The sequence below is a fragment of the Kitasatospora sp. NPDC088783 genome (assembly GCF_044750705.1).
In the GTDB taxonomy this organism is placed as follows: domain Bacteria; phylum Actinomycetota; class Actinomycetes; order Streptomycetales; family Streptomycetaceae; genus Kitasatospora; species Kitasatospora fiedleri.
In genome coordinates this window covers 286191-342232 of the sequence record NZ_JBIVKJ010000001.1, presented here as the reverse complement: position 1 = coordinate 342232, position 56042 = coordinate 286191, and the positions used below count along the sequence as shown (strand labels likewise).

49 protein-coding genes (1 of these 49 only partly in view) are annotated in these 56042 nt (G+C 75.5%); 20 read left to right on the top strand and 29 right to left on the bottom strand.

Annotated features, from left to right (window positions below; translation table 11 throughout):
* The 3 genes from ACIP60_RS01375 to ACIP60_RS01365 form a co-directional block, all read left to right on the top strand.
* On the top strand, positions 1 to 549 hold the 3' portion of the coding sequence (locus ACIP60_RS01375) for an ABC transporter permease (protein ID WP_400678865.1). Its footprint begins 198 nt before the window's first position; the window shows 549 of its 747 coding nt (coding positions 199-747); its start codon lies beyond the left edge, outside the window; it ends in the stop codon at positions 547 to 549.
* A complete protein-coding gene (locus ACIP60_RS01370; RefSeq protein WP_400678864.1) occupies positions 546 to 1484 on the top strand; it encodes an ABC transporter substrate-binding protein in 939 nt (312 codons plus the stop codon). The genes ACIP60_RS01375 and ACIP60_RS01370 overlap by 4 nt, the downstream gene beginning before the upstream one ends.
* A gap of 316 nt (positions 1485 to 1800) precedes the next feature.
* The gene (locus ACIP60_RS01365; protein WP_400678863.1) at positions 1801 to 3849 is read left to right on the top strand and encodes a glycosyl hydrolase family 18 protein; all 2049 of its coding nucleotides are present in this window, start codon (positions 1801 to 1803) and stop codon (positions 3847 to 3849) included.
* 144 nt (positions 3850 to 3993) lie between these two features.
* On the opposite strand, the gene ACIP60_RS01360 is transcribed toward ACIP60_RS01365, so the two are convergent.
* The 3 genes from ACIP60_RS01360 to ACIP60_RS01350 all read right to left on the bottom strand — a co-directional run bounded on the left by ACIP60_RS01360 (position 3994) and on the right by ACIP60_RS01350 (position 7299).
* Entirely contained in the window at positions 3994 to 5265 is a 1272-nt protein-coding gene (locus ACIP60_RS01360; protein ID WP_400678861.1) for a multidrug effflux MFS transporter, read from the bottom strand.
* Positions 5266 to 5434: 169 nt separating this feature from the next.
* On the bottom strand, positions 5435 to 5887 hold the full coding sequence (locus tag ACIP60_RS01355; protein WP_400678860.1) for a hypothetical protein: 453 nt from the start codon (positions 5885 to 5887) through the stop codon (positions 5435 to 5437).
* A 224-nt stretch (positions 5888 to 6111) separates the two neighbouring features.
* Complete coding sequence (locus tag ACIP60_RS01350) at positions 6112 to 7299, bottom strand: acyl-CoA dehydrogenase family protein (RefSeq protein ID WP_400678858.1); 1188 nt, start codon at positions 7297 to 7299, stop codon at positions 6112 to 6114.
* A gap of 209 nt (positions 7300 to 7508) precedes the next feature.
* On the opposite strand from ACIP60_RS01350, the gene ACIP60_RS01345 reads away from it, so the two are divergent.
* Positions 7509 to 8927: a class II fumarate hydratase gene (locus ACIP60_RS01345; protein ID WP_400678857.1), complete on the top strand. Its 1419-nt coding sequence runs from the start codon at positions 7509 to 7511 to the stop codon at positions 8925 to 8927.
* Between the two features lie 49 nt (positions 8928 to 8976).
* On the opposite strand, the gene ACIP60_RS01340 is transcribed toward ACIP60_RS01345, so the two are convergent.
* The 4 genes from ACIP60_RS01340 to ACIP60_RS01325 all read right to left on the bottom strand — a co-directional run bounded on the left by ACIP60_RS01340 (position 8977) and on the right by ACIP60_RS01325 (position 14674).
* Positions 8977 to 10344, bottom strand: a complete 1368-nt coding sequence (locus ACIP60_RS01340; RefSeq protein WP_400678856.1) for a lanthionine synthetase C family protein — start codon at positions 10342 to 10344, stop codon at positions 8977 to 8979.
* 52 nt (positions 10345 to 10396) lie between these two features.
* Positions 10397 to 13498, bottom strand: coding sequence for a lantibiotic dehydratase (locus ACIP60_RS01335; protein ID WP_400678855.1), 3102 nt, complete (start codon positions 13496 to 13498; stop codon positions 10397 to 10399).
* A 137-nt stretch (positions 13499 to 13635) separates the two neighbouring features.
* Positions 13636 to 13791: an SCO0268 family class II lanthipeptide gene (lanA, locus tag ACIP60_RS01330; protein WP_100839673.1), complete on the bottom strand. Its 156-nt coding sequence runs from the start codon at positions 13789 to 13791 to the stop codon at positions 13636 to 13638.
* Between the two features lie 442 nt (positions 13792 to 14233).
* The gene (locus ACIP60_RS01325) at positions 14234 to 14674 is read right to left on the bottom strand and encodes an SPW repeat protein (protein ID WP_400678854.1); all 441 of its coding nucleotides are present in this window, start codon (positions 14672 to 14674) and stop codon (positions 14234 to 14236) included.
* 135 nt (positions 14675 to 14809) lie between these two features.
* Here ACIP60_RS01325 and ACIP60_RS01320 point away from each other — a divergent pair, with 135 nt between their 5' ends.
* From ACIP60_RS01320 to ACIP60_RS01285, 8 genes are all read left to right on the top strand, one after another.
* Positions 14810 to 16159, top strand: a complete 1350-nt coding sequence (locus ACIP60_RS01320; protein ID WP_400678853.1) for a phosphoribosyltransferase family protein — start codon at positions 14810 to 14812, stop codon at positions 16157 to 16159.
* A 133-nt stretch (positions 16160 to 16292) separates the two neighbouring features.
* Positions 16293 to 17504 carry a 4-hydroxyphenylpyruvate dioxygenase gene (gene hppD / locus ACIP60_RS01315; RefSeq protein WP_400678852.1) on the top strand — a complete coding sequence of 404 codons (1212 nt, stop codon included), beginning with the start codon at positions 16293 to 16295 and terminating at the stop codon, positions 17502 to 17504.
* A 36-nt stretch (positions 17505 to 17540) separates the two neighbouring features.
* Positions 17541 to 18728 carry a homogentisate 1,2-dioxygenase gene (locus tag ACIP60_RS01310; protein WP_400678851.1) on the top strand — a complete coding sequence of 396 codons (1188 nt, stop codon included), beginning with the start codon at positions 17541 to 17543 and terminating at the stop codon, positions 18726 to 18728.
* Entirely contained in the window at positions 18707 to 19519 is an 813-nt protein-coding gene (locus ACIP60_RS01305; RefSeq protein ID WP_400678850.1) for a hypothetical protein, read from the top strand. The genes ACIP60_RS01310 and ACIP60_RS01305 overlap by 22 nt, the downstream gene beginning before the upstream one ends.
* Positions 19516 to 20733 (top strand): fumarylacetoacetase, encoded by a 1218-nt coding sequence (gene fahA / locus ACIP60_RS01300; protein ID WP_400678848.1) that lies wholly within the window; start codon positions 19516 to 19518, stop codon positions 20731 to 20733. Before ACIP60_RS01305 ends, fahA begins: the two co-directional genes overlap by 4 nt.
* A gap of 246 nt (positions 20734 to 20979) precedes the next feature.
* A complete protein-coding gene (locus ACIP60_RS01295; RefSeq protein WP_100839678.1) occupies positions 20980 to 21165 on the top strand; it encodes a hypothetical protein in 186 nt (61 codons plus the stop codon).
* Positions 21166 to 21255: 90 nt separating this feature from the next.
* On the top strand, positions 21256 to 22326 hold the full coding sequence (locus ACIP60_RS01290; RefSeq protein WP_400678846.1) for an enoyl-CoA hydratase/isomerase family protein: 1071 nt from the start codon (positions 21256 to 21258) through the stop codon (positions 22324 to 22326).
* Between the two features lie 108 nt (positions 22327 to 22434).
* Positions 22435 to 23211, top strand: a complete 777-nt coding sequence (locus ACIP60_RS01285) for an enoyl-CoA hydratase (protein WP_400678845.1) — start codon at positions 22435 to 22437, stop codon at positions 23209 to 23211.
* A gap of 87 nt (positions 23212 to 23298) precedes the next feature.
* Here the strand turns inward: ACIP60_RS01285 and ACIP60_RS01280 are convergent, their stop codons facing one another.
* The 3 genes from ACIP60_RS01280 to ACIP60_RS01270 all read right to left on the bottom strand — a co-directional run bounded on the left by ACIP60_RS01280 (position 23299) and on the right by ACIP60_RS01270 (position 27577).
* Entirely contained in the window at positions 23299 to 24357 is a 1059-nt protein-coding gene (locus ACIP60_RS01280; RefSeq protein ID WP_400678844.1) for a hypothetical protein, read from the bottom strand.
* 119 nt (positions 24358 to 24476) lie between these two features.
* Positions 24477 to 25520 carry a VanZ family protein gene (locus tag ACIP60_RS01275; RefSeq protein ID WP_400678843.1) on the bottom strand — a complete coding sequence of 348 codons (1044 nt, stop codon included), beginning with the start codon at positions 25518 to 25520 and terminating at the stop codon, positions 24477 to 24479.
* A 176-nt stretch (positions 25521 to 25696) separates the two neighbouring features.
* Positions 25697 to 27577 carry an NAD-binding protein gene (locus ACIP60_RS01270; RefSeq protein ID WP_400678842.1) on the bottom strand — a complete coding sequence of 627 codons (1881 nt, stop codon included), beginning with the start codon at positions 27575 to 27577 and terminating at the stop codon, positions 25697 to 25699.
* Positions 27578 to 27753: 176 nt separating this feature from the next.
* Here ACIP60_RS01270 and ACIP60_RS01265 point away from each other — a divergent pair, with 176 nt between their 5' ends.
* Positions 27754 to 28353, top strand: a complete 600-nt coding sequence (locus ACIP60_RS01265) for an HdeD family acid-resistance protein (RefSeq protein ID WP_282203253.1) — start codon at positions 27754 to 27756, stop codon at positions 28351 to 28353.
* Between the two features lie 60 nt (positions 28354 to 28413).
* Here the strand turns inward: ACIP60_RS01265 and ACIP60_RS01260 are convergent, their stop codons facing one another.
* Together ACIP60_RS01260 and ACIP60_RS01255 are read right to left on the bottom strand one after the other, a co-directional pair.
* Positions 28414 to 29343 carry an RNA polymerase sigma-70 factor gene (locus ACIP60_RS01260; RefSeq protein WP_400678841.1) on the bottom strand — a complete coding sequence of 310 codons (930 nt, stop codon included), beginning with the start codon at positions 29341 to 29343 and terminating at the stop codon, positions 28414 to 28416.
* 38 nt (positions 29344 to 29381) lie between these two features.
* A complete protein-coding gene (locus tag ACIP60_RS01255; protein WP_400678840.1) occupies positions 29382 to 29855 on the bottom strand; it encodes a carboxymuconolactone decarboxylase family protein in 474 nt (157 codons plus the stop codon).
* A 181-nt stretch (positions 29856 to 30036) separates the two neighbouring features.
* Between ACIP60_RS01255 and ACIP60_RS01250 the strand changes: the two genes are divergently transcribed.
* Complete coding sequence (locus ACIP60_RS01250) at positions 30037 to 30375, top strand: hypothetical protein (RefSeq protein ID WP_400678838.1); 339 nt, start codon at positions 30037 to 30039, stop codon at positions 30373 to 30375.
* A gap of 54 nt (positions 30376 to 30429) precedes the next feature.
* Here ACIP60_RS01250 and ACIP60_RS01245 read toward each other — a convergent pair whose 3' ends face one another.
* Positions 30430 to 31761 carry a lipase family protein gene (locus ACIP60_RS01245; RefSeq protein WP_400678836.1) on the bottom strand — a complete coding sequence of 444 codons (1332 nt, stop codon included), beginning with the start codon at positions 31759 to 31761 and terminating at the stop codon, positions 30430 to 30432.
* 159 nt (positions 31762 to 31920) lie between these two features.
* Between ACIP60_RS01245 and ACIP60_RS01240 the strand changes: the two genes are divergently transcribed.
* On the top strand, positions 31921 to 33333 hold the full coding sequence (locus ACIP60_RS01240) for a PucR family transcriptional regulator (protein WP_400678835.1): 1413 nt from the start codon (positions 31921 to 31923) through the stop codon (positions 33331 to 33333).
* 171 nt (positions 33334 to 33504) lie between these two features.
* On the opposite strand, the gene ACIP60_RS01235 is transcribed toward ACIP60_RS01240, so the two are convergent.
* From ACIP60_RS01235 to ACIP60_RS01195, 9 genes are all read right to left on the bottom strand, one after another.
* Positions 33505 to 34179 carry an MBL fold metallo-hydrolase gene (locus ACIP60_RS01235; RefSeq protein WP_400678834.1) on the bottom strand — a complete coding sequence of 225 codons (675 nt, stop codon included), beginning with the start codon at positions 34177 to 34179 and terminating at the stop codon, positions 33505 to 33507.
* Between the two features lie 5 nt (positions 34180 to 34184).
* Entirely contained in the window at positions 34185 to 35165 is a 981-nt protein-coding gene (locus ACIP60_RS01230; RefSeq protein ID WP_400678833.1) for a zinc-binding alcohol dehydrogenase family protein, read from the bottom strand.
* Between the two features lie 56 nt (positions 35166 to 35221).
* Complete coding sequence (locus tag ACIP60_RS01225; RefSeq protein ID WP_400678832.1) at positions 35222 to 36175, bottom strand: aldo/keto reductase; 954 nt, start codon at positions 36173 to 36175, stop codon at positions 35222 to 35224.
* 77 nt (positions 36176 to 36252) lie between these two features.
* Positions 36253 to 37902 carry an FAD-dependent monooxygenase gene (locus ACIP60_RS01220; protein ID WP_400679903.1) on the bottom strand — a complete coding sequence of 550 codons (1650 nt, stop codon included), beginning with the start codon at positions 37900 to 37902 and terminating at the stop codon, positions 36253 to 36255.
* A 194-nt stretch (positions 37903 to 38096) separates the two neighbouring features.
* Positions 38097 to 39488, bottom strand: coding sequence for an MFS transporter (locus tag ACIP60_RS01215; protein WP_400679902.1), 1392 nt, complete (start codon positions 39486 to 39488; stop codon positions 38097 to 38099).
* Positions 39489 to 39683: 195 nt separating this feature from the next.
* Complete coding sequence (locus ACIP60_RS01210) at positions 39684 to 40760, bottom strand: 3-oxoacyl-ACP synthase III family protein (RefSeq protein ID WP_400678831.1); 1077 nt, start codon at positions 40758 to 40760, stop codon at positions 39684 to 39686.
* 174 nt (positions 40761 to 40934) lie between these two features.
* Positions 40935 to 41657: an HAD family hydrolase gene (locus ACIP60_RS01205; protein WP_400678830.1), complete on the bottom strand. Its 723-nt coding sequence runs from the start codon at positions 41655 to 41657 to the stop codon at positions 40935 to 40937.
* Complete coding sequence (locus ACIP60_RS01200; protein WP_400678829.1) at positions 41648 to 42676, bottom strand: AfsA-related hotdog domain-containing protein; 1029 nt, start codon at positions 42674 to 42676, stop codon at positions 41648 to 41650. The genes ACIP60_RS01205 and ACIP60_RS01200 overlap by 10 nt, the downstream gene beginning before the upstream one ends.
* Before the next feature lie 548 nt (positions 42677 to 43224).
* The gene (locus ACIP60_RS01195) at positions 43225 to 44163 is read right to left on the bottom strand and encodes a ketoacyl-ACP synthase III family protein (protein ID WP_233533578.1); all 939 of its coding nucleotides are present in this window, start codon (positions 44161 to 44163) and stop codon (positions 43225 to 43227) included.
* 328 nt (positions 44164 to 44491) lie between these two features.
* Between ACIP60_RS01195 and ACIP60_RS01190 the strand changes: the two genes are divergently transcribed.
* A complete protein-coding gene (locus ACIP60_RS01190; protein ID WP_400678827.1) occupies positions 44492 to 44947 on the top strand; it encodes a MarR family winged helix-turn-helix transcriptional regulator in 456 nt (151 codons plus the stop codon).
* 124 nt (positions 44948 to 45071) lie between these two features.
* On the opposite strand, the gene ACIP60_RS01185 is transcribed toward ACIP60_RS01190, so the two are convergent.
* Positions 45072 to 45704 (bottom strand): LysE family translocator, encoded by a 633-nt coding sequence (locus ACIP60_RS01185; RefSeq protein WP_400678825.1) that lies wholly within the window; start codon positions 45702 to 45704, stop codon positions 45072 to 45074.
* 133 nt (positions 45705 to 45837) lie between these two features.
* On the opposite strand from ACIP60_RS01185, the gene ACIP60_RS01180 reads away from it, so the two are divergent.
* Positions 45838 to 46293 (top strand): Lrp/AsnC family transcriptional regulator, encoded by a 456-nt coding sequence (locus ACIP60_RS01180; protein ID WP_400678824.1) that lies wholly within the window; start codon positions 45838 to 45840, stop codon positions 46291 to 46293.
* Between the two features lie 47 nt (positions 46294 to 46340).
* On the opposite strand, the gene ACIP60_RS01175 is transcribed toward ACIP60_RS01180, so the two are convergent.
* A complete protein-coding gene (locus ACIP60_RS01175) occupies positions 46341 to 46679 on the bottom strand; it encodes an antibiotic biosynthesis monooxygenase family protein (RefSeq protein WP_400678822.1) in 339 nt (112 codons plus the stop codon).
* 167 nt (positions 46680 to 46846) lie between these two features.
* Between ACIP60_RS01175 and ACIP60_RS01170 the strand changes: the two genes are divergently transcribed.
* Positions 46847 to 47104: a Prokaryotic metallothionein gene (locus ACIP60_RS01170; protein WP_100839697.1), complete on the top strand. Its 258-nt coding sequence runs from the start codon at positions 46847 to 46849 to the stop codon at positions 47102 to 47104.
* A gap of 61 nt (positions 47105 to 47165) precedes the next feature.
* Here ACIP60_RS01170 and ACIP60_RS01165 read toward each other — a convergent pair whose 3' ends face one another.
* The 3 genes from ACIP60_RS01165 to ACIP60_RS01155 form a co-directional block, all read right to left on the bottom strand.
* On the bottom strand, positions 47166 to 48368 hold the full coding sequence (locus ACIP60_RS01165; RefSeq protein ID WP_400678820.1) for a cytochrome P450: 1203 nt from the start codon (positions 48366 to 48368) through the stop codon (positions 47166 to 47168).
* A gap of 93 nt (positions 48369 to 48461) precedes the next feature.
* Positions 48462 to 49379, bottom strand: a complete 918-nt coding sequence (locus ACIP60_RS01160; RefSeq protein ID WP_400678818.1) for an EI24 domain-containing protein — start codon at positions 49377 to 49379, stop codon at positions 48462 to 48464.
* Positions 49380 to 49491: 112 nt separating this feature from the next.
* Positions 49492 to 50772: an MFS transporter gene (locus tag ACIP60_RS01155; protein WP_400678817.1), complete on the bottom strand. Its 1281-nt coding sequence runs from the start codon at positions 50770 to 50772 to the stop codon at positions 49492 to 49494.
* Positions 50773 to 50862: 90 nt separating this feature from the next.
* Here ACIP60_RS01155 and ACIP60_RS01150 point away from each other — a divergent pair, with 90 nt between their 5' ends.
* Together ACIP60_RS01150 and ACIP60_RS01145 are read left to right on the top strand one after the other, a co-directional pair.
* Positions 50863 to 51624, top strand: a complete 762-nt coding sequence (locus ACIP60_RS01150) for a DeoR/GlpR family DNA-binding transcription regulator (protein WP_400678815.1) — start codon at positions 50863 to 50865, stop codon at positions 51622 to 51624.
* A gap of 88 nt (positions 51625 to 51712) precedes the next feature.
* Complete coding sequence (locus tag ACIP60_RS01145; RefSeq protein WP_400678813.1) at positions 51713 to 52174, top strand: nucleoside deaminase; 462 nt, start codon at positions 51713 to 51715, stop codon at positions 52172 to 52174.
* An 87-nt stretch (positions 52175 to 52261) separates the two neighbouring features.
* Here the strand turns inward: ACIP60_RS01145 and ACIP60_RS01140 are convergent, their stop codons facing one another.
* Both ACIP60_RS01140 and ACIP60_RS01135 read right to left on the bottom strand, forming a co-directional pair.
* Positions 52262 to 54145, bottom strand: coding sequence for a hypothetical protein (locus ACIP60_RS01140; protein WP_400678812.1), 1884 nt, complete (start codon positions 54143 to 54145; stop codon positions 52262 to 52264).
* Between the two features lie 252 nt (positions 54146 to 54397).
* Positions 54398 to 55897: a lipase maturation factor family protein gene (locus ACIP60_RS01135; RefSeq protein WP_400678810.1), complete on the bottom strand. Its 1500-nt coding sequence runs from the start codon at positions 55895 to 55897 to the stop codon at positions 54398 to 54400.
* Positions 55898 to 56042: the final 145 nt, after the last annotated feature.

Genomic DNA, 56042 nt, shown 5'->3' with positions numbered 1-56042 from the left:
GGCGTCGCGCGCGCCCTGCCGACCCTGGGCCTGGTGACGCTGGCGGTGCTGCTGGCGGGCGTCGGCGAGACGGCGGTGCTGCTGCCGCTGACGGCGCTGGCCGCGCCGCCGATGCTGGTGGCCGCCGCCGAGGGGGTGCGCGGCACCGACCCGGACGTCCGGGACGCGGCCCGCGGCATCGGCCTGACCCACCCGCAGACGCTGCTGCGGGTGTGCGTGCCGGCCGCCGCGCCGACCCTGCTGGCGGGGGTGCGGACGGCGTCGGTGCAGGTGATCGCGACCGCCACGGTCGCCGCGTACGTCGGCCTGGGCGGCCTGGGCCGGTACGTGATCGACGGGCTGGCCACCCGCGACTTCCCGACCACGGTCGGCGGCGCCCTGCTGGTGGTGCTGCTGGCGGTGGCCGTCCAACTGCTGTTCGCCCTGTTCATCCGGCTCGCGTCGCCGCCCGGCGCGCGCGCCGGCCGCACCACCGCAGAACCCGTACCCGTACCCGTAGACACCGACGACCCCGCGGGCTCCCCCGCACTCGTGAAGGAATCCCCATGACGACCCGTCCGGTCAGAATCGCCCTCGCCGCCCTCCTGCTGACGGGCGCGGCGGCCTGCTCCTCCTCCGGCGGCGGCGACCCGCTGGCCGCGAAGTCCTCCGCCCCGGCGACCTCCGGCGGGCCCTCCAGCCCGGCGGGCGGCTCCGGGAAGACCGTGGTGGTCGGCTCGGCGAACTTCCCGGAGAACGTGCTGCTCGCCTCGATCTACTCGCAGGCCCTGCAGGCCAAGGGCGTGAAGGTGGAGGAGAAGTTCAACATCGGCAGCCGCGAGCTGCTGTACGGGCAGTTGCAGTCGGGCGCGCTGACGGTGCTGCCGGAGTACAACGGCGCGCTGCTGGCCTACCTGGACGCCAAGTCGACCGCCGCCAGCGAGGACCAGGTGAACGCCGAGCTGAAGGCCAAGCTGCCGGCCGGGCTGGCGATCCTGGACTCGGCGGCGGCCGAGGACAAGGACTCGCTGACGGTCACCCAGGAGACCGCCGACAAGCTGGGCGTGAAGTCGATAGCCGACCTGGCGGGCAAGGCGCAGGACCTGGTGGTCGGCGGGCCGCCGGAGTTCAAGTCCCGTCGTGAGCAGCAGTTCAAGGACGCCTACGGGCTGACCTTCAAGGAGTGGAAGCCGACCGGCGACACCACCGCCAACGCGCTGAAGGACGGCACCGTCCAGGTCGGCAACGTGTTCACCACCGACCCGAAGGTGGTCCAGCTGAAGCTGGTGTCGCTGGACGACCCGAAGAACGTGTTCAGCTCGCAGAACGTCACCCCGCTGGTGAACACCGGCGGTCTGGACGCCACCGGGACGGCCGCGCTGAACGCGGTCTCCGCAAAGCTCGACACGGCCGGGCTGACCGCGCTGATGAAGCGCGTCGCGGTGGACAAGGAGGACCCGGCGGCGGTCGCCAAGGACTGGCTGAAGTCCAGCGGCCTGAGCTGATCCGCGCCGCCCGTCGGCCCCGCACCGAGCAGTCGGGTGCGGGGCCGACGGCACGTCAGGACCCTGATTCCCAAGGGTTGGCAAAGCTCTCGGAGGGCTGCCCCAGCGAACTGTAAAGAGTCTTGACAGATGCAGTGGTCCAGACCAAACATGAGTCCGCTGTACTTCCCGACCGGGACGCATCGTGGGGGTGTGACCACCGGCCGGGGCGAGCCTTGCCCCGCACCACCCCGGCACTCCCTGTACCAGGCCGATCCACGCCCCCGTGCCCGAGCACCGGCACGCGGGCCCCCCTCCCATGCCTGATGGAGACTCGATGCGCCTTCACCGACCACTCCAAGCGCTGCTCGCCACCGGCGCGATGGCGGCCGCCTCGCTGGGGCTGATCTCCGCCCCCGCGCAGGCCGCCACCCCGCTGCCGCAGCACGTCTTCGCCCCGTACTTCGAGGCGTGGACCGGCGAGAGCCCGGCCGCCCTGGCCGCCCAGTCCGGTGCCAAGCACCTGACCATGGCGTTCCTCCAGGCCGCCACCAAGGGCTCCTGCACCGCCCTGTGGAACGGCGACACCTCGATGCCGATCTCGAACTCGGTGTTCGGCGCCGACATCGCCACCATCCGCGCCAACGGCGGCGACGTGATCCCGTCCTTCGGCGGCTACACCGCCGACAACACCGGCACCGAGATCGCCGACTCCTGCACGGACGTCAACCAGATCGCCGCCCAGTTCGAGAACCTGATCACCACCTACGACGTCTCCCGGATCGACCTGGACATCGAGGACAACTCGCTGACCAACACGGCCGGCATCGACCGCCGCAACAAGGCGATCAAGATCGTCGAGGACTGGGCCGCCGCCAACGGCCGCAGCATCCAGTTCAGTTACACCCTGCCGACCACCACCAGCGGCCTGGCCTCCAGCGGCCTGGCGGTGCTCAAGAACGCGGTCACCAACAACGCGCGGATCGACGTCGTCAACATGATGACCTTCGACTACTACGACGGCGCCTCGCACGACATGGCGGCGGACACCCAGACCTCCGCGCAGGGCCTGTACAACCAGTTGGCGAAGCTGTACCCGACCAAGACCTCCGCCCAGCTGTGGAACTCGATCGGCATCACCGAGATGGCCGGCATCGACGACTACGGCCCGGCCGAGACCTTCACCGTCGCCAACGCCACCACGGTCTACAACTGGGCCGTCTCCAAGGGCATCAACACGCTGTCCTTCTGGGCGCTGCAGCGCGACAACGGCGGCTGCCCGGGCACCGCCGGCTCGGACAGCTGCTCCGGCATCGCGCAGGGCACCTGGGACTTCAGCCACATCTTCTCGAAGTTCACCAGCTCCTCCGTCCCGGCCAACGACTTCTCGGTGGCGCTGAGCCCGGCCACCGGCTCGGTCACCGCCGGCGGCGCCACCTCCGCGACGGTCAACACCGCCGTCACCTCCGGCTCGGCCCAGAGCGTCAACCTGTCGGTGACCGGCGCCCCGGCCGGCGTCACCGCGTCGCTCAGCGCCTCCACCGTCACCGCGGGCGGCTCGGCCACCCTGAACGTCTCCACCGCCTCGGGCGTCGCCAACGGCAGCTACCCGCTGACCGTGACCGGCACCGGCGCGAGCGGCACCCACTCGGCGACCTACACCCTGACCGTCACCGGCGGCAGCACCGCCTCCGACTTCTCGGTCGCGCTGTCGCCCGCCGCGGGCTCGGTCGCCGCCGGCGCCGCCACCTCCGCGACGGTCGGCACCGCGGTCACCTCCGGCACCGCCGCGACCGTCAACCTGACCGTCTCCGGCGCCCCGGCCGGCGTCACCGCCGCGCTCAGCGCCTCCAGCGTCACCGCGGGCGGCTCCGCCACCCTGAACGTCTCCACCACCGCCTCGGCGGCCCCGGGCACCTACACCCTGACCGTCACCGGCACCGGCGCGGGCAAGACCCACACCGCCACCTACGCGCTGACCGTCACCGGCACCACCCCGCCGCCCACCGGCCTGGCCAACGGCGACCTGGAGAGCGGCAACCTCGCCCCGTGGACCTGCCAGAGCGGCGGCGCGGTCGTCACCTCCCCGGTGCACGGCGGCTCCAAGGCCCTGAAGGCCGTCCCGACCGCGGGCGCCACCGGTGAGTGCGACCAGACCGTCACCCTGGCCCCGAACCACGCGTACACCCTGACCGCCTGGGTCCAGGGCCCGTACTCGTACGTCGGCGTCAGCGGCGGCGCCACCGCCTCCTCCTGGGCGAACGGCACCTCCTGGACCAAGCTGACCGTCCCGTTCACCACCGGCGCCAACGGCACCGTCACGGTCTACCTGCACGGCTGGTACGGCCAGGGCGCGGTCTACGGCGACGACTTCTCGATCGCCTGACCCCCGCTCCACCCCCGGACCCGGCCCGGCCGGTGGCACCCCGCCACCGGCCGGGCCGGGCCGCTTCCGGAACCACCGGGGGGCCCGGAACCACGGGGAGTCCGGAACCGCCGGAGGGCCCGGAACCACGGGGAGCCCGGCCGCTCAGCGCTCCCGGCACAGCGGCAGGAAGGACGCCAGCGCCAGCACCGCGCAGCCCAGCACCACCGCGCCGAGCACCGTCGCCGACGGCCGCCCGCCCAGGCTGCTGAGCGGGGCGACCACCGCGCCGCACAGGTAGGTGCCGGTGCCCAGCAGCGCGGACGCCGAACCGGCGGCGTGCGGGGCCATGGTCAGCGCCCGGCCGTTGGCGTTCGGCAGGATGACGCCCATCGCGCCCATCAGCACGGTCAGCGCGGGCCACACCCCGGCCAGCCCGGTGTCCCACACCGTGGTGCACAGCACCACGGCGGCCCCGGCCAGCGCGGCGGCGGACAGGCCGCAGACCAGCAGCGTCCGCTCGGAGTACCGGTGCACCAGGAAGCGCCCGTTGAACTGGGTGACCGCCAGCAGCGCGATCGAGTTCACCGCGAAGACCAGGCTGTAGGTCTGCGGGGTGATCCGGTACACCTCCTGGAGCACCACCGAGGAGCCGCCGACGTACGCGAACAGCGCGCCGAACGCGAAGGTGCTGACCAGCAGGTAGCCGAGGAACACCCGGTCGCGCAGCAGCCCGCCGATCGCCCGGACGGTGGTGCCGAGGCCGCCGCCGTGCCGCCGCTCGGGCGGCAGCGTCTCGCGGACGCCGAGGGCGCAGGCCGCGGTGAGCACCGCGCCGAGCAGGGCCAGGGCGACGAAGGTGCCGCGCCAGTCGGTGACGTGCAGCAGTTGGGCGCCCGCCAGCGGGGCGACGATCGGGGCGAGGCCGGAGATCAGGCCCATGGTGGCCAGGAACCGGATCATCGCGGTGCCCTCCAGCCGGTCCCGGACCACCGCCCGGGCCACCACCAGCGCGGCGGAGCCCGCGGCGCCCTGCACCACCCGGCCGGCCACCAGCAGCGGCATCGAGTCGGCGAACGCGCACAGCAGGCTGGCGGCGGTGTACGCGGCCAGGCCGGTGAGGATCGGGCGGCGGCGGCCGAGGCGGTCGCTGAGCGGGCCGAACAGCAGCTGGCCGAGCACCATGCCGAGCAGCGAGCCGGTCAGGGTGAGCTGGGCGGCCGGGGCGGTGGAGTGCAGGTCGGCGGTCAGGTCGGGCAGCGCGGGCAGGTAGAGGTCGGTGGTGAACGGCCCCAGCGCGACCAGGCAGCCCAGGGTGATCACGGTGGCGGTGGCGAACGGGGCGGGCCGCGGGGTCTCCGCGCCCACCTCCTCCGGCCGGAGCGGGAGGTCGGATGCGGTCTGGTCGCCGTCGGGGTCGACGGTCGGGCCTGGCATGGGGCTCCTCACGGATGGCGGGTGTGCGCACCGTCCTATCCCATCCACCCGCCCGGGCGGAAACCGGACCCGCCGGGCCGCCGCCCGGCACCCGCTCGGCCGCCACCTGCTCGGCCGCCACCCGGTACCCGCTCGGCCGCCGCCCGCTCGGCGGCTACCCGGTCGGCGGCTACCCGGTCGGCCCGGCGGTGCGGCCCCCGGCGGTGGCCGGGGCGCCGCGCCAGCCGTAGAGCTGGTCGCCGACCAGGGCGACGTCGTACTGCCCGCAGTGCGCGGTGGCCCGGCGCGGGGTGTCGGTCGGGAACCAGTGGGCGCGCAGGTGCGGGTCGGGCGCCGGGCTCGCCGGGGTGCAGTCGGCGGGCAGCGCGCGGCCCGGGAGGGTGGCGCGGATCAGCCGCTCGCCCTGCTCGCCGGGGGCCAGGAAGGCGATGCCGGTGGCGGAGTCGGGCAGCCAGCGCGGCACCTCGGTGCGGTCGGCCTTGGCGGCGGCCCCGCTGGGGTAGCGGACGGTCTGGTCCATCCGGTCCTGCGCCCGCTGGATCGCGGCGGGCGCCACCATCACCAGCAGCATCGCCGCCGCTCCGCCGAGCACCACCGTCGCCGCCGTCCGTCCGCCGCCCATCGCCCCTCGCCCCTTTTCCCGCCGTTCCGGTCCTTCCCCTCCATGGTGGGTGCGGGCGGGGGCCCGATCCATGCGCACCAGGTACCGAGCGGGGTCCGCCGGAAGTCGGAGACCGGGGGCCGGGCCCCCGACTTCCGGCGGACCCGCGACCACCCGGCGGGAGGACCGGCGGTGCGTGCGGACGGCCCCGCCGCCGGTCCGGTGCGCCGGCCGGCGGACTCCGGTCAGCGGTAGGCGGATTCGCCGGTGATCGCCTCGCCGAGGACCAGGGTGTGCACCTCCGAGGTGCCCTCGTAGGTGAGCACCGACTCCAGGTTGTTGGCGTGCCGGAGCACCGGGTAGGCGGTGGTGATGCCGTTGGCGCCGAGGATCGTGCGGGCGGTGCGGGCGATCTCCAGCGCGGTGCGGACGTTGTTGAGCTTGCCGAAGGAGATGTGCGCGGCCTGCGCCCGGCCCTCGTCCTTGAGCCGGCCGATCCGGACCGCGACCAGGTACGCCTTCTCCAACTCCAGTGCCATGTCGACGAGTTTCTGCTGGGTCAGCTGGAAGCCGCCGATCGGGCGGCCGAACTGGACCCGGTCGCGGGCGTAGTCGACCGCGGCCCGGTAGCAGTCCCGGGCGGCGCCGACGGTGCCCCACAGGATGCCGTAGCGGGCCTCGCCGAGCGAGGAGAGCGGGGCGCGCAGGCCGCGGGCCGTCGGGAGCACCGCGTCGGCGGGCAACCGGACGCCGTCGAAGGCGAGTTCGCTGGTGACGGAGGCGCGCAGGGAGAGCTTGCCGGGGATGTCGCGGGCGGTGAAGCCGGGGGCGCCGCGCGGGACGAGGAAGCCGCGCACGCCGTCCTCGGTGCCGGCCCAGACCACCGCGACGTCGGAGACCGAGCCGTTGGTGATCCACAGCTTGGCGCCGTCCAGGACCCAGTCGGTGCCGTCGCGCCGGGCCCGGGTGCGCATCGAGGCCGGGTCGGAGCCGGCCTCCGGCTCGGTCAGCCCGAAGCAGCCGACGGCCCGTCCGGCGGCCAACTCCGGCAGCCAGTGCCGCTTCTGCTCCTCCGAGCCGAAGGCGTGGATCGAGCGCATGGCGAGCGAGCCCTGCACCGAGACGAAGCTGCGCAGCCCCGAGTCGGCGGCCTCCAGCTCCATGCAGGCCACCCCGTACTCGGTGGCGGTCGACCCGGTGCAGCCGTAGCCCTCCAGGTGCATCCCGAGGACGCCCAGCTTGCCGAGTTCCGGGGCGAGTTCGCGCACCGGGAAGGTGCCCCGCTCGTACCAGTCGGCGAGGTGCGGGCGGACGTGCCGGTCGGTGAACGCGCGGACGGTGTCGCGGATCAGCCGCTCGTCCTCGGTGAGCAGTTCGTCGACGCCGAGCAGGTCGAGCGGGTCGGGGCGGCCGGCGGGTGCGGCGGTGGCCATGGGCGGGCTCCTCGGAGGGTACGGGGGGTGCGCGGGGGTGTTCGGGCGTGTTCGGGGTAGGCGCGGGTGCGTCACCGCTGTCCCTACCGGTCGGTACGCCGCGCGGTCAAGGGCGCCACGGCGGGCCCGGTCCGCCGACACGCGGCGGCGGCGCGCCGGGAATGCCGGGCGCCCGTGGAAGGCTGACCGGTCCAGGAGGTGTACCGACCATGGCGGACGGACAGCACGAACAGCAGCAGTGGCGGACCGAGCACGACTCGATGGGCGAGGTCCGCGTCCCGGCGGCGGCCAAGTGGCAGGCGCAGACCCAGCGCGCGGTGGAGAACTTCCCGGTCTCCGGGCAGCGCCTGGAGCGCGCCCACATCGCGGCGCTGGCCCGGATCAAGGCGGCGGCGGCCACCGTCAACGCCGGGCTCGGCGTGCTCGACGCGGAGACCGCGGCGGCGATCGGGTCCGCGGCCGAGGAGGTCGCCGAGGGGCGCTGGGACGACGAGTTCCCGGTGGACGTGTTCCAGACCGGCTCCGGCACCTCCTCCAACATGAACGCCAACGAGGTGATCGCCACCCTGGCCGCCGAGCGCCTGGGCCGCCCGGTCCACCCCAACGACCAGGTCAACGCCTCGCAGTCCTCGAACGACGTCTTCCCGTCCTCGATCCACATCGCCGCGACGGGCGCCGTCCTGCACGAGCTGGTCCCGGCCCTGGAGCACCTGGCGCGGGCGCTGGAGGCCAAGTCCGCGGAGCACGCCGAGACGGTGAAGTCCGGCCGCACCCACCTGATGGACGCCACGCCGGTGACGCTCGGCCAGGAGTTCGGCGGCTACGCGGCCCAGGTCAGGTACGGCGTCGAACGGCTGCGCGCGACGCTCCCCCGGGTCGCCGAACTCCCGCTCGGCGGCACGGCGGTGGGCACCGGCATCAACACCCCGCCGGGCTTCTCGGCCGCCGTCATCGCCGAGGTGGCCCGCGCCACCGGCCTGCCGCTGACCGAGGCCCGCAACCACTTCGAGGCCCAGGGCGCCCGGGACGGCCTGGTCGAGCTCAGCGGCCAGCTCCGCACGATCGCCGCGGGCTTCACCAAGATCGCCAACGACCTGCGCTGGATGGGCTCCGGCCCGCGCACCGGCCTGGCCGAGATCAACCTGCCCGACCTCCAGCCCGGCTCCTCGATCATGCCGGGCAAGGTCAACCCGGTCCTGCCCGAGGTGGTGCTGATGGTCGCCGCCCAGGTGATCGGCAACGACACCACCGTCACGGTGGCCGGTGCGAGCGGGAACTTCGAGCTCAACGTGATGCTCCCGGTGATCGCCCGGAACGTGCTGGAGTCGATCCGCCTGCTCGCCACCTCGGCCCGCCTGCTGGCGGACCGGGCGGTGGACGGCCTCACCGCGAACGTCGACCGGGCCCGCGAGTACGCCGAGTCCTCCCCGTCCGTGGTCACCCCGCTCAACCGGTACCTCGGCTACGAGGAGGCCGCGAAGGTCGCCAAGCAGTCGCTGGCCGAGCGCCGGACCATCCGCGAGGTGGTCCTCGACCGGGGCTACGTGGAGCGCGGCCTGCTCACCGAGGCGCAGCTCGACGCGGCGCTCGACGTGCTGCGGATGACCCGCCCGCGGGACGCCGACTGACGGACGGACGGGCGGCCGACCGGCGGGCGGCCGGTCGGCCTCCCGCCGGTCAGGACAGCAGCAGCGGCATGTCCCAGTCGCGCGGGGTGCCGCCGACCGCGTACGAGTCGAGGGCGAGCGCGACACCGGCCGCCCCGTCCAGGTAGCCGGAGACGTCGCTGGCGAAGGGCCGGCGGGTCATGGTGAAGCGCAGGCCGAACGGGGCGTCCGGGTCGAAGGCGTCCAGCAGCCGGGTGGCGGTCTCGTCGCGCCGCCGCTCGATCCGCTCGTCGGCGAAGTGCTCGTTCAGGCGGCCGAGTTGGTGCAGCGCACCGGCCCAGCCGTGGCACAGCGCGTGGTCGGTGACGCCCCAGTCGTCGAGCGGCAGGCGCAGCAGCCGCTCGACCGAGTCGCGGGCGGTGGCCGTCCAGTCCGGCCGGTCCAGGACGGCCCCGGCGGTCTGCAGGGCGCGCGAGACGCCGGGCGCGCCGTAGCACCAGGACGGCCAGCCGGCGGGCTCGCGGTACGCGTCGGGGCCGGCCAGGTACGCGTCGAGGCCGAGGTAGCCGGGCCAGTAGGTGCCGTGCCCGTCGCGCACCGCCCAGCGCACCAGCAGGTCGGCGGTCTCCTCCAGCGCCTCCCGGTGGCCGGGCAGCCGGACGCCGTCGCGCCAGGCCAGCGCGAGCAGCATCAGCGGGCCCGCGACGCCGTGCGAGAGGCCGAGGTTGAGGTGGCCGTCCGGCAGCAGGTGCTCGGAGCCGGCCCGGGGCGCGTCCAGCGCCCACCAGCGCGGGACGCGGGCGCCGCGGTGGCGGGTGGTGCCGCGGGCCAGCGCGATCAGGTAGCCGAGGACCTGCTCCAGCTCCGGGCCGCAGGTCTCGGCGCGGGCCAGCAGGTAGCGGCCGACGCCGGTCATGCCGCGCACCACCTCGTAGTGCCCGATGGTGGCCAGCGGGCCGGGCGGGACGGCGGGCAGCGCGGTGCGCACCAGTTGCCGCTGGTAGGCGTCGAGCCGGTGCAGCGCGGTGGTGTAGCCGCCGGTGGCGCGGTGGGCGGCCAGCACGGCGAACGCGAGCGCGCCGGGGCCCTTGAAGATCCCGCTGGGCACGGTGTCGCCGTCGGCGGCGGCCCGGGTCGCCACCGCCAGGTAGCCGTGCGCCCGGGCCGTCCGCTCGGTGCCGGGCCGGGCGCCGCCGCTGAACGCCAGGGAGAGCCCGGGGCTGCCGCTGCCGAGCGTCAGTTCGGCCCAGACGTTCTCGCCCGCGCCGCCGCCCGCCGCCCCACCGTCCGCGGCTTCGGCGGGTATCCGGGTGGCGGCCGCGGTCGCGGCGGGGTCGGCGAGCCGGTCCAGGATCAGGTCGGACAGCCGCCCGGCGGCCTCGCGCGACCGGGCGCGTTCCGCGGGCACGGCGGCGGTCATCGGTACAGCGGCGGTCATCGGGGGCTCCGGTCGTCGGTGGCGGGTCGGGGACGGGCGGTCCGACGGGTCGTCACTCCCGCCGCCCGCCGTGCGCCGCCCGGCCGGTCAGCGTCCGGGCGGCGCCGCGCAGGACGGCGTAGCCGCGGGCCTCGGCGGCCGGGTCGATGCCGAACAGGCGGTTGTGCCGCATGTGCAGCAGCGACATGACCGCCTCGTCGCGGTCGGCCTCGGGTGCGGCGAGCAGCAGTCGGCCGAAGTCGCGCGGGGCCGGGGAGTCGGTCCAGAGCGGGGCGAGGTCGGGGACGCCGAGGTGCTCGGCGGCGTGCCGGGCGGCGTCGCCGGGCCGGATCAGCCGGTCGGCCAGGGCGCGGTGGCGCTGGTAGGCGCGGTGGTGGTCGCCCTTCTCGAACAGGTGGACCGCCCAGGCGCACCAGTCCCAGTCGCCGAGCGAGTCCAGCAGCACGGCGTGGCCGACGGCGGCGAGCACCTCGTCGGGGACGGCGGCGGCTCCGGCGCGGCGGGCCCGCAGTTGGAGCAGCGCGGAGCGGCTGTCGGTCTGGAAGAGCCGTTCGGCGCTCTCCTGGGCGTCCGGGCCGAGGTAGCGGTCGGTCTCGGGCCGGTACGCGTCGAGCGCCATGGTGCGCAGCGCGCCGTTCCCGACGAGTCGGCGCACGTGCCGGGTGAGGGCGGGCAGGACGCGGCCGGCCAGCGCGGCGGGGTCGCCGTGCAGGCGCAGCCGCAGGTGGGGTTCGGGGTCGCGGTAGCGGAGGAAGAACCAGCGGTCGACGTCGTCCTCGACCTCGGCGAGCAGCGCGGGCAGGTGCTCGGCGAGCAGGGTGTCGTGGGTGCCGGGTTCGGCGTACAGCTTGGCGAACAGCCAGTCCTCGCCGGGGAGGTGGACCCGGGTGGGGGCGGTGCGGACCGCGGACCTGGCGAGCGGCGGCCGGGCGGCGGCGTCGGCGGGGGCCGGGCGGGCGGCGCGGAACAGCGGGACGACGATCTCGGTGCTGTGGCCGTGGTTCCAGCCGAGTCCGGCGCCGTCGGCGGTGAGGTCCTGGAAGAGCTGGAACCTCGGTTCGGGGGCGGTGAGTTCGGCGCGCAGCAGGTCGGCGTCCCAGCTCTCGCGCAGGTCGATCGGGAAGGTCCGGTCGTTGCTGGCGAGTTGGAGCCGGTCGGGCACCCGGTAGCGCTCGCGCCAGGCCCGCAGTCCGTCCGTCCAGGCGGCGGGTCCGGCGGTGCGGGCGGCGTCGCGCAGGCGGCGGCCGGGCAGCCAGCGGCGCGGGGTGGTGAGGACCTTGCCGTAGCGGACGGCGGGCAGGTAGGGCAGGGTGTCCAGGCCCGCCCAGTCCCAGCCGGACCAGACCCGGGGGCGGGCGGCGGCCAGGTCGGCCAGGAAGCGGGCGACGGGCGGGGCCTGCGCGTCCAGGGCGAGCATGTGCGGGAGGACCGGGACGACCGGGCGGCCGGTGTCCGGGTGCAGCAGGCGCAGGCCGTCCTCGCCGGCGGCGACCAGCAGGGTGCGCCAGTCCAGGCAGTGCGGGTCGCCGCGGTCGGCGGCGACGCCGATCGGCAGGCGGTGCGGCAGCAGCGGCGGCACCTGGACGAGGTTGAGCGAACGCGGGTCGCGCGGGGCGAGTTCGACCTGGACGGGCAGCGCCCGCCCGTCGGCGGGCCCGGCGGCGAGGGCGGCCAGGCCGTCGGTGAGGCCGGCCAGGTCGGCGAACCGGCCGGCGGTGGCCCCGGCCGTCCAGGAGCCGGTGTGCGGGCTGCCGAGCAGCAGGAACTCGCCGCGGTCGAGGGCGGCGGCGGAGTCGGCGAGGAGCTGGAAGCAGAGTTCCAGGGTGCGCGGCGGGCGGCTGCCGCCGGGGGCGTGGCCGGCGGCGTCGGCGAGGCGGTCGATGTCGGCGTCGTCGAGCACCAGGTCCCCGCCCGCCAGCACGGCCTGCTGGACGAGTTCGGCGACGGCGTTGCGGCGCGGCCGGTCGGCGTCCTGGCCGGGCCCGGAGCGGGAGTGCGCGGGCGCGGCGCCGCCGTACTCGGGCGGCAGGCCGAGGCCGCGGTGCGGGTCGGCGAGGTCGGCGAGCGGGACGGCGCTCGCGGTGCCGTAGTGCTCGACGAAGCGGTCCCGGTAGTCGCGCAGGTGGTGCAGGGTGGTCCACTCGGGGGTGATCGCCCAGATCGCGGCGGCGTAGCGGCGCGCCTCGGCGCCGACCTCCTCGGGCAGCACCAGGTCGGCGCCGGTGCGCAGGTCGACCTGGACGGGCGGGCGTTCGCCCGCGCGGCCGTCGGGGTCGAGGGCGCGGACGCGGTCCAGCAGGTGCCGCCAGGAGGCCAGGCCCGCGCCGGGGCGGTCGCGTTCGTGGGCGGTCGCGGCGGCCCGGACGGCGCGCAGTCCTTCCGCGGCCGCGGGGAGGGCGCCGTCGAGGGCGGCGTCGATCCGGTCCAGCAGGGCGTCGTCGATCCGGTGCGGGGTGAGCGAGGTGAGCAGGAAGCCGTGCTGGACGAGTCCGGCGAGCAGGCCGTCGATCCGTCCGGGGGCCACGGCGGGGAAGCGGCCGGCCAGGTCGGCCAGCAGGTCGGCGTACCCGACGGGGCGGGCGGCGGCCTCCCGGACCCGGGCGACCAGGGCGTTGTCGCGCACCGAGACCTCGCGTTCGCCGGTGTGCCGCAGCAGGCGGCCGTCGCGCAGCACGCACAGGTCGTCGAGGACCACGTCGACCCGGCGGCGGACCTCGGGCACGGCGAGCCAGTCCAGCACCCGGCGGTGCAGCCAGCCGCCGTCGAGGCGGACCCGGACCCGGCCGGGGCCGGGCGGCGGGATCTTGGCGGCGGCGCCGAACCGGGCCCGGCCGACGCCGGCGAACAGGCCGAACGGGGTGGGCCGGCCGCCCGCGCGGCGGGCGTAGCGGGTCAGGGTGCGGGCGGCGCTGACGGTGCGCTTGCGGCCCAGGGCGGCGGCGCCGCCGGGTTCGGCGAGCCGCCGGAGGCTGAGCGCGAGACTGCCGCTGGCGACCTCGACGGCCTGCCGCAGCAGCGGGTCGGCGGCCAGGCGGCGGGCGCCCGGGGCGGGGTCGGCCGGGTCGATCCGGGGCTCGGCGCCGGTCCGCGGGGTGCCGGCCGTCCGCACCAGCACCGGTTCCCGGACTTCGAACAGGTCCAGCTCTGCGCGCACGTTCGTGGGGCCCCTCGGGTTCGCGGGTGGGAAGAGCTTCGCGGGCGGGAAGGAGGGCGTCCGGGCGGGACGAGCCGCCCGGCGGGCGGGAGCGCGCGGGGCGGGCCGCAACCCGCCCCGCGCGCACAGCCGTCCGGTCAGCAGCAGACCGGGCAGCGGGTGCCGATGGCGTAGCTGCTCGGCGAGGTGTAGGTGCCCCGGCCGAACTCCTGGGTCTGCTCCGCGACGTCCGCGATGCGGAGGTCCAGGTCGAGGTCGGCGGTGTCGGACTGCACGGTGATCTCGGTGCGCATATCCCCTCCTGAGGGCTCGTGGGTCCGCCCGGAACGGTGGCCCGGGCGGTGTCCGGTCCGGACGGTGGTCCGGCCCGGCGCGAGGCACCACTGTTTCCCGGCTTCCCACGATGTGGTGAGTGTGGTCCCGGCCAACCTGCGCCCCACCCGTCACACCCCGCCCCCGGCGTCCCCGGCCTGCACTTCCGTCCCTCCCGCCGCGCCGCCCGGGGCGTCCGGTCCCGGCCGCCCGGGCGGCCGGAGGTTTCGACGGGGAAATCGGGATCACCACTGCTCCCGGCCGGGCACGAACCACCGGTGGGACGTGTGCGACGGGCCTCGACGCCAATTTCCGGTCCGAGCCGCTTTTTGACCAGAACTTGACGGAAAATTGTCCGCACGTGACGGCGGGGCCCGTGGGGGCCCCGCCGTGCCGGGGGCTTCCGGGCCCCGGTTCCGGGTCCTACCGGCGTCGGCCGGACATGCCCGCGGCGACCAGGCCGACCGCGGCCAGGGCCAGGCAGGTCATGACTCCGCCGGTGATCACGTTGGTCAGGATGGTGCGGCGGATGTGCGCTCCGCCGTTGACCGCCCAGGGGGCGACGACCGTCCAGGCGCCGATCGCCACGCACGCCCAGGCCCGGGCGTGGGTGCGGCCGAAGGCGGAGCCGTAGCCGGCCATCAGGACGGCGTAGGCGATGCCGAGCACCAGGTTGCTGACGGCCAGCCCGGTGAAGCCGGAGAAGCCGACCACCCAGGGGGAGATCGCCAGGAACAGGCCGGCGCAGACGGCGAGTGCTTCCGTCCCCTGCCCGGCGGTGGTGGATGTGACGCGCTCCGCGTGTTCACGCAGGGCCAGGATGTCCGGATGGTGTTCCATGCCCGAGGGCGCATGGGTCGACACCTGGACCACCTCCTCGTAGTCAGGACATGCGAGCCAATTGGTCGCTACCCGCCCTGGGCGGTAAATAACGCTACCCACCGGTTTGTCCTTATTTTTTCCTTACGCGCGTACCGTGGGAGGGGAAGGGGTTCCGCCATGCACTTCACCGATCGGACCGACGCCGGACGCCGGCTCGCCGCGGCCCTCGACCCGGAGCGCGTCCCCGGCCTGCGCGACGCCGTCGTGGTCGCGCTGCCGCGCGGCGGCGTGCCGGTGGCCGCCGAGGTCGCCGCCGCGCTCGGCGCTGAGCTGGACGTGTGCGTGGTGCGCAAGGTCGGGGTGCCCGGGCAGCCGGAGCTGGCGATGGGCGCGGTGGGCGAGGACGGCGCCCGGGTGGTGAACCAGGAGGTGGTGGACGCGGCGGGCGTCCGGCCGGGGGAGTTCGCGGCGGCGGAGGCCCGGGAGCGGGCCGAGCTGGCCCGGCGCGCGGCGCTCTACCGGGGCGGGCGGGCGCCGGTGCCGCTGGCGGGGCGGACGGTGCTGGTGGTGGACGACGGGGTGGCGACCGGCTCGTCCGCGCTGGCGGCCTGCCGGATCGTCCGGGCGCGCGGCGCCGCGCGGGTGGTGCTGGCGGTGCCGGTCGCCCCGCCGGACTGGGCGCGGCGGCTCGGCGACGCGGCCGACGGCTACCTGGCCGTGCACACCCCGGCGGGCTTCCGGGCCGTGGGCGAGTACTACCGGGACTTCCGGCAGACCACCGACGCCGAGGTGCTGGCCGCGCTCGCCCCGGCCCACGCGTCCGCGCCCGTCGCGTACGCGCTGCGGCTCGGCACCGGCCCGGCCGTCCTCGCGGTGCCCGAACGCCCGCGCGGCGTCGTGCTGTTCGCGCACGGCAGCGGCTCGGGCCGGGACAGCCCGCGCAACCGCGCGGTCGCCGCCCGGCTGCACCGGGAGCGGCTGGCGACCGTGCTGTTCGACCTGCTGGCGCCCGGCGAGGCGGACGAGCGCTGGAAGGTGTTCGACCCGGGCCTGCTGGGCGGGCGGCTGACCGGGGCGACCCGGGAGGCGCTGCGGCACCCGGCGCTGGCGGGCCTGCCGTACGGCTGGTTCGGGGCGAGCACCGGCGCGGCGGCGGCCCTGTGGGCGGCGGCCGGGCCGGACGGCGGCGGGCCGGACGGCGGGCCGTACGCGATCGTGGCGCGCGGCGGCCGGCCGGACCTGGCGGCGGCGCGGCTGCCGCTGGTGACGGTGCCGACCCTGCTGATCGTGGGCGGGGCGGACCAGGAGGTGGTGGAGTGGAACCGGCAGGCCCGTTCCGAACTGGGCGGCGAGGGCGCCCTCCAGGTCGTCCCGGGCGCCGGGCACCTGTTCGAGGAGCCGGGCGCGCTGGACGCGGTCGCCGAGCTGGCGGCCGGCTGGTTCGTCCGTCGGCTGCCCGCCGGACCGGAGCGCGGGCGGGACGGCGGGCGGGAGGGCGACCGGGGAGGCGAACCGGCCGGTGACTGAGCAATCCGTACAGCCCGCACCCCGACCGGCTGCTCACCTTGTACACATTGAGCAGCCGGATTCGGACCTGTTGCCCACCTCACCGAGCAGGAGCAAGCTCTGCGCAACCGACCTCGACGTGGAGGAATGCCCCATGACCGCCGACGCCGCTGTTGAACTGACCCCCGAGGAGCTCCAGGCCGGTCTGACGGCCGAGCAGTTGCGCACCCTGGTGGGCCTGGTGGAGTACGACGCCTCGACCGACCCGTTCCCGGTGACCGCCCAGGACGCGGTCGTCTTCGTGGTGGGCAACGCGACCCAGACGGCGCAGTTCTACCAGGCCGTGTTCGGCATGGAGCTGGTCGCCTACTCGGGCCCGGAGACCGGCCGCCGCGACCGCAAGTCCTTCGTGCTGCGCTCGGGCTCCTGCCGCTTCGTGATCGAGGGCGGGGTGACGCCGGACAGCCCGCTGCTGGACCACCACCGCCGGCACGGCGACGGCGTGGTCGACCTGGCCATGGAGGTCCCGGACGTGGACAAGTGCATCGCGCACGCCCGCGCCCAGGGCGCCACCGTCCTGGAGGAGCCGAACGACGTCTCGGACGAGCACGGCACGGTGCGCCGGGGCGCGATCGCCGCGTACGGCGAGACCCGGCACACCCTGGTCGACCGCTCCCGCTACACCGGCCCGTACCTGCCGGGCTACGTGGCGCGCGCGTCGACGGTGGTCCGGCCCGAGGGCGCGCCGAAGCGGCTGTTCCAGGCGCTGGACCACGCGGTGGGCAACGTCGAGCTGGGCCGGATGGACGAGTGGGTGTCGTTCTACAACCGGGTGATGGGCTTCGTGAACATGGCGGAGTTCGTCGGCGACGACATCGCCACCGAGTACTCGGCGCTGATGTCGAAGGTGGTGGCGAGCGGCAACCACCGGGTGAAGTTCCCGCTGAACGAGCCGGCCGTCGCGAAGAAGAAGTCGCAGATCGACGAGTACCTGGAGTTCTACACCGGCCCCGGCTGCCAGCACATGGCGCTGGCCACCAACGACATCCTGACCACGGTGGACGTGCTGCGCGCGCGCGGCGTGGAGTTCCTGACCACCCCGGACTCGTACTACCAGGACCCGGAGCTGCGCGAGCGGATCGGCCACGTCCGCGTCCCGATCGAGGAGCTGCAGTCGCGCGGCATCCTGGTGGACCGCGACGAGGACGGCTACCTGCTGCAGATCTTCACCAAGCCGATCGGCGACCGGCCGACCGTCTTCTACGAGTTCATCGAGCGGCACGGTTCGCTGGGCTTCGGCAAGGGCAACTTCAAGGCGCTCTTCGAGGCCATCGAGCGCGAGCAGGACCGGCGCGGCAACCTCTGACGGGCAGACACCCAGGCGACAGGGAGAAGCGGGACGATGGCGTACTACCGGCAGCTGGGCTCGGTGCCGCCCAAGCGGCACACCCAGCACCGCACCCCCGAGGGGGGCCTGTACTACGAGGAGCTGATGGGCGAGGAGGGCTTCTCCTCGGACTCCTCGCTGCTGTACCACCGGTCCATCCCCTCGGCGGTGACGGCCGCCTCGGTGTGGGAGCTGCCGGACCAGTCGACCACCGCCAACCTCCCGCTGCTCCCCCGCCACCTGAAACTGCACGAGCTGTTCCCGGGCGAGGAGTGGAAGTCGGCGGACGCCGTCACCGGCCGCCGGCTCGTCCTCGGCAACGCGGACGTGCGGATCTCCTACGTCGCGGCGGGCGCCCCCAGCGAGCTGTACCGCAACGGGCTGGGCGACGAGTGCGTGTACCTGGAGTCCGGGACGGCCGTGCTGGAGACGGTGTTCGGCGCGCTGGAGGTGGGGCCGGGCGACTACGTGCTGATCCCCCGGGCCACCACCCACCGCTGGGTGCCGACCGGGGACGGGCCGCTGCGCGCGTACTGCATCGAGGCCAACAGCCACATCGCCCCGGCCCGCCGCTACCTGTCGAAGTTCGGCCAGCTGCTGGAGCACGCGCCGTTCTGCGAACGGGACCTGCGCGGCCCCGCGGGCCCGCTGCTGGTCGAGGGCGGCGAGGTGGACGTGCTGGTCAAGCACCGCGGGCCGGGCGGCGTGGTCGGGACGCGCTACACGGTGCCGCACCACCCGTTCGACGTGGTGGGCTGGGACGGCTGCCTGTACCCGTACGCGTTCAACGTCGCGGACTACGAGCCGATCACCGGGCGGGTGCACCAGCCGCCGCCGGCCCACCAGGTCTTCGAGGGCACCAACTTCGTGATCTGCAACTTCGTGCCGCGCAAGGTGGACTACCACCCGCTGTCGATCCCGGTGCCGTACTACCACGCGAACGTGGACAGCGACGAGGTGATGTTCTACTGCGGCGGCGACTACGAGGCCCGCAAGGGCTCCGGCATCGGACAGGGGTCGATCTCGCTGCACCCCGGCGGCCACACCCACGGCCCGCAGCCGGGCGCGTACGAGCGCTCGATCGGCGTGGAGTTCTTCGACGAGCTGGCGGTGATGGTGGACACCTTCCGCCCGCTGGAGCTCGGCGAGGCCGCCACCGCCAGCGAGGACCCGGACTACGCGTGGACCTGGGCGAGGCGATGAACGTACCCGAGCTGTACCGCGGGCTGTTCGACGACGCGGCGGTCTTCCCGCCCGGCGACCTGCCGCTGGCCGAGGCCGTCCCGGCGCACCGGGCGCACCGCGCCGCCCGGTACGCCGACGCGGTCGGCCCGCTGCTCGCGCCGGTCGACCGGCTGGCCGAACTGCGCTCGCTGGAGCCGGAGTTCGCCGTCGGCCTGGTGGTCGGACCGGGCCGGCTGGCGGAGGCGCTGAAGGCCGCCGACGGCCTGCCGGTCACCGCCGTCGAGTACGCGGCGGGCCCGGACGTCCGGGCCGCGGTGGCCGAGTTGGACGCGCTGCTGCCCGACGGCGTCGGGGCGGCCGTCGAACTGCCCCGCTCGGCGCGGATCGAGGACGGCCTGGACGCCCTGGCCGGCACCCGCTACCGCGCCAAGTACCGCACCGGCGGCCTGGCGCACGCGGCCTTCCCGTCGGTGGCCGAGCTGGCCGGCTTCCTGCGGGGCTGCGCGGAGCGCGCGCTGCCGTACAAGTGCACGGCGGGGCTGCACCACGCGGTGCGGTACACCGACGCGGGCACCGGCCACGAGCACCACGGCTTCCTCAACCTGCTCCTGGCGGCCGGGAGTTCGAGCCGGGAGCAGGCCGTCGCCCTGCTCGCCGAACGGGACGGGGCCCGACTGGCCACCGCCGTCGAGTCACTGACGGGGCGTCAGGTGTCCGGCATCCGCGCCTCGTTCACCTCGTTCGGCACCTGTAGCATCGCCGAGCCGCTGGAAGACCTCGCCCGACTCGGCCTCCTGGAGACCCCTTGACCACCGCCGCCTGGCTCGACCTGCCCGCCGACTCCCCGTTCGGCGTCCACAACCTCCCCTACGGCGTGTTCACCGCCGCCGACCGGCCCGGCCGGCGGCGGATCGGCGTGCGGATCGGGGAGCTGGTGCTGGACGCCGGGGCGGCCGCCCGGGCGGTCGGCCCGTCCTCGGCGCTGCTGGAGGCGGAGAACCTCAACCCGCTGATGGCGTCCGGCCGTCCGACCTGGCGGGCGGTGCGCGCCGCGCTCACCTCCTGGCTGACCGACCCGGCCCACCGGGCGGCCGTCGAGCCCTGCCTGCTGCCGCTGGCGGAGGTCGAGCTGCACCTGCCGTTCGAGGTCGCCGACTACGTCGACTTCTACGCCTCCGAGCACCACGCCACCAACCTGGGCAAGCTCTTCCGGCCCGGCCAGGAGCCGCTCACCCCGAACTGGAAGCACCTGCCGATCGGCTACCACGGCCGGGCCGGCACCGTGGTGGTCTCCGGCACCCCGGTGGTCCGCCCGCACGGCCAGCGCAAGGCCCCCGCCGACGCCGCGCCGAGCTTCGGCCCGTCCCGCCGCCTGGACATCGAGGCCGAGGTCGCGTTCGTGGTCGGCACGCCCAGCTCGATGGGCCACCCGGTGGCGCTGGCGGACTTCGCCGAGCACGTCTTCGGCGTCTGCCTGCTCAACGACTGGTCGGCGCGCGACATCCAGGCCTGGGAGTACGTCCCGCTCGGCCCGTTCCTCGGCAAGTCCTTCGCCACCTCGCTCTCCCCCTGGGTGGTGCCGCTGGACGCGCTGGAGCACGCCCGGGTGCAGCCGCCGGCCCGCGACGTGGCGCCGCTGCCCTACCTGGACGACCGCGGGGCCGAGCCCTGGGGCCTGGACCTGGCGCTGGAGGTCTCGCTGAACGGGCACCCCGTCTCCCGGCCCCCGTTCGCCACCATGTACTGGACCGCCGCCCAGCAGCTCGCCCACCTGACCGCCAACGGGGCCAGCCTGCGCACCGGCGACCTGTACGCCTCCGGCACGGTCTCCGGCCCCGAGCCGGACACCCGGGGCGCGCTGATCGAGCTGACCTGGAACGGCGAGCAGCCGCTCAAGCTCCCCGACGGCACCGGCCGGACCTTCCTGGAGGACGGCGACGAGGTGTCCGTCACCGCGACCGCCCCCGGGCCGGGGGGCCTGCGGGTCGGGTTCGGCGAGGTCACCGGGACGGTCATCGGCTGATCCGCCGGGAGGACGATCGGCCGACCTGACAGCGGACCGATCCCTCCGGCGTGCTGCGGACCCGTCAACGGCGCGTCCGCAGCACGCCGCCGAACGGGTGAGATTCCGGGGCCGCACACCACTCCACCGCTAGAAGTTGACCCGACATTCCAGCGACCTCCCCCCGAGCCGGGCCTCCCACGCCCGGCGCCGAAGGGGCAGGCCGCGACCGTTCGCGGACAACTCTCTTCCCCGGAGGAACCCCCGATGATGAAGCTGCGCACCCTGGTCTGCGGAGCCGCGCTCGCCGCCGCCAACCTGCTGCTGCCCGTCCCCCAGGCCCAGGCCCTCCCGCTGGCCCCGCACCCCGTGGCGCTCTGCGCCTTCTCCCCGCGCCCGCTCGCCCCCGCCGCCGCCCCGGTCCTGCTCGCCACCCCGCTGCACCCCTGCTGAGGGCCCCCTGACGGGGCTGCCGACCGCCGCTCCCGGACGCCCGGTACGGTGCGACGGAGGATCTTCGTACTTTCCGGACGGACGGGAGCGGTGACGGTGCACACCCAGGACCCCCAGGACACCCAGCGGGACGTGCTGGTCGAGCGGACCGGCCCGCTCGGCCGGATCACCCTCAACCGGCCGCGCGCCCTCAACTCCCTCACCCACGCCATGCTGGAGACCGTCCGGGCCGCCCTGGACGCCTGGGCCGCCGACGAGGCCGTGACGGCCGTGCTGCTCACCGGCGCGGGCGAGCGCGGCCTGTGCGCGGGCGCCGACATCCGGGCGATCCACGACGACGCCAAGCGCGGCGGCGCCGGCGGCCGGGCCTTCTTCCGGGTCGAGTACCCGCTCAACGAGCTGATCTCCCGCTACCCCAAGCCGTACGTCGCGCTGATGGACGGCATCACCATGGGCGGCGGCGTCGGCCTGTCCGGGCACGCGGGCGTCCGGGTGGTCACCGAGCGCTCGGCCGTCGCCATGCCGGAGACCCGGATCGGCCTGGTCCCGGACGTCGGCGGCAGCCGCCTGCTGGCCCTGGCCCCCGGCGAGCTCGGCACCCACGTCGCGCTCACCGCCGCCACCATGACCGCCGGCGACGCCCTGCACTGCGGCTTCGCCGACCACTTCGTGCCCTCCGCCGCGCTGCCCGCCCTCACCGACCGGCTCGCCGCCGGGGACGACCCCGCCAAGGCCGTCGCCGAACTCGCCGCGCCCGCCCCGCACTCGGCGCTCGCCGAGCAGCACGGCTGGATCGACCACTGCTACGCCGCCGACAGCGTCGAGGAGGTCCTGGACCGGCTGCGCGCCACCGGCCTGCCCGCCGCCCTGGACGCCGTCGAGCAGCTGCGCGCCAAGTCCCCGACCATGCTCAAGGTGACCCTGGCCGCGCTGCGCCGGGCCCGCGCGCTGCCCTCGCTGGCCGCCACCCTGGACCAGGAGTACCGGATCTCCTGCGCCGCGCTGGCCCACCACGACCTGGTCGAGGGCATCCGCGCCCAGGTCGTCGACAAGGACCGCGACCCGCGCTGGTCCCCCGCCACCCTGGCCGGGGTCTCCGCCGCCGACGTCGCCCGCTTCTTCGAGCCGCCCGCCGACGGCGACCTGGGCCTGGCCCGGTGACGCCGGGGTGACCATCGTCTCGCCTGTCGAGACTGGCATCCGGTCCGGCGTTCGGAGATCGTATCCAGCGGCAGAGTTCCCGCTCAGCGTGGAGAGGAAGAACCGGCGATGACCGAGTACGAGACGATCCTGGTGGACCGCGAGGGCCGGGTCGGCATCATCACCCTCAACCGGCCCAAGGCGCTCAACGCGCTCAGCACCGAGCTGATGAACGAGGTGGTGGCGGCGGCCCGGTCCTTCGACCGCGACCCGGAGATCGGCGCGCTGGTGATCACCGGCTCCGCCAAGGCGTTCGCCGCGGGCGCCGACATCAAGGAGATGCAGGACAACCGCTTCCCCGAGGTCTACCTCGACGACTGGCTCGGCCCCTGGGACGAGCTGGGCCGGCTGCGCAAGCCGGTGGTCGCCGCGGTCGCGGGCTACGCGCTGGGCGGCGGCTGCGAGTTGGCGATGCTCTGCGACGTGCTGATCGCCGCCGACACCGCGAAGTTCGGCCAGCCCGAGATCACCCTCGGCGTCATCCCCGGCATCGGCGGCTCGCAGCGGCTGACCCGGGCCGTCGGCAAGGCCAAGGCCATGGACCTGTGCCTGACCGGCCGGATGATGGGCGCCGAGGAGGCCGAACGGGCCGGCCTGGTCTCCCGGATCGTCCCCGCCGAGCAGCTGCTCACCGAGGCGGTCGCCGTCGCCGGGACCATCGCCGCGATGTCGCTGCCCGCCGCCGTGATGATGAAGGAGTCCGTCAACCGCGCCTTCGAGACCACCCTCGCCGAGGGCGTCCGCTTCGAACGGCGGCTGTTCCACGCCGCCTTCGCGACCGCGGACCAGAAGGAGGGCATGGCGGCCTTCGCCGAGAAGCGCCCGGCCTCCTTCACCCACCGGTAGGCGGGGCCGGTCGGCGGGGCCGGTCGGCGGGGCCGGTCGGTCCGCCCCGCCGGTCAGTCCGCCCAGCCGGTCGGTCCGCCCCGCCGGTCAGTCCGCCCAACCGGTGAGCGCCGCCGCGACCGCCTTCAGCGTCGGCTTGTGGGCCGACGCCCCCGCCAGCCGCTCCAGTTCGGCCCGGGCGTCCGGGCCGCCGAGGGCGGTCAGGGCGCGGACGGCGGCCGCGGCGGTCAGCGGCGAGCGCGGGCCCAGGCCGCGGACCGGGATCAGCGCGGCCTCCGCCAGGACGCCCAGGGCCCGGGCGCCGTCGGGGTGCGGCGGGGTGAGCGCCAGCAGGGCGGACAGCCCTTGCAGGGCGCGCCAGTTGAACGGGTCGGGGTCGTGCAGGGCCGGGCCGGAGCGGTACGGGGAGGGCAGGCCGTCCCGGCGCGGCTGCCCGGTCAGCGCGAACCACCCGGCGACGGCCTCGCGCAGCGGCCCCGGCCCGACCGCGTCCACCAGCGGCCGCCCGGCCCGCAGCCACCGCGCGGCGGGCTTGGCCCCGGTGGCGGTCAGCGCGTGGGCCAGCAGTTCCCGCCAGGCGGGCCCGGCACCGGCCAGGTCGGCGAGCGCCCGATCGGCCCACGGCTCACCGGGGTTGAGCGGCGGCTCGGTGAACCGGGCGGCGAGGGACGGGAGTCCGGCCGGGTCGGCGGCCAGCACGGCCGAGCGCCGGACGGTCGCCACCACCGCGGCGGGCAGCTCCCGCCCGGCGGCCAGGTCGGCCTCCACCAGGGCGGTCAGCCGCCAGCCCTCCCACAGCGCCAGCCGCCCGGCCGCCTCGGCCAGCAGCGGCTCCCGCCAGGGCGCCAGCTCCCGGTCCGAGAGCCCGTCCGCCAGCAGCACGTGGAGCGCGGCCAGGCCGCGGCGCTCCGGCGGGGCGTGCACCGCCGCCTGCTCCAGCCCCTCGCCCAGGCGCACCAGCAGCGACACCCGCCGCTCGACCGGCAGCGCCCGGAGCCGCCGGACCAGGCCGCCGCCGTCCAGCGTCCACTCGCCGCGGTGCTCGGCGTTGCGCCGGTATAGGTCGCGGGCCAGCGCCTCCAGGCCGTCGGGGTCCGCGGACTGTCGGTCGGTGGCCGGTCCTCCGCCGGCCAGGTGCTGCGGCACGGGCGCGCTCCCCACTGCGTCGGGTGGTCCGGCGGGTCGCCTGTCGGGTCGCCCGCCGGCACGGTCACGGGCACCCTACGCGGCGCCACCGACGGCCCGGCCGGGCCTCCCGCCCCCCCTCAGCGCCGGATGCCGAACCGGACCGGTCGGCCGTCCGGGGCGACGTCCAGGGAGAACGCGTCCGGGCCGGTGCCGTAGGTGAAGCGGTGGCTGCCGTCCTGCCCGCCGCCGGGGGTGACGACGGGCTCGGTGCCCGGGGCGAGGTCGGGCAGCCAGCGGACGGCGAAGGCGTCGGCCGCCGGGCGGACGCCCCGCGCGGACGCGGCGGCCTGCTCGGCGGGGACGGCGGGCGGTGCGGCGCCCGGGTCGGCGGGGAAGGTGATGAGGTCGCGCAGCCGCCCGGAGGGCCAGTCCACCGTGAAGAAGCCCCGGTCGACGGTGGCGGTCAGCCGGTCCGCCCCGGCGTCCAGGAGGCGCTGGGTGCGGATCAGCCGGGCGTCCGGGCCGAACAGCAGCGCGGTGTCCTGCCGGGCCAGCCGCTCCTGCTCCGCGCTCACCTCGACCGCGCCGGTGGCGGCCGTCGGCGTCAGCACGAAGGACTGGAGCAGCAGCACCGGCACGCCCGCCGCGGCCACCAGCAGGCCGGTGAGCCGCCACTCCCGCCGGTCCGGGGCGATCCGGCGGCGCCGGACCAGCCGCACCGCGCAGCCGAGCAGCACGCCGAGCAGGCCGCCGGTGGCGTTGACGGTGAAGTCGGCGCTGTCGCAGGCCCGTCCGATCGCGGGCAGCAGCCCCTGGACGGTCTCGGTGGTGGCGCTCAGCGCGAGCACCCCGCAGGCGGCGGCCAGCGGCCGGCCCAGGGCCAGGACCGCGGACAGGCCGATCGGCAGGTACATCAGGAGGTTGAGCCGCCCCTGCTCGGTGCGGAACGCCAGCCCGGGGTCGCCGCTCCAGGCGCAGGACGGGTCCGGGGCGCCCCCGCTGAAGGTCGGGTAGAGCGTGACGGCCACCTCCCCGGCCAGGGCGACCGCGAGCAGCAGGACGGCCCGGCGCGGCAGGCCGTGCCGCCGGGCGAGCCGGTGCCCGGCGGCGGCGAGCAGCAGGGCGAGGACCAGGAAGGCCGGGATCATCCCGGGGTTGCCGTGCAGGGCGGCGCGGATCATTAGTGCTCCGTCGGGGAGGTCCGGTGCGCGCGACCGGACCGGCACGGCTCCCCCCGCCCGCCCTGACGCTGCGTCACCGATACGTGGGAGGAGGGGGATTGCGGTGCCGGTGTCCCCTCATCGACGCCGCCGCGGCCCCCGTCCCGCCATCGGACGAACCGTCACTGTACACACCGTCACTGGATGACGCGCGCGAGTCCGGCCCGGGTGGCGGCGATCACCACGCGGTCGCCGGGGGCGAGCCGCCGGGAGCGGTCGGCGAAGTTCCACTGGTAGTCGTGGGGGCGCCGGTGCAGCCGGACGGCGAGCACCCGGACGCCGCCGGGGCCCTCCAGGTCGCCGGTGTTGCGGCCGTCGAGCGCGGAGCCCTCCTCGACCGCGAGTTCGGCGATCAGCAGGACGTGGCGGAAGACCGAGAGGGTGCCGAGCACCTCGCGTCCCATCAGGGCGGCGGCGAAGGCGGGCGCGGCCAGGTAGGAGACCGAGCGGGAGGCGACGTTGCCCAGGGTGGCGTACACGTGGTGGGCGAAGTCGTCGTCGAACAGCCGCACCACGATCCGGACTTCGGGCCGCACCGCGCGGGCCTCCAGGGCGGCTTCCAGGTTGGCGGCGTCGTCGGAGGTGACGGCGACCACGGCGCGGGCGTGCTTGACCCGGGCCTGCTTGAGCTGGGCTTCCAGCGGACCCTCGCCGATCAGCACCGGGATGCCCAGGGCGCGGGCGGCGGCGATGCCGCGGGCCTGCGGGTCGCGCTCCAGGCAGACCACGGGCAGGCCGGTGCCGTGCACCAGGGTGGCGACCCGGGTGCCGACGTTGCCGAGGCCGACCACGATGACGTGGTCGCGGGTGCGGGCCCCGGGCGGGCGGGGCAGGCCGCGGCGCCCGCTGGCCAGCGCCTCGACCACGATGGCGGTGGCGACCGGGACGAAGGTGATGCCGCAGAAGGTGATCAGCACCTGGGCGGCCCGGGCCCAGGAGTCGCCGAGCACCTGCTCGCCCGGGACGTCGGGCTGGACGGCGCCGGCCGCGTCGAGCAGCGTGAAGTACACCGTCCAGCCGAGGCCGCCGGGGTGGGTGGTGTGGGTGGCCAGCACCAGGCCGCCGACCACGATCGCCGCGAACGCGGTGATCAGGATCATCCGCAGCCGGGTGTTGGTGAAGTACTTGAGGCTGTCGAGCAGCCACCACTTGAGCCGCTTGCGCAGCGGCGGGCGCAGCGGCGGTTCGGTGTCCAGGCGCTGCAGGGCGGCCAGGCCGCCGGGTTCCCGGGCGGGCGCCGGGTCGGGGCGGCCGACCGGGCCCAGCACCTCGCCGCCGCCCAGGAGTTCGGCGATCCGGATGAAGTCGGCGGCCCGGCCCCCGGTCTCGGGCAGCAGCCGGAGCCGGCCGAGGTCCTGGCGGTCGATCCGGTCGGCGACCAGGCAGATCTGGTCGGACCGGATGTCGGCGTCGTAGGCGACGTACAGCTGCCGCCCGCCGACCTCGACGGTGTGCGGGTGGCCGAGGGCCCCGTTGGCGAAGGCGGGCGCGGCGGTGGCGGAGCCGGAGAGCGCGGCGCAGTTGGGCAGCAGCTTCTCCAGGTGCTCGCCCAGGCGCTGGTTGAAGATCCGCAGCACGATCCGGACGCCGGGGTTGCGGTTCTCGGCGGCCAGCGCGGCGTGGATGTTCTCCTGGTCGGTGCCGTCCATCAGCGCGACGCCGCGGGCCTGCTCGACCCGGGCCGCGGCGAGCGCCTCGCCGGTGACGGTGGAGTGCTCCAGCACGGCCGTGACGCCGGGTATCTGGGCGATCGCGGGCGCGTGCTCGCGGGACCGGTCGGGGACCACGGCGACCACCGGGACCTCGTACTGCTCGGTGAGCTCCAGGATCAGCCGGTGCGCGAGCGAGTTGCCGCCGCACACGATGTAGTGCCCGTCCGGCTCGGCCGCCGCGTCCGTTCCCGCCGCGTCCGCGTCCGTACTCGTGACCGCTTCCGTCCCCGTGACCGCGTCCGCGTCCGGCTCCGTCCCGCCCGGCTCGGCCCCGTCCTCCGGGCTCCCCCGCCCCTGGTCCGTCATACCGTCAGATGGTAGACGGCCCGTCAGGGCGGGTGGGTGAACGGACGGTAGCGGATCCGGGTGCGGACGGGGCGGCCCGTTCGTCCGTCCGGCGCATCCCGCCGCGCCCCGGGGGTGGTGGGGCGCGGAGGCTGGGGGGTGTCATGCCCGTTTCCGTCCCGCCCTTCGGAGGAGCCATGAGTGCCCCGTACCGGATCGACTCCCGCGACGACCTGCCCGGGCCGTTCCAGCAGCTGGCCCGGCTGGCCTGGCAGGCGGTGCTGGCGGGCGGGCTGATCTCGCTGGCACTGGGGGTGGTCGTGCTGGCGTGGCCGAAGCAGACGCTGTGGGTGGTCGGCGTGCTGTTCGGCCTGTACCTGCTGGTGATCGGCGTGGTGCAACTGGTCGGCGCGTTCGGCACGCACGCGTCGACGGCGCTGCGGGTGCTGGCGTTCATCAGCGGCGCGATCTGCGTGCTGCTGGGCCTGCTGTGCTTCCGTTCGGCGGCCCAGTCGGTGCTGCTGCTGGCGCTGTGGATCGGCATCGGCTGGCTGTTCCGCGGCATCACGCACCTGGCGGCGGTGGCCTCGGACCCGATGATGCCGGCCCGCGGCTGGCAGGGCTTCGTCGGCGGCCTGAGCGTGCTGGCGGGCGTCGTGCTGATGGTCTGGCCGGCCCACTCGATCACCGCGCTGGCGATCCTGGCGGCCTGCGGCCTGGTGGTGATCGGCGTCACCGAGATCGTCGCGGCGCTGCGCATCCGCAGCGGCGCCAAGCAGTACCCGCGCGAACTCTGACGCCGCGTCCGCACCCCCGGGGCCCGTCCGCCGACCGGCGGACGGGCCCCTCCGGTGCGGCTACTGCTCGCGCTCCGACCGGCGGGCCTCCCGGACCTCCCGGTCGACGGCCCAGGCGTCGGCGACCGGACCGAGGTGGCCGAGCTTGTCCGGGTTGATGACCGAGCGGACGGTCTGGATCCGTCCGTCGAGCACGTCCAGGACGAGAGTGTGCAGGATCCGGCCGTCACGGTCGCGGAACAGCGCGCCGGGCTGCCCGTTGACCTGCCGCGGTTCGCAGCCGATGCCGGTGCGGAGCATCAGCGGGTGGACGACCGCGAGCAGCCGGGCCACGTTCTCGGCCCCGGCAACGGCCCGGGCCAGCTGCGGGGCCTTGCCACCGCCGTCCCCGACCAGTTGGACGTCGGCGGCGAGCAGGTTCTGCAGACCGTCGACGTCGCCCCGGGAGAGCGCCTCGAAGAAGCGCTCCGCGAGTTCCCGCTGTTCCCGGCGGTCGGCCTCGAACCGGGGCCGGCCGTCGTCCATGTGGCGGCGGGCCCGGACGAGCAGCTGCCGGCAGGCCGCCTCCGAGCGTCCGACGGCCGCGGCGACCTCGTCGAAGCCGAACGCGAAGACCTCCCGCAGCACGAACACCGACCGCTCCAGCGGGCTGAGCCGTTCCAGGAGCAGCAGCGCCGCCATCGACACCGAGTCGGCCAGCTCGGCCGCGCGGGCCGGGTCCTGGTACGGGTCGTCGAGCAGCGGTTCGGGCAGCCAGGGCCCGACGTAGGCCTCGCGCCGGACCCGGGCCGAGCGCAGCACGTCGATGGCGATCCTGGTCACGGTGGTCGACAGGTACGCCTTGGCCGACGCGGGCCGGGTGGGCGTGGCGGCGTAGCGCAGCCAGCCCTCCTGCACCGCGTCCTCGGCCTCGGCCACGCTGCCCAGGATCCGGTAGGCGATCGAGAAGAGCAGCGGCCGCAGCTCCTCGAATTCCTCGACCTTGTTCATCTCGGAACTCCCTTCCCTCGTACGGCCGTTCGGCGTGCTCAGTGGAACGAGCCCGCGACGTAGTCGCCGGCGGGCTGCCGGGTGATGGCGTTCAACCGGTTCACCATGTTCATGAACGAGACCAGCATGACGAGGGCGGTGAGCTGCTCCCGGTCGTAGTGCCGGGCGGCTGCCTCCCACACCCGGTCGTCGACCCCGGCCGCACCGTCCGCGATCCGGGTGCCCCGCTCGGCGAGTTCGAGGGCGGCGCGTTCGGCTCCGGTGAAGACGGTGGCCTCGCGCCAGGCGGCGACCAGGTTGAGCCGCTGCTGGGTCTCCCCGGCGTGCGCGGCGTCCTTGGTGTGCATGTCGATGCAGACCGCGCAGCCGTTGAGCTGGCTGATCCGCAGGGCGACCAGTTCCTGGGTGGCCGCGGGCAGCGGCAGGGCCTTCAGCTCCCGGCCGGCCGTCATGACGTGCTTGAGGACCCTGCCCGCGGCCGGGTCGGTGAAGTAGTCCAGTCGTGCGTCCACCGTGTGCTCCTCCGTGCTCGGTTGCTGCCTCCACCCCTCAGGACGAGGCGGCTCCCGGGCCTGTGACACGACGCGGTGTGACGCACGTCTCCCCGCCGACCGGCCCTGTCGTGTCACGGGACCGGCCGCGGATCGCTCTCAGTACCGGAAAGTGTCCACCGGTTCTGGAGAGATCACTGGCATGGAGATCCTGCGGTACGTCCTCCTCGTCTTCCACCTGTTCGGCTTCGCCGCGATCCTGGGCGGGCTGTTCTACCAACTGCGCGGGAAGGACCCGGTGACGGGCGGGTACATGGTGTCCAGCGCGGTGGTGCAGCTGGTCACCGGCGCCGGGCTGGTCTGGACCCGGCACGCCCTGGACCTGCCGGTGCTGTACCCGAAGATCGGCGTGAAGCTCGGCCTGGACGCCCTGGTGGCGGTGGTCGCGCTGGTGGGCATGCGCACCCGGCGGCCGTGGGCGTTCTACGCGGTGGGGGCGTTCACCGCGGCCGCCGTCGTGGTGTCCGTCGCCTGGACGTAGGCCCGGACGCGGGCGCGCCCGCCCCGGCGTGGTGCGGGGCGGGCGCGCGGCGGGTCACCTCCCGGCGGCGGCGGGCCGCTCGGGGGCGAGCGAGTTGCCGGCCGGGATGCGCCCGCAGTCGGACGGGGCGACCTTCCCGGCGAACCGGTCGTTCAGGTAGAGCACGGCGGTGGGCGCCCACGGGACGGCCGCGCCGAGGTGGCTGAGCAGGTCGTACTGCTGGTACTTGATGCTGCCGTTGCCGGTGGCGCAGTACTGCCGGGCCAGCGCCCGGACGTCGCCGGCCACCATCACGCCGTCGCCGGTGCCGATGCCGGAGACGTTGCTGAAGGTGCCCTCCAGGACGCCGCCGTTGCCCTGGGCGATGTAGCCGGGGACGGTGGGGGTGGCGGCCGAGCCGAGGTTGACCTTGTTGACGGCCTCCAGGAACTCGGGGATCGAGTTCGGGTCGGCGTAGGCGGGCTTGGCGAGCTTCTGCCAGGTCAGGCCGGGGTACTGGCCGAGCGCGTTGGCGATCGAGGCGTCCTGCATCTTCGCGAACACCTGCTTGCCGTAGTCGCTCAGGTAGGGCTGGAGGTCGAAGCCGTACGCGCGGGCCACGCCGGTGACCGCCATCGGGATGACGCCGGGCCACACCACGCCCCCGGCCACGTACTTGAGGTTGTGCGCGGGGTCGACCAGCAGGCCGCCCTCGGCGAAGCCGACCAGGCGGCGGTTGACGTCGGGGGCGTAGCCGGGGGCGAGGGCGGCGGCCCAGTTGGTGGCGATCGCGCCGCCGGAGTAGCCGAGCATGCCGAACCGGGTGTCCGCGTTCATCCCGGTGGCGGACGAGGCGGAGGCGGCCCGGATCGAGTCCAGCGTGGTGGTGCCGTACTCGGGCCCGGCGGCGAAGTCCGCGGTCTGGCCCTCGGTGTCGGGGATCACCACGTCGTAGCCCTGGAGCACGAACGGGACGACGAACAGCGACTCGGCGTTGGCGATCGCGCCGCCCAGGCTGACGTCGCCCGCGACCGCCCGGGACGGGGCGTGCTCGGGGTTCAGCGAGTCGTAGAAGGACTGGTAGGAGACCGCCTTGGAGCCGTCGCTGCCCAGCCCGCGCACCACGGTGGTGACGCCCGCGCTGGGGCGGCCCTGCGCGTCGGTGGTGCGGAACAGCAGCTGGACGGCCCGCACGGGGGTGGCCAGGCCGAGCAGGTGGTACGAGAGGGTGCGGGTCTTGAGCACGGTGCCGGGCGCGATCGAGGACAGCGGGGCGCTGCCGTCGTAGCGGTAGAACGGGTCGGCCGCGGTGGTGGCGGTCGCCGCGGCGGCGGTGGCGACGGGGGCTGCGGTGGCGACCGCGGCGGCGGCGAGGGCGGTGGCGATCAACCGGGCGGCTCGGTTCATGGCGGTTCCCGTTTCTGGGTGGGGGTGGGGGCGCGCGACCTGAACAACGGTGGGGGCTCGCGGGAGTTACCTACGGGTAGGTAACCTCCGGGAAACCATGATGACCGCGCCGCCCGGCCCCGTCGCCGGGCCGCCGCACAGAGATTCGCGAGGTGGATTGTGACCGCGCCCAACGCCCGACCCGCCGCCGGACTCACCACCGTCGAACTCACCACCACCGGAACCGCGGACGGGGTCGCGACCGGAGCCGGGACCGCCGCCGGGACCGCCGCCGGGACCGGCCCCGCGCCGGTGTCCGCCGCCGAAGCCGCCGGGCCCGCCCCCGAACCCGTCCCCGAACCCGCCGTCGAAGGCCCCCGGTTCGGCGGCCGGCCGGTCCACCTGCGGCTGCTCGCGCTGGCCCCCGTGCTGGCCGGCGAGGTGATGGCCCGGCTGCTGGACCGGCTGCCGGCCTACCACGCGCTGCCGCCCGAGCAGTTGCGCGGCGAGGTGGCCCGTCAGGTCGAGCGCGGCATCCGGGCGTTCGTCGAGGTGATGCGCACCGGCGAGCTGCCGGGCGAGGCCGAGCTGGCCCGGATCAGGGAGTCCTCGGCCCGCCGCGCCGACGAGGGGGTGCCGCTGGAGTCCGTGGTCGGCGCCTACCACCTGGGCGCCCAGCTGTGCGCGGCCCGGGTGCTGGCCGAGGCCGCCCCCGCCGACCTGCCCGACATCGCCACCGCCCAGGACCGGCTGCTCGGCTACCTGCGGGTGGTCAGCTGCGCGGTCGCCGCCGGGTACGTGCAGGAGCGGCAGGCCGCGCTCGGCGACGAGCAGGTCTCCCGGCAGGCGCTGCTCTCCCGGCTGCTGGAGGGCGGCGACCCGCGCGCCGCCGCCGACCGGGCCGGCATCCGGCTGCCCGCCCGCTACCTGGTGCTCTCGCTGGCCGTCGGCCCGCACCCCGACGAGTCCCGCCCCGGCGTCAACCGCTCGGTCGTCGCCCGGCGCAAACTCCGGCGGCTGCGCGCCGAGTTGGAGCGCCGCACGGACGGGGTGCCGCTGGCCGCGCTGGCCGCCGACGGCGGCCCGGTGCTGCTGCCGGACGACTCCCCCGACCCGGCCCCCGACCGCGCCGCGCTCACCGACCTGGTCGACCGGCTCGCCCGGGCCTGCGGCGCCGACCTGACGGCCGGGGCCGCCCGCGCCGCCCCCGAGGAGGTCGCCGACGCCGCCCGGCTGGCCGCCGGGGTCCGCCGGGTCGCCGAGGCCACCGGCCGCGGCCCCGGCCTGCACCTGCTGGACGACGTCCTGGTCGAGTACCAGCTCAGCCGCCCCGGCCCGGCCCGCGACGCGCTGGCCGCGCTGCTCGCCCCGCTGGTCGGACGCCCCGAACTGCTGGCCACCCTGCGGGCGTTCCTCGCCTGCGGCCTCGACCGCCGGCGCACCGCCACCCACCTCCAGGTGCACCCCAACACCGTCGACTACCGGCTGCGCCGCACCGCCGACCTCACCGGCCTGGACGCCGTCCGCGGCCCCGACCTGCTCACCCTGCGCGCCGCGCTCGCCGCGCACGACACGGCGACGGCGCTGCCCTGACGGGCGCCCGACCCGGCGTCGGCGGGCGGCGTCCGTCCCGTCGTCCCGTCCCGTCCCGGACGCGAGCCCGTCCCGCCCGCGAGCCCGTCCCGTCCCGGACGTGCGCCCGCCCCGGACGTGGGCCCGTCGCGCCACCGGGTCCGGGGGAAAGCCCGGTGGCGCGACGGGGGTTCAGGCGGCCTCGCCGCGCAGCAGCGGGAGGCCGCGGCGGGCGGTGCCGAGCGCGGCGGCCGGGCCGTGGCCGGGGAGCAGCACCGTGCTGTCGTCCAGCGGGCCGCAGACGCGGCGCAGCGAGGACTCCAGCCGGGTGCGGCTGCCGCCGGGGAGGCCGGAGTCGCCGAGGCGGTCGGCGAGCAGGGTGTCGCCGGTGAACAGGAGGGCGGGGTCGCCGTCCCGGACCGGGTCGACCCGGAACATCGTGGAGCCCTCGGTGTGCCCCGGGCTGTGGTGGGCCCGGACCCGCAGTCCGGCCAGTTCCAGGTCGGCGGAGCCCTCCAGGAGGGTCAGCCGTTCCGGTTCGCTCTCCGGGTAGCCCGCGAGCAGGCGGCCGGGGAAGGTCGGGGGCAGCGGCGCGGCCGGGTCGGCGAGCATGAAGCGGTCGGCGGCGTGCAGCACGGCCGGCGCGCCGGTCCGCGCGCCCAGTTCCCGGGCGCACCAGCTGTGGTCCATGTGCCCGTGGGTGAGCAGCAGCGCCGCCGGCTCCAGCCGGTGCTCGGCGAACAGCCGCAGCAGCGGTTCGGTGGCGGCCTGCCCGGGGTCGACCACCAGGCAGGGCCCGCCCGGCTCGGCGGCCAGCACGTAGCAGTTGGTGCCGAAGCCGCCGGCCGGGAAGGAGAACAGGAGCATCCGGATTAGCCGTTCACCCGCAGCACCAGCTTGCCGGTGGAGGAGCGGTCGGTGAGGGTGCGGTGGGCCTCGGCGGCGTCGGCGAGGGCGAACTCGGTGAAGTCCACCCGGACGTCACCGGCGGCGACCAGCTCGGCGGCCCGCTCCAGGTGCCCGCGCACCAGCTCGGGGGCGCGGTGCGCCAGGTCGCCGATGTTGTAGCCGACCAGGGCCCGGGAGCCGAACCACAGGTGGTCGGGCTGGACCGGCGCGTCCTGCTGGGCGGCGTCGCCGAAGATCAGCTGGCGGCCCAGCGGGGCGAGCAGCCCGGCCGCCGCGGCGCGCTGCTCGCCGCCGACCGAGTCGAGGACCACGTCGACGCCGCGGCCGTCGGTGCGGTCCGCGACCAGCTCGGCCAGCGCCTCGTAGGGGACGACCTCGTCGTAGCCGAAGTCGGCGGCGTACTTGGCCTTGGTGACGGTGCTCGCGGCGCCGAGCACCAGGGAGGCCCCGGCCCGGCGGGCGATCTGCGCGGCGGCGGTGCCGACCCCGCCGGCCGCGGCCAGCACCAGGACGCTCTCGCCGGGGAGCAGCCGGGCGGCGGACTCCAGCAGGCCCAGGGCGACCGGCACGTTGCAGGGGAAGGCGGCGGCGAGGGCCGGGTCGGCGATCGCCCGCGGGCCCTCCAGGACGACCGTCAGGTCGGCGCGGGCCAGCACGACCTCGGCGTAGCCGCCGCCGTCCAGGGTGAGCGCGGTGACCCGCTGCCCGGGGCGCAGCCCGGTGACGCCCTCGCCGACGGCCCGCACCGTGCCGGTCGCCTCCAGGCCGGGGACGTGCGGGAGGCCGACCTGGATCTGGCCGCGGCGGAACATCACCTCGGCGAAGTTCACCCCGGCGTGGGTGACGTCGACGGAGATCTGGCCCGGGCCGGGCTCGGGCACGGGCAGTTCGGCCTCGGTGAGGACGTCGGGGTCGCCGTAGCGGTCGAAGAGGACGGCACGCATGGGGTCTGCTCCTGAGGAGAGGTGGGACGGGGTGGGGTGGGGCGGACGAAGCCGGGTCAGTAGCGGGGCGCGGCCGGGGCGGGCAGGGTGTCCAGCTCGGCCAGGACGGTGGCGTCCAGGGCGAGTTCGGCCGCGGCGGCGTTCTGCTCCAGGTAGCGCGCGGTCTTGGTGCCGGGGATCGGCACGACGTGCTCGCCCTGGGCGAGCAGCCAGGCCAGCGCCACCTGGGCCGGGGTGGTCTCCAGGCGGGCGGCGACGCCCTCGATCCGCTCCACCAGCGCCTGGTTGGCGTCGATCTCGGTGGGCTGGAAGCGCGGGCTGCCGTGCCGCCAGTCGCCGGCCGGGAGGTCGGCGGAGCTGCGGATCGCGCCGGTCAGGAAGCCGCGGCCGAGCGGCGAGAAGGGCAGCAGGGTGATGCCGTGCGCGGCGGTGTGGGCCAGCACCCCGTTCTCCAGGACGTCCCGGGACCAGAGCGAGAACTCGGACTGCACGGAGGCCACCGGGTGGATGGCGGCGGCCAGTTCGATCTCCGCGACGCTCACCTCGGAGAGGCCGATGGCCCGGGCCTTGCCCGCCTTCACGGCCTCGGCCATCGCGCCCCAGGACTCCTCCAGCGGGACGGCCGGGTCGACCCGGTGCAGCTGGTAGAGGTCGACGTGGTCGGTGCCCAGGCGCAGCAGCGAGGCGTCGATGGAGGCCCGGATGTGCTCGGGGCGGCCGTTGCGGTGCATGGTGCGGCTGCCGTCGACGACCAGGCCGACCTTGGTGGCGAGCACCGCGTCCGCGCGCCGCCCGGCCAGCGCGCGGCCGACCAGGTACTCGTTGGTGAACGGGCCGTAGGCGTCGGCGGTGTCGATGAGGTTGACGCCGAGGTCCAGGGCGCGGTGGACGACGGCGATCGAGGCGGCGTCGTCCCGGCCGGGCTCGTCGTACGCCCAGGACATGCCCATGCAGCCGAGGCCGATCCGGCCGACGGCGGGTCCTGCGGTACCGAGGGTGGTGGTGTGCATTGCGGTTCGTCTCCCTGGACGTCGTGCGGAGGTGCGGGGCGGGTGGGGCGGAGCGGGCCGGAGGAGCCGGCGCGGGGTCAGCCGCGGGCGGCGGCGGGCTCCGGGGCGGTGCGGGTGCGCGGGGCCAGGCCGTCGAGGTGCCGGACCAGGTCGGCCAGGCCGCTGCGGGTGGCCGGGGCGACGTACTGGACGTGGCCGTCCGGGCGGAGCGCCACCAGGACGGGGCGGGGGCCGAGCGCGCGGAGCAGGGTGGCGGACGCGGTGTCGTCCACGGTGCGGACCACGGCGGGGCGGCCGACGAGCGCGGCGGCCACCGCGGCGCTGCCCCGGTCACCCGGTCCGGCGGGGCCGGACGGGCCGGACGGGCGGCGGACCAGGACGGTGAAGCCGTCGCGGTCGAGCGCGGGGTCGGCCGGGGCGGTGGCGGCGGCAGCGGGTCCGCCGAGGGCTTCGGGGGCTTCGGGGGCTTCGGGGGCGAAGACCGGCAGCCGGTCGCCCGGCCGCGGGTGGCCGGGGCGGGCGCGCCGGAGGCCGTCCGCCGCGTAGCTGACGTCGGTCTGGGCCATCATCGGCGCGATCCGGCGGCGCAGCAGGCCGCCCAGGGCCGCGCCGCGCACCAGGGTGTCGCGCAGGACCCGGCGCGGGCCGCCCGCGATCATGCCCCAGCGGGTCTGGGCGGCGGTGACGGCGGCGACCCGGGCGACCGCGGCGTGCCGTTCGCGGTGGTAGCTGTCGAGCACCGCGGCGTCGAGGGTGCCGCGCAGCACGCCGGCCAGCTTCCAGCCGAGGTTGAAGGCGTCCTGGAGGCCGTAGTTCATGCCCTGGCCGCCGGCCGGGCTGATGATGTGCGCGGCGTCGCCGGCCAGGAAGCAGTTGCCGTCCCGGAAGCGGTCGGCGATCCGGCAGCGGACCCGGAACGATCCGGTCCAGCGGGGTTCGCCCAGTTCGCCCAGGCCGGGGGCGCGCCGCCGCAGTGCTTCGGCGAACACCCCGGCGGGCGGCGGTTCGGCCGGGTCGCGGTGCGGGATGCTGATGGCGACCCGGAACAGGCCGTCGGGCAGCGGGACGACGCCGAGCGCGCCGTCGGCGGTGTAGCAGTAGTGGAGCGTGTCGCGGGCGGCCGGGCCGTCGATCGGCGCGTCGGCGATGCCGAAGGTGACGTCCACCGTGTCGCCGTCGAAGCCGATGCCCAGCTGCTTGCGCACCGAGCTGTGCGCGCCGTCCGCGCCCACCAGCCAACGGGCGTGCGCCTGCTCCTCGTTGCCGTCGGGGTGGCGCAGCCGCGCGGTGACGCCGCGGGCGTCCTGGCGCAGGTCCTCCAGGACGACGCCGCGCTCGACGGTGCCGCCGAGTTCGGCGAGGCGCTCCAGCAGCAGGCGTTCGGTCTCGTACTGGGGCAGGGTGGCGGCGAACGGGTACGGGGTGTCGGCGATCCGGTCGACCGCGGCCCGGCCGAGCAGCCGGCCCTCGGAGCGGTAGCCGATGCCGGTCAGCCGGTGCCCGGTGGCCGCCAGGCGCTCCGCGACGCCGATGCCGCGCAGCAGTTCGAGGGTGCGGGGCCAGACCAGCACGGCCCGGGACCGGGGAGCCGGGGCGGGCGCGGCGGCGCTGTCCACCAGGCGCACCCGCACGCCGCGCTGCAACAGGTCGCAGCCCAGGGCGACGCCCACCGGGCCGGCGCCGACGATCAACACCTCGCTGCTGCCGACCGGCCGATCGGGCTCCATGGCGCTCAACTCTTCTCCTCCGGTGCGGTGGGTGCGGTGGGTGCGGACGTGCGTGACGCGGTCGGACGGTGCGGACTCCGTCGGACGGTGGGGCGGTGGGGCGGTGGGACGGTGGGGCGGGCGGCACGGGGCGCCGCCCGCCCCCGGGTGACCGGCCGTCAGGGACGGTGCCGACCGGTCGGCGGGTCGGGCCGTCAGGCCGCGGCCGAGAGGTGCCGCTTGCGCAGGAACAGTCCGATCAGCAGGGCGGCGAGCAGCACCACCCCGGCGTCGACGGCGATCGCGGTGCGGACGCCCTCGGCGACCGCGCTCTCGCCGTGGCCGGCGGCGGCGATCCGGCTGGTGGCCAGGGTGCTGATGATCGGGATGCCGATGGTGATGCCGACCTGCTGCGTCATCGAGGTGATGCCGGTGGCGCGGCCCTGGTCGTCGTCGGAGACCCCGAGGGTGCCGGTCACCATGAAGGAGACGATCGACAGCACGTGGCCGAAGCCCCCGACGGTGGTGGCGGCGATCATCAGGGCCAGGCCGGGGCCGTGGTCGGTGCCGATCAGCAGCAGCGCGGCGGTGGAGACGCCCTGGATGACCAGGCCGAGGACCAGCGCGGTGCGGCTGCCGAGGCGGCCGATGATCCGGGCGGTCCGGAGGCCGCCGAAGAAGGCCGCGGTGCCCAGGCCGCTGAACGCCAGGCCGGTGACCAGCGGCGAGTAGTGCAGGGCGTCCTGGAGGTAGAGGGTCATCAGGAACACCACGGAGGACATCATGGTGAAGGTGACCAGGCCGCCGAGGTTGCCCCAGCTGATGGTGGGGCGGGCCAGCAGCCGCACCGGGAGCAGCGGTTCGGCCGTGACCCGCTCGATCGCCCAGAAGGCGACCAGCAGCGCGGCGGCGGCGGCCAGCAGGACGAGGACCCAGGTCTCCGTCCAGCCGTGCTCGCCGGCCCGGGTGATGCCGACGACCAGGGCGACCAGGCCGGTGCAGACGGTGAGCGAGCCGGGCAGGTCGATCGAGACCCGCTGACCGGAGCGGCTCTCGGTCAGCAGCCGGGGCGCGGCGACCAGTACGGCGACGGCGACGACCACGTTGATCAGGAAGGCCCAGCGCCAGTCGAGCAGGCCGGTCAGCACGCCGCCGAGGATGGCGCCCGCGGTGAAGCCGGCCGACATCAGGGCGCCGTTGAGACCCATCGCCCGCTCGCGGAGCTTGCCCTCGGGGAAGGACGTGGTGATCAGGGCCAGCGCCGAGGGCGTGGTGATGGCGGTGGCCAGGCCCTGCCCGACCCGGGCGACGATCAGCTGGGTGGGCGTCTGGGCGAGGCCGCCGAGCAGCGAGGAGAGGCCGAGCAGCGCCATGCCGCCCAGGAAGAGCCGCTTGCGGCCGAGCAGGTCGCCGACCCGTCCGAAGATCAGGGTGAACCCGGCCGCGGTGAGGGCGAAGGCGGTGACGATCCACTGCAGGCTGCTCAGCGAGAAGTGCAGCGAGGAGCCGATCTCCGGCACCGCGACGTTCAGGATGGAGAAGTCTGCGGCCAGCATGAACTGGGTGGCCAGCAGTACGAGCAGGATCGCCTTCTGACGCTGCGACATCTGCTCGTCACCGGTCTGCACCGGTTCGAGGTCTTGCACGACGGTCACGGTGGACTCCTGGTTTGTCCTTGATTGGCCATAGACGCTTCACGCGGTATCGAGGGTTGAGTCTATAGCGATGGTCGATCAAATATAAAGACCCTGACACATGCCATGGCGTGGACGACCGGGCCGACCGGTCGGCCGACCGGCCGGTCAGACGGTCAGGACGTGCCGCTCCTGACCGCTCCGGCCGCTGCTCAGCACGGGTGCGGGCGCGTCCACGCCCCAGCGCAGCAGGGTGAGGCCGACGTTCATGCCGCCGCCGAAACCGGCCAGCAGCACCAGTTGGCCCGGCCGCAGCACGCCCGAGGCGAACACCGCGTCCAGCGTGATCGGCACCGAGGCCGACCCGGTGTTGGCGAACTCCCGCACCGTCAGGCGCAGCGCCGACTCCGGCAGTCCGAGGCTGGGCAGCAGGCTGCGCAGCATCTCGCCGTTCGCCTGGTGCGGGACGAAGTGGTCGATCTGTTCGGGGCTCAGCCCGTTCTCCCGCAGCAGCTCGGCGATCGCCTGGGGCAGCTCGGCGGAGACGAACTCCCGCACCCCGCGCCCGTCCATCCGGAAGAAGTGGCCGCCCTCGCGCACCGTGCTCTCCGAGGGCGGCGTCCGGCTGCCGCCCGCCGGGACGCTGATCAGGCGGTGCGCGTCACCGTGCCCGCGCAGCACGGTGTGCAGCAGGCCGCGGTCGGCCGCCACCGGGCCGAGCACCACCGCGCCGGCCCCGTCGCCGAACAGGACGGCGGTCCGGCGGTCGGAGTAGTCGAGGATCCGGGAGTAGACGTCGGCGCCGATGACCAGCGCGTGGCCGCCGCCGCGGACCCGCAGCAGGCCCTCCGCCATCGCCAGCGCGTAGACGAAGCCGCTGCACACCGCGTTGACGTCGACGGCCGCGGCCTGCCCGGCGCCGATCAGGTGCTGCACGATGCTGGCGGTGGCGGGCTGGGGGTGGTCGGGGGTGGAGGTGGCCAGGACGATGACGTCGATCCGGTCGGCCGGCAGTCCGGCCGCCGCCAGGGCGCGCGTCGCGGCCAGCGCGGCGAGGTCCGAGGTGGCCTGGTGCGGCGCGGCCCGGCGGCGCGCCACGATGCCGGTGCGGTTCTCGATCCACTCCGGGACGACCCCGGCCGCCGGGGCGATCTCCTCGTTGGGGACGGTGCGTTCGGGCAGGTAGGAACCGGTGCCGAGGATGCCGACGGCGGGGGCCTGGTCGGCCTGGCTGTACGGGGGCATGGGGTGTTCTCCTCCTGTGCTGACTGTGCTGGCGGTGCCGGCTGTGCTGGTGCGTCGTGCCGGGGGCGCTGCGGTGCGGTCCGCCGGCCGCCGCGCACGACGGTGTGCGCGGCGGCGGACGGGCACCGGGGCTCAGCGCCCTGGGGGTGCGCGGCGGTCGGCGGACGCCGGGGCTCAGTGCCCGGGGGCGGCGTCCAGGAACTGCCAGCCGCGGGTGCGGGCGGCCTCGGCGAGCACCGGGTCCGCGCCGACCACCAGGCCGCGGCCGACGGCCTCCAGCAGCGGCAGGTCGCTGGCGTGGTCGCCGTAGGCGAGGCAGGCGTCCAGGTCGGCGCCGCGCAGCCAGGCCGCCGCGGTGGCGGCCCTCGCCTTGCGGCCGCCGATCATCGGCCCGACCACCTCGCCGGTCAGCTCACCCCGGCGGACGATCGGCCGGGTGCCCAACGCCCCGTCCGCGCCGAGCAGTTCGGCGACCGGGTCGAGGCAGGCGAAGAACGACCCGGAGAGCAGCACCACCGCGGTGCCGCGGGCCCGGTGCGCCCTGAGGTGCGCGACCGGCTCCGCCAGCAGCAGCGACCCGCCGGCCTCCGCCGCGCCCCGCCGGGCGTCCTCGAACCAGGCGCGGCCGGACGCGGCCAGCTCGGCCGCCCGCTCCCCGGCGAACAGCCGGTAGTAGCGGCGGTTGATCTCGTGGCGCGGGGTCCCGGCGGCGGCGTCCGCGTGCAGCTGCCCGACCAACGCGTCGTAGGTCTCCGGCCGTTCGCCCCTGCGCTCCAGGTGGAACCGGAGGAAGGAGAACATGCTCTTGACCGCGATCAGCGTCTCGTCGACGTCGAAGAAGGCCATCGGGGCCGCCACGGCGGCGGGGGCCCCGGCCGGTGCGAGGGTCAGCGGCACGCCAGCTCCAGGTCCACCACGATCCGGCAGTTGGCGGCCCCGTCCTGGGTGGCCAGCACCTCGACCGGGATGGGCGCGCCGGACAGCAGCGCCTCCCAGTCGGGCAGCAGCGCCTCCAGGCGCAGCGGCGAGTCCAGCTCCGCGAAGCGCTCGTACCGGGCGTCGACCGCCTGCACCCGGACCTTCCCGGGCGCCAGTCCGATGTGCTCCCGGACGGTGTACAGGGCGAGTTGGCGGGCGCCCTCGATCAGCACCATGCCGGGCAGGTGGTCCTGCGGGTGGTCGAACAGGCTCGGGTGGTCGCCGGCGATCCGCAGCGTCGCCGTCGCGCCCCGGCCGGTGGCCGCCACGTCCAGCAGCACCGCGTTCTCCGGCAGCCGCCGGCCGACGAGCGGCGCGGCCACCGGCTCCCCGGCCACCGCGCCGGTGGCGAAGTCCGCGGTGGAGCCCATCGGTCGGCCCTCCCGGCCGCGCAGCCGCAGCTCCTGGTACTCCCCCGCCGCCTTGAAGCGCAGGCCGACCGTGGCTCGCCCGGCGTCCTGGACCGCACCGGAGCCGTCGGCCACCGCCAGCGCGAGGACGTAGTCGACGCCGGTGGTGCGGCCGTCGCGCTCCCGGACCCGTTCCGGGTCGAGCCGGAGGAGCAGGGTGGTCGGCCTGGTGCCGCGGGCGAGCAGCTCGGGCCGGGTGATCCGCAGGTCCTGGTGGGTCAGGATGAACTTGTCGGTCCGGGGCACCCCGTGCTGGAGGTGCGAGGCGGCCAGGGCGGCCTGGCGGCAGACCTCCATCAGCAGCACCGGATCGTGACAGGCGGGCGCCAGCGAGTGGTCCCCCCAGTAGGCGTGCGATCTCGGCAGCTGGGCCGAGGCCAGGGTGCCGCCGCGCGGGTCGGGGACCATCGCGGTGACGAAGACCTCGCTGAGCGCACTGCGGTGCACCAGGGCGCGGTCGATGGTGCTGTCGGTCCGCGGCAGGGCCGTGCCGGCCGGCGGCAGCACCGTGGAGATCCGTGTCGACACGGGAGCGGACGCCTCTTGGCGAGATGGAGCGGTGGACGGCATGACTGGGACACCTTCCTTGAAGAGGGATCGAAGAGGGATCACCGAGGGCTCCGGAACGACCGGCCACCGCGTGCCGGGCACGGCGACGACGGGGCTCACCGCGGGGGGTCGCGGGATCGTCCGGCACCGGACCGGGCACGACGGCGTGCCGGACGGCTCCGGTGGGGTCAGGACGTACGGGGGGCGTCCCCTCCGGCGTGCCGCACTGCACGCGGGGTCCACGAGGACGCGAGGAGGGGAGCGAAGGGGTCGGCTCGGTGGCCGACGGCTCGGCCCGGGCGAGCGGCGTCGCTGCCGCACCGGGAGGAGGAGGGGACCTGGCTGTGCTGCGGACCCGGCCCGTCGGGAATCGGACGGGAGCGCCGGAGACCGGACGCGGGGTCGGGAGAACGGGTCAGGGGAACGGGTCGGGAGGTCTGATCGGGGCGCTGTGCCCGGACGCTGGATCGGAACGCGGGATCGGAACGCGGGGTCGGGACGCCGGCTCGGGTCGGGACGTCGGGGTGTCAGAGGGCCTGGACGACCAGGGCGGTCCAGGTGAAGCCCGCACCGGCGGAGATGACCAGCAGGTGGCCGCCGGGTGGAACGAGGCCCCGGGCGTCGGCCTCCGCCAGCGAGGCGGCGGCGTCACCGGCGCCGAGGTGGCCGGTGTCCGGGCCGAAGTCCAGCACCTCGCCCTCGACCAGCCCCGCCAGGGCGGGCAGGTACGCGCTCTCCAGGACCGAGCGGCCCAGGCGCGGCAGGGCCACCGGCAGGGTGGCGTTCGGGCCCAGCCGGGCCTGCTCCAGCGCGCCGGTCACCGCACGGCGCAGCGAGCGGTCGACCGTCTCTGCGAACACCTCCTTGCCCGCCCGGACCAGGAACGCCTTCTTGGTGCGCCGCACGTCGAGCGCCGCACCGTGCTGCCGCGGGGCCGCGGAGAAGGCGTCGTCCCCCCGGTGCATCAGCTCCAGTTCGGGCGCGGCGACGGTCGCCAGGCCCGCGACCCGGTAGCGGGCGTGCTCCCGGGTGAGCAGCAGGGCGGTGCCTCCGTCGCCGTACGCCACACCGTAGTCGGCGCGCCAGCGCTCGAACCCGGGAGCGGGGAAGCTGTCCGCCGTGGTCACCAGGGCGGCTTCCACCCCGGGGTCGGCCGCCATCCGGTCGAGCGCGATCCGCAGGGCGGCCGCGCCGCCGTTGCACATCTGCTGCACGCCGACCGGCTCGGCGTTGCGCGCCCCCAGCGAGGAGGCCACGTAGTGCGCCGGGGACCAGAAGTCGTGGCCCTGGTGGTGGATCCAGGCGTGCGCGACCAGGCCCAGCCGGTCGGCCGTCAGCCCCGCGCGCTCCAGCGCCGTCCGCCCCGCCTCGACGGCGAGGTCCGGTGCCGCGCGCCGGTCGTCCACCGGCAGCCGGCGGTAGCCGTCCCGCCGCACCTCGTCGGCGTCGGCCCGACCGGCCAGCACAGCGGCGGCCGATGTGTCGTGCCGGGGCGGGAGATGCAGAACAGCAGAACGTATTCCGCTTCTGCTCTCACCACCGCCTTTTACCTCCCGGAAATACATGGCTACCCCCCGTGTGACCTGCCGCCACTCTCCGGCGGCGACTGAAAGCTATCATGACCTTGATTCAAGTGTCATTAGATTTTTTCTCCCCTGACCCTGACACAAGACAAGGTCAGGAGCTTCACCCGACGCATCCGAACCGGTAGCCTGGAGCAACCAATGGGCCGCCGACGTCCGAACCGTGCACGGATGTCCGAACTGCGCACCGGGGTCCCACCAAGGAGGAAAGATGCCGACGACGGAGTCGGAGCTGCCGTTCGACCAGCGGCTCGGCAGTCTCATCAAGCAGGCCGAGCAGGCCCTGATCGCCGAGAAGAACCGGGTGCTGCGCCCCTTCGGCCTGACGGTCCCCCAGTACTCGGCCCTGCTCCTCCTGGCGGAGAACCCGAACATCTCGGGCGCCCGGCTGGCCCGCATCTGCGGCGTGACCGCGCAGGCCATGAACGGGGTCATCTCGCTGCTCGACCAGCGCAAGCTGATCAGCCGGACGAACTCGCCCGACCACGCCAAGGTCCTCCTGCTCCGCCTCACCCGGGCCGGCACGGCCCTGCTCCGCAAGGCGGACCGCGAAGCCGTGGCCGTGGAGCGCCGCCTGATGGACTCCTTCGACGACCATGACCTGGCCTCCTTCCGCAAGCAGCTCGCCATCGCCATCGAGGTCCTGTCGGAGCACGCCGACTCCTGAGCCCGCCGACTCCCGAGTCCGACGACTCCCGAGTCCGCCCCGGCCCCCGATCTCCCCCCCAACTCCACTCCGGGCGCGCCTCAAGGCAGTTGACGCCCCGTCACCTCGGTCGGGGCGCGCGGGTTCAGGCGGTCGCCGTCACGCCCGCCACGGCCAGCAGCAGCACCGCCGAGACCGCGGACAGGCGCCGCGCCGCCACCGGGGTGGCGCCGAACCGGCCGCCGAGGCGGGCGGTGGCCAGGGCGACCGCCGAGTAGACGGCCGCACAGCACAGGACGTTGACCGCGCCGAGCGCCGCGACCTGCCCGCCGACCGGCAGCGCGCCGTCCGGGGTGACGAACTGCGGGACCAGCGACAGGTAGAGCAGCAGGCCCTTCGGGTTGAGCAGCGCGGTCAGCAGCGACTGCCGCAGCACCGTCCGGGCCGGCTGCGGACCGGCCGCGGCCAGGGCCCGGGCACCGCCGCCGTCCCGGCGCAGGGCCAGCAGCATCCCGGCGGCGAGGAGCACCAGGTAGCCGGCCCCCGCCAGGCGCAGGGTGGGCAGCAGCGCGGGGACGGCCCGCAGCGCGGCGGCCAGCCCGGCGGCGGAGAGCAGGGTGTGCACGGCGTAGCCCGCGCAGACGCCGGTGACGGCGGTGAGCGCGGCGCGGCGGCCCTGGCCGAGGCCGCGGGCGGCGATGTACAGCCAGTCGGGGCCGGGCGTGCAGACCAGCAGCACGTCGACGCCGAGGAAGAGCAGCAGGGCGTGCGGGTCCATGGGCACCTTCGGGAGAGCGTTCGGGGGCCACCGGGAGGGGAAAATCTCAGCACCCGGACGCTAGCCGTCCACCGTTGGCAGCCGATGTCCCGTTTTCGCTGGTCACCGCCCTGCTCTGGCAGAATGTTGCGCCATGGACCGCCTCGACCGCAGAATCCTCCACGAGCTCCAGCAGGACGGCCGGATCAGCAACGCCGACCTGGCCGACCGGGTCGGCCTGACCCCGTCCCCGTGCCTGCGCCGGGTGCGCCACCTGGAGCAGCAGGGCGTGATCCGCGGCTACCGCGCCCGGCTCGACCCGACCGCCGTCGGACGCGGCTTCCAGCCCTTCGTCACGGTGGTGATGCGGCACGAGGACCGGGCCACCGTCGCCGAGTTCGAGCGCCGGGTGGCCGAGCTGCCGGAGGTGGTCGAGGCGCACCGCCTGTTCGGCGACCCGGACTACCTGCTGCGGGTCGCGGTGGCCGACCTCGCCGCGTACGAGCGTTTCGTCACCGACGTGCTCTCCGGGCTGCCGGGCATCGCGCAGGTGCACTCGCACCTGACGATGAAGCAGGTGAAGGCCGACACCGGCATCCCCGTGGCCTGAGCCCCCGGCCGGTCCCCCCTCGCACCGGCGCGCCGCCTCCGCGCTCCTCAGGCCGCGGCCGCGGACTCCCCGGGGGCCTGCTCGATCCGGCGCAGCGAGTGGAAGTGCACCACCGTCGGCGGGTGCTCCAGCTCGCGCAGTTCGCCCTCCGACCAGACCGGCCGGATCCGCCACATCGGCCCGGCGTACGCCCGCAGCGCCTCCTCGTCCCGCCAGCGGGTGATCATCTGCACCCGGTGGTCCCCGTCGGCGCAGGCCCGCAGCAGTTCGCCGCCGAGGAAGCCGTCCCACCGGCCGAGGCCGGGCAGCACGGTCGAGGCGAGCCTGGCGCAGAAGTCATCGGCCCGGTGCGGGGCGACCTGCGCCTCCCAGATTCGGATGATCATCTCGGCCTCCTCGGCTGGACCCCGGACCCTGCTGCCCATTATCGGACGGACCCCGGCGTTTCGTTCCGGTTCCTCCGGTTTTCTCCGTTCGGACCGCCGCCGATTGCCGCCCGCCCGCCCCGGGCCAAGACTCGGCGGTGGACCCGTACGACGAGAGGAACCCCGACATGGCGATCTGCGTGGTGTGCCAGAACGACTACTGGCTGTCCTTCGAGATCAAGACGATCACCGGCGACACCTACGTCTTCGACAGCTTCGAATGCGCGATGGAGAAGCTCGCCCCCCGCTGCGAACAGTGCACCGTCCGCATCGTCGGCCACGGCGTCGAAGTCGCCGGCCGCTTCTTCTGCGGCGCCCACTGCGCCCGCGCCAACAGCGTCCTGGGCGCCGAGGTCCGCGACGCGGTGGGCAGCCGCCCGTCCTGACCCCGCCGCCCGAGACCCCCGGGGCGGCCACCGCGCACGGCGGTGGCCGCCCCGCCGTCGTTCAGAAGGTGAACCCCAGCGAGCGGACCCGCGAGCCGGTCGCGGACGGGACGGTGTCGGGGGCGGTGGTGGCGCGGATCTCCGGGAGGCGGGTGAGCAGTTCGCGGAGCAGGGCGCGCAGTTGGTGGCGGGCCAGGTGGGCGCCGAGGCAGAAGTGCGGGCCGCCGCCGCCGAAGGCGAGGTGGGGGTTGGGCGAGCGGGTGATGTCGAAGGCGTCGGGGGCGGGGAAGACCGACTCGTCGCGGTTGGCGGAGCCGTAGCAGAGGAGCACCCCGTCGCCCGCGGCCAGCCGGAGGCCGGCGAGGCGGTGGTCGACGGCGACGGTGCGGCGCAGCCGGTCGACCGGGGTGGCGCAGCGCAGGACCTCCTCGACCGCGCCGCCCAGGTGGGCGTCGAGGTCGCCGAGCAGCAGGGCCCGCTGGGCGGGGTGGACGGTCAGCAGGTGCAGGCCGCGGGCGAGCGCGTCCCGGGTGGCCCGGACGCCGAGGTCCAGCAGCAGCGTGCAGAACGCGGCGAGTTCGCGGACGTCCAGCCCGCGGCCGTCCGGGCCGGGGGCGACCAGGGCGGAGATCAGGTCGTCGGCCGGTCGGCGGCGGCGTTCGCGAGCCGGGGCGGCCACCGCCCGCCGGACCGCCAGCCGGAGCGCCAGCCCGGCCCGGGCGGCGGCGGCGTCGCGGTCCGACCGGCCCGCGGCCCGGCGCAGGCGCTCCGACGGGAGGCCCAGCATCGAGCAGAGCACCCGGTACGGGAGTTCGGCCGCGACGGCGGCGACGAAATCGGTCGGGCGCTCCCGCTCCAGCCGGTCGACCAGCTCGGCGGCGGTGGCCCGGACGTCCTGCTCGACCGCGGCCAGCAGCCGGGGCGTGAACGCCCGGCCGACCGTCCGGCGCAGGTCGGCGTGCCGGGGGTCGTCCAGGTCGAGCAGCGAGTCGCCGAACAGCGCCCGCACCCACCGGCCCGGCTCCGGCCCACCGGCCCCCGGCCCGGACAGGTACACCTCCGGCGCGCGGCCGGCCGCCGTCACCTCGGCGTGCCGGACCAGCGCCCAGCAGCGCCGCCCCGTCGCCCGGTCGGTGAACCCGACCGGGCCGGGACGCTCGCGCAGCCGGGTGAACGCCGCGGCCCGGGCCTCCTCGGGGAGCCGCCAGAACGCGGGGTCGCCGAGATCGATGCCGCGCGGGGCGGCGTGCACGGTTACGGCCATGGGGACGTTATCGCGCAATCGGTGACGCTGAGTCAAGTCACCGTGACGCGTGGCGACCGCCCCGACCGCCCCGGCCGGCCAGGCCTCTCGCCGTCAGGCCCGCGGGTCGGCGCGGTAGGGGTCGGCGGCGTACGGGTCGGCGGCGTAGGGGTTGGCGTACGGCCCCCGGCCCGGCCGCGGCAGCTCGCCGCCGCCGTCCTCCGCGTCCGCGCCGGTGTCCGCGTCCGCGCCGGTGTCCGGGTCCGCGTCCTCCGGCCGCCGCGCCCCCTCGGGCTCGTACGGGGAGAGCTCCCGGGCCAGCAGCGTCGCGCCCGCCACCCCGCCCGGCATCGCCAGCACCGTCACCACCGGGATCAGGAACAGCAGCGCCAGGCCCGCGCCGAAGCCGAGCGTCATCGGCAGCCGGGAGCGCAGCAGCCGCAGCCGCTGCTTCTGCGACAGGCCGCGCTTCTGCAGCGGGGTGCCCGTCAGCTCGACGGCCAGGTAGAAGCCGGACACGCACAGCGCCACCACCGGGACGACGGTCTGCCCCAGCACCGGGATGAACCCGCACAGGAACAGCACGATCCCGAACGCCGCCGCCCGCAGCAGCACCGCGAGGCTGTCCCGCGCCGCGACCCAGAGCTGGCGCCACAGCGGGACGTCCGGCTCCGGCGGGCCGCCGCCCTCGGTCTCCTCGACCTTCGCCGACAGCGACTCGTAGAACGGCTCGCCGATCAGCAGCGCCGCCGCCGTGAAGGTCAGCATCGACAGCAGCCCGCCCGCGACGACCGCCAGCACGGCGACGACCGTCCGCACGGCGTCGCGCAACGGCTCGCTCCAGCCGTCCGCGAACGGCGTCGCCCAGGCGGCCAGGTCGCCCGCGTAGACGATCAGCACCGCCAGTGCCACCACGTACCCGACCAGGGCGATCAGCGCCGGGATCATCCCGAAGCCCCACCACCGCCCGTGCCGCGCCACCCACCGCTGCCCGCTGAACAGGAACCGCAGTCCCGCCCCGAAATCTCGCATCCCCGCACCCTAAAGGAACCGTCGACTCCGGCGGGCGCCCACCCGCCCCTGACGGGCCGTCGGCGCCGGGCGCGCAGACCCGTGCGGCCCCGGCCCGGGCCGCACGGGTGGTCTAGTGGGGGCCGCCCGCCGGGCCGCCCGCCGGGGCGGACGCGCGGGTCTGCGCGGCGGGGGCGGTGGCGGTGGCGGGCCCGGCGGGGCGCAGGACGGCCGCGGCCGCGGCGGTGACGGCGCACAGCAGGGTGAGCAGCAGGAAGGCGTGGTTGAGGGCGGTCAGGTGGGTGAGCCAGCCGATGACGGCGGGGCCGGCCAGCATGCCGAGGTAGCCGAGCCCGGCGACCCGCGAGACGTTGGCGCCCGCGGCGGCCGGGTCGGCGTGCCCGGCGGCGCTGAACAGTTGCGGGACGCACCCGGACAGGCCCAGGCCGAACAGCGCCCAGCCGAGGAACGCCGCCCACACCCAGGGCGTCAGGGCGGCGACGGTGATGCCGACGGCGGCGGTGGCCGCGCCGTACCGCAGGACGGCCGCCGCCCCGTACCGGGCCGAGACCCGGTCGGCGAGCAGGCGCCCGGTGGTCATCGCGGCGGCGTAGGTGCCGTAGGCGAACGCGGCGGTGCTCGCGGGCGCGCCGAGCACGTCCTTGAGGTGCAGGGCGCTCCAGTCGTTGGCCGCGCCCTCGCTCAGCATCACCATCAGCGCCAGCACCGCGAGGACCCGGATCCGACGGCGGACGCCGCTGTCGGCGGACGACCCGGCCGGCACGGCCGGCGCGGCCGGTGTCTCGGACGACCCGCCCGGTGCCTCGGGCGCGGGCCCGTCCCCGGTCGGCGCCGCGCCGCCGGGCAGCAGGCTGCGGGCGGTCAGCAGGGCGGTGGCGGCACCGGCCGCGCCGAGGAGGGCGAGGGTGGCGGCCGGGCCGAGCCCGGCGGCGGCGGACGCGGCGGCGGCCCCGGCCGCGATCACGCCGCCGACCGAGAAGGTGGCGTGGAAGCCGGACATGACGGGGCGCCCGTACGCCTGCTCCACGTGCACGGCGTGGGCGTTCATGCTCACGTCCAGGCAGCCGTTGGCGAAGCCGAAGACCAGCAGCGCCCCGGCCAGCGTCCACGGGTCCGGGGCCAGGGCGGGCAGCACCAGCGACGCGGCGCACAGGACGCCGGAGGCCGGGACGACGGCCCGGGCGCCGAGGCGGTCGGTGAGCGGCCCGGCCGCCCGCATGCCGCCGAAGGCGCCGAGGCCCAGCAGCACCAGCAGGCCGCCGAGCGCGGCGTGGCCGATGCCGACCCGGGTCTCGATCGCGGGGATGTGCACGACCCACGCGCCCATCAGGGTGCCGCACAGGACGAAGTAGACGTAGGTCGCCACGCGAGCGGCCCGGAGCGAGCGTTCCATGCGGACGACCATAACGAACATCCTCGATGTTCGAAAGTGGCGTTATCGAACAGATTGCCTGTGCGTTGTGCGGTGCGGTTCAATCTCGGTATGAACAACGCGGAGCGGCACGCCCTGATCGCCCAGACCGTCCGGGACGCGGGCAGCGCCACCGTCCCGGAACTCGCCGAGCTGACCGGCGCCTCCGAGATGACCGTCCGGCGCGACCTGGACGCCCTCTCCGCGCAGGGCGTCCTGGAACGCTTCCGCGGCGGGGCCCGCACCCTGCTGCTGCGCGGCGAGGAACCCCCGTTCGCGCTGCGCGCCCGCGAGGCAGTCGACGCCAAGCGCCGGATCGCCGCCGGGATCTCCGCCCTCATCGCCGACGGCGAGACCGTCGTCCTCGACAGCGGCACCACCTGCCTGGAACTCGCCCGCCTGCTGCGCGAACGCCCCGTCACCGTGATGCCGCTCTCGCTGCCCGCCGTCCACGTCTTCGGCGACACCCCCGGCCCGGCCACCCTGATCGTCCCCGGCGGACAGCCCCGCGCCACCGAGGGCGCCCTGACCGGCCCGCTGACCCTCGCCTCGCTCTCCGCCCTGCGCTTCGACACCGCCGTCCTCGGCTGCTGCGCCCTCAGCGCCGCCGACGGCCTGACCTCCTACGACCTCGACGACGCCACCGTGAAGAGGGCCGCCACCGCCGCCGCCCGCCGCACCCTCGCCGCCGCCGACGGCGGCAAACTCGGCCGCACCGCCTTCGCCCGCGCCGTCCCCACCGACCACCTGCACACCCTGGTCACCGACCCCACCGCCCCGCCCGCCGAACTCGCCGCCCTCGAAGCCGCCGGCGTCGCCGTCACCGTCGTCTGACCCCGCCCGGCGTGGCGGACCGCCCCGCACCGGGTACCCGGAGAAGGTGGACGCCGAAGAGCGGCGGGACGGACGACGGAGGTGGCCGGTGGACGGTGGGGTGACGGCGGAGCAGGCCGGGACGTGGCTGGACGTCGCGGTGGCCGAGGCGGAGGCCGGACTCGCGGAGGGCGGCATCCCGATCGGGGCCGCGCTCTTCCGGCGGGACGGGCGGCTCCTCGGACGCGGACACAACCGGCGGGTCCAGGACGGCGACCCGTCCCTGCACGCCGAGACCTCCGCGTTCCGGGACGCCGGACGGCTGCGCGGCTACCGCGACACGGTGATGGTCACCACCCTCTCGCCCTGCTGGTACTGCTCCGGCCTGGTCCGCCAGTTCGGCATCGGCCACGTGGTGATCGGCGAGTCCACCACCTTCACCGGCGGCCACGACTGGCTCGCCGCCCACGGCACCGGCATCACCCTGCTCGACGACCCGCGCTGCGTACGCCTGATGACCGACTTCGTCACCGCCCGCCCCGACCTCTGGTCCGAGGACATCGGCGAATGACCCCCGACCGCCCCCGCCGGAACGGCACCGCCCGCCGCCGCGCACCAGGCACGACGACGGGCGGAACACCCCACTCCTGACGGAGCGTCAGGCCCGCACGGAAGCCACCGCGGCCCCCAGCGCCTCCTTGATCCGCGGCCCGAGCCGACCGAACCCGAGCTCCTTCATGGCCGCCCGCAGCAACTCGTCGTCACTGCGCTTCTCCCCGTCCGCGTCCAGCCAGGCCACCAGCGCGACCAGCTCCTCCGCGGAGTACCCGGTGATCGGCTTGCCTGGCGTCAACTCGGGCTTGACCGGCCCGGCCGCCACCACAACAGCCTCCGGCTCGGGCTCCACGACCTCGGGCTCGGGCTCCGGCTCCGGCTCCGGCTCCGGCTCCGGCTCCGGCTCCGGCTCCGGCTCCGGCTCCGGCTCCGGCTCCGGCTCGACTACAGCAGCCTCGGGCTCCACGGCCTCCGGCTCCACCGCAACGGGCTCGACCTCGGGCTCCGGCTCCGCCACAACGGCTTTTGGCTCCACGACCTCGACCTCAACGGCGACAGCCTCGACCTCGACGGCCTCCGGCTCCGCCACAACGGCCTCAACGGCCTCAACGGCGACAGGCTCCGGCTCGACCACAACAGCCTCAGCCTCGACCGCCACAACCTCGACCTCGGGCTCCGGCTCCACGACCTCGACCTCAACGGCGACAGCCTCGACCTCAACGGCCTCCGGCTCCGCCACAACGGCCTCAACGGCCTCAACGGCGACAGGCTCCGGCTCGGCCACAACGGGCTCAGCCTCGACGGCCTCCGGCTCCGCAATCTCGACCGTGGCCTCGACCTCGGTCTCCGCCACCGGTTCAACGGCCTCGACGGCGATCTCCGCCTCGGGCTCCTCAGCGGCAGCCTCGACCTCGATCACCGACTCCTCGACGGCGACCTCAACCTCGGTCTCCACCGTCGGCTCCTCGGCCACCGGCTCCGAAACCTCAGCCTCAGCCTCGGTCTCCACCACCGTCTCCTCGACAGCGGTCTCGACCTCCGCCTCCGCAGCCGTCCGCGGCCCCGCCGCCAGCGCGGCCTTCGCGGCGACGTGCCGGTCGTACGCCGCCAGCGCAGCGTCCTTGTCGGCCTGCCGCTCGTGCAACTCGTCCAGCAGCTCCGTGAGCCCCTGCTCGGCGAGTTCCAGCCGCAGCTGGCGCAGGGCGGAGAGGCGGTAGAGGGTGCCCTCGTCCGCGGCCAGGCGGTCGACGAGTTCGGCGAGTTCGGCGAGCGGGAGGGAGTCGAGGGAGCGCTCGGGGAGGAGGCGGGCCAGTGAGCGGACCGCGTCGGTGAGCGACTCCACGACGTTGGCGGTCTCGGTGAGCAGGGTGCCGTCCACGGGTACCGCGGGGCGGGAGGCCGCGGTGGAGAGGATGTTCCAGTCGCGGTGGGCGGCCGCGGCGGCGACCAGCGCGGCGTGCAGGTCGGCGCGGCCGGGGCGGGTGCCGGCGGCGGCGAGGGCGCGGGCCTGGGCGCGGAGCTGGCGGCGGCGGTTCCAGCCGAGCTTGGCGCCGCTGTCCTTGCGGTAGGCGGCGCTGCCGGTCGCGGCGGCGAGCTCGACCAGGTCCTGCTCGTAGACCTCGGTGCGCAGCGTCGCGCTGGTGGCGTGGACGCGCTGGAGGAGTTCGAGCAGGGTGCTGAGGCCGCCGAGGGTGTCGGGGATGTCGAGGCCGGCCTTGGCGGCGATCGCGTTGGCGGCCCGGCCGATGGCGCGGGTGTCGCGGCTGCGGAGTTCGGCGAGGACGGTGGACGCGGCGCGGGCGTCCTCGGGCCCGGTGAGCGTCTCGGCGGCCTCCAGCCAGGGGTTGGCGTCGGCGGTGAGGGTGAAGCCGCCCTGGTCGGCGAAGCGGCCGAGTTCCTCACGGGTGCTCTGGCGGGTCTCGCCGTCCGTCGCGGACGCGGTCTCGGACGCGGCGTCGTCGGCGTCGTTCAGGGTGCGCACTGTCATGTGAAGTCCGGTTCGTGGCGTTTGGCGGGCAGAAGGACTGGCGGGGCGGGTGGGGTGGTTGCGGCGGTGGTGGCGTCGCGGGAGGCCAGAATACGGGTGCGCGTTCGAGCCGTGCACGCACCGGCCCTCCGTGAAATACCGGGCCGCGGCGGACCGGTGGCGGTGGGCGCGGGCCCGTCCGTGTGGTCCGTATGGTAGGGAGCGGCACCGACAGTACGCCCCGCCGGGGTGGGGGCCGGGCGTTGGGTGGGGTCATCGGCGCTCTCCGCTCGTCCGGCCGGGGGCGCCGGGGGCACGGCCGGGGGCGGCGTCCGCGGGCAGGAAGCGGCGCAGTTCGGCGAGCCCGACGGGCGGCTGGTGGTCGCGGACGTGGTCGCGGTGCCACCAGGCGCCGGTGTCGCGCAGCTCGGGGCCGTCGGTGAAGCGGTAGCGGTACAGGCGGGCCCGGACCAGCGCGGGCGGCGCGTCGGGGAAGGGGTTGCGGCGCAGCAGGCGCAGGGTGGCGGGGTCGTTGACGAGCAGGCGGGCGAGCAGCGGGAGGAACCAGGGGCGGGCGTAGGACGGGGAGATCGCGGCGAACCACATCAGCCAGTCGAGCCGCAGGTGGTAGGGCGCGAACTGCCTTGGCAGGCGGCGCACTTCACCGGGTTTGCCGGGGAACTCGTACTCCTGCCAGCCGTCCGCGCCGCGCGCGTCGCGGGTGCCCTCGAGGACGATCTCGTACCTGGTCCGGTTGACGGAGCCGAACGCGCCGTAGCTGTTGACCAGGTGGAGGCGGTCCCAGGAGCGGTTCATCTGCTGGCGCGGGGAGACCAGGTTGCGCGCGGGCTGCCACGAGCGGGCGAGCACCAGCAGGGCGTACGCGGCCACCAGGGCCTGGTACCAGGCGGGTTGGCCCGGGTACCCGTGGTCGGGGCCGATCGGCAGGGCGCGGCGCAGGGTGCCGGTGTCGAGGACGGACAGGGCGAGGGCGACGGTGAGCCAGTTCAGCCAGGCGAAGTTGCCGGAGGCGATCAGCCACAGCTGGGTGGCGACCATCAGCAGGGCGGCGTCGGAGGCGATCGGCTGCGGGAGGAACAGGCCGAAGGGGACGGCGAGTTGGACAACGTGGTTGGCGGCGGCCTCGACCTTGTGCAGCGGCCGGGGCAGGTGGTGGAAGAACCAGCTGAGCGGGCCGGGCATGGGCTGGGTCTCGTGGTGGTGGTAGAGGCAGGTGAGTTTGCGCCAGCAGGCGTCGCCGCGCCACTTGATCAGTCCGGCGCCGAACTCGACCCGGAACAGCAGCCAGCGCAGCAGCCACAGCACGGGCAGCGGCGGGGCGACCCGGTCGTTGCCGAGGAACACGGCGAGCGCCCCGGCCTCCAGCAGCAGGGACTCCCACCCGAAGGCGTACCAGGTCTGCCCGGTGTTGACGATCGACAGGTAGAGGATCCAGAGCAGCGCCCAGAGCGCCATCGCCGCGCCGAGCGGCAGCAGGTTCGCGGCTCCGGCGAGCAGGGCGGCGGACAGCAGCAGACCGGTCCGGGCGAGGACGGCGTAGAGGCGGTCGCTGTAGTACCAGTGGAACAGGCTGGGGGCGCGGCGGAACGGGACGCGGGCCAGGAAACGCGGGATCGGGAGCAGGCCGCGGCTGCCCAGCAGGGCGCGGAACTGCCGGGCGGCGGCGAGGAATCCGCAGCCGTAGACGAGGGCGAGCAGGCGCAGGAACAGCTCGCGGGCGAGCCGGTACTCGGGTGCGGCGAACCATGCCATGCGGCCGCTCCTCCGATCGGCTGCGCCAGGGCCCGCCCCCATGCCTACCATCCGGCGCGGCCGGGGCGGCCCGGCTGGGGGCGCGGTGGTGCGCCGGTTCATCCGGTCGGCCCTGTCCGGCGTGCGGTGGAGGGGATTCGCCCGT

Bases quoted from the DNA above. Each gene is read 5' to 3' on its own strand.
- ACIP60_RS01370 (WP_400678864.1), top strand. From the start codon at position 546: ATGACGACCCGTCCGGTCAGAATCGCCCTCGCCGCCCTCCTGCTGACG.
- ACIP60_RS01365 (WP_400678863.1), top strand. From the start codon at position 1,801: ATGCGCCTTCACCGACCACTCCAAGCGCTGCTCGCCACCGGCGCGATG.
- ACIP60_RS01360 (WP_400678861.1), bottom strand. From the start codon at position 5,265: ATGCCAGGCCCGACCGTCGACCCCGACGGCGACCAGACCGCATCCGAC.
- ACIP60_RS01355 (WP_400678860.1), bottom strand. From the start codon at position 5,887: ATGGGCGGCGGACGGACGGCGGCGACGGTGGTGCTCGGCGGAGCGGCG.
- ACIP60_RS01350 (WP_400678858.1), bottom strand. From the start codon at position 7,299: ATGGCCACCGCCGCACCCGCCGGCCGCCCCGACCCGCTCGACCTGCTC.
- ACIP60_RS01345 (WP_400678857.1), top strand. From the start codon at position 7,509: ATGGCGGACGGACAGCACGAACAGCAGCAGTGGCGGACCGAGCACGAC.
- ACIP60_RS01340 (WP_400678856.1), bottom strand. From the start codon at position 10,344: ATGACCGCCGCTGTACCGATGACCGCCGCCGTGCCCGCGGAACGCGCC.
- lanA (WP_100839673.1), bottom strand. From the start codon at position 13,791: ATGCGCACCGAGATCACCGTGCAGTCCGACACCGCCGACCTCGACCTG.
- ACIP60_RS01320 (WP_400678853.1), top strand. From the start codon at position 14,810: ATGCACTTCACCGATCGGACCGACGCCGGACGCCGGCTCGCCGCGGCC.
- hppD (WP_400678852.1), top strand. From the start codon at position 16,293: ATGACCGCCGACGCCGCTGTTGAACTGACCCCCGAGGAGCTCCAGGCC.
- ACIP60_RS01310 (WP_400678851.1), top strand. From the start codon at position 17,541: ATGGCGTACTACCGGCAGCTGGGCTCGGTGCCGCCCAAGCGGCACACC.
- ACIP60_RS01295 (WP_100839678.1), top strand. From the start codon at position 20,980: ATGATGAAGCTGCGCACCCTGGTCTGCGGAGCCGCGCTCGCCGCCGCC.
- ACIP60_RS01285 (WP_400678845.1), top strand. From the start codon at position 22,435: ATGACCGAGTACGAGACGATCCTGGTGGACCGCGAGGGCCGGGTCGGC.
- ACIP60_RS01275 (WP_400678843.1), bottom strand. From the start codon at position 25,520: ATGATCCGCGCCGCCCTGCACGGCAACCCCGGGATGATCCCGGCCTTC.
- ACIP60_RS01270 (WP_400678842.1), bottom strand. From the start codon at position 27,577: ATGACGGACCAGGGGCGGGGGAGCCCGGAGGACGGGGCCGAGCCGGGC.
- ACIP60_RS01265 (WP_282203253.1), top strand. From the start codon at position 27,754: ATGAGTGCCCCGTACCGGATCGACTCCCGCGACGACCTGCCCGGGCCG.
- ACIP60_RS01260 (WP_400678841.1), bottom strand. From the start codon at position 29,343: ATGAACAAGGTCGAGGAATTCGAGGAGCTGCGGCCGCTGCTCTTCTCG.
- ACIP60_RS01250 (WP_400678838.1), top strand. From the start codon at position 30,037: ATGGAGATCCTGCGGTACGTCCTCCTCGTCTTCCACCTGTTCGGCTTC.
- ACIP60_RS01245 (WP_400678836.1), bottom strand. From the start codon at position 31,761: ATGAACCGAGCCGCCCGGTTGATCGCCACCGCCCTCGCCGCCGCCGCG.
- ACIP60_RS01235 (WP_400678834.1), bottom strand. From the start codon at position 34,179: ATGCTCCTGTTCTCCTTCCCGGCCGGCGGCTTCGGCACCAACTGCTAC.
- ACIP60_RS01230 (WP_400678833.1), bottom strand. From the start codon at position 35,165: ATGCGTGCCGTCCTCTTCGACCGCTACGGCGACCCCGACGTCCTCACC.
- ACIP60_RS01225 (WP_400678832.1), bottom strand. From the start codon at position 36,175: ATGCACACCACCACCCTCGGTACCGCAGGACCCGCCGTCGGCCGGATC.
- ACIP60_RS01220 (WP_400679903.1), bottom strand. From the start codon at position 37,902: ATGGAGCCCGATCGGCCGGTCGGCAGCAGCGAGGTGTTGATCGTCGGC.
- ACIP60_RS01215 (WP_400679902.1), bottom strand. From the start codon at position 39,488: ATGTCGCAGCGTCAGAAGGCGATCCTGCTCGTACTGCTGGCCACCCAG.
- ACIP60_RS01210 (WP_400678831.1), bottom strand. From the start codon at position 40,760: ATGCCCCCGTACAGCCAGGCCGACCAGGCCCCCGCCGTCGGCATCCTC.
- ACIP60_RS01190 (WP_400678827.1), top strand. From the start codon at position 44,492: ATGCCGACGACGGAGTCGGAGCTGCCGTTCGACCAGCGGCTCGGCAGT.
- ACIP60_RS01185 (WP_400678825.1), bottom strand. From the start codon at position 45,704: ATGGACCCGCACGCCCTGCTGCTCTTCCTCGGCGTCGACGTGCTGCTG.
- ACIP60_RS01180 (WP_400678824.1), top strand. From the start codon at position 45,838: ATGGACCGCCTCGACCGCAGAATCCTCCACGAGCTCCAGCAGGACGGC.
- ACIP60_RS01175 (WP_400678822.1), bottom strand. From the start codon at position 46,679: ATGATCATCCGAATCTGGGAGGCGCAGGTCGCCCCGCACCGGGCCGAT.
- ACIP60_RS01170 (WP_100839697.1), top strand. From the start codon at position 46,847: ATGGCGATCTGCGTGGTGTGCCAGAACGACTACTGGCTGTCCTTCGAG.
- ACIP60_RS01165 (WP_400678820.1), bottom strand. From the start codon at position 48,368: ATGGCCGTAACCGTGCACGCCGCCCCGCGCGGCATCGATCTCGGCGAC.
- ACIP60_RS01160 (WP_400678818.1), bottom strand. From the start codon at position 49,379: ATGCGAGATTTCGGGGCGGGACTGCGGTTCCTGTTCAGCGGGCAGCGG.
- ACIP60_RS01155 (WP_400678817.1), bottom strand. From the start codon at position 50,772: ATGGAACGCTCGCTCCGGGCCGCTCGCGTGGCGACCTACGTCTACTTC.
- ACIP60_RS01150 (WP_400678815.1), top strand. From the start codon at position 50,863: ATGAACAACGCGGAGCGGCACGCCCTGATCGCCCAGACCGTCCGGGAC.
- ACIP60_RS01140 (WP_400678812.1), bottom strand. From the start codon at position 54,145: ATGACAGTGCGCACCCTGAACGACGCCGACGACGCCGCGTCCGAGACC.
- ACIP60_RS01135 (WP_400678810.1), bottom strand. From the start codon at position 55,897: ATGGCATGGTTCGCCGCACCCGAGTACCGGCTCGCCCGCGAGCTGTTC.